Annotated in this window: 48 protein-coding genes (2 of these 48 cut by a window edge); 31 read left to right on the forward strand and 17 right to left on the reverse strand. The window is 36.1% G+C overall.

The window, feature by feature from the left end; genetic code table 11:
• Both ACEN25_RS00240 and ACEN25_RS00245 read left to right on the forward strand, forming a co-directional pair.
• On the forward strand, positions 1–709 hold the end of the coding sequence (locus ACEN25_RS00240) for a SusC/RagA family TonB-linked outer membrane protein (RefSeq protein WP_441801112.1). Its footprint begins 2,384 nt before the window's first position; the window shows 709 of its 3,093 coding nt (coding positions 2,385–3,093); the start codon falls outside the window, past its left edge; its stop codon occupies positions 707–709.
• A 12-nt stretch (positions 710–721) separates the two neighbouring features.
• Positions 722–2,290, forward strand: coding sequence for a SusD/RagB family nutrient-binding outer membrane lipoprotein (locus ACEN25_RS00245; RefSeq protein ID WP_441801113.1), 1,569 nt, complete (start codon positions 722–724; stop codon positions 2,288–2,290).
• Between the two features lie 89 nt (positions 2,291–2,379).
• On the opposite strand, the gene ACEN25_RS00250 is transcribed toward ACEN25_RS00245, so the two are convergent.
• Positions 2,380–3,522, reverse strand: a complete 1,143-nt coding sequence (locus ACEN25_RS00250; RefSeq protein WP_441801114.1) for a redoxin domain-containing protein — start codon at positions 3,520–3,522, stop codon at positions 2,380–2,382.
• A 195-nt stretch (positions 3,523–3,717) separates the two neighbouring features.
• Between ACEN25_RS00250 and ACEN25_RS00255 the strand changes: the two genes are divergently transcribed.
• A complete protein-coding gene (locus ACEN25_RS00255; protein ID WP_441801115.1) occupies positions 3,718–6,090 on the forward strand; it encodes a GAF domain-containing protein in 2,373 nt (790 codons plus the stop codon).
• Here the strand turns inward: ACEN25_RS00255 and ACEN25_RS00260 are convergent.
• Complete coding sequence (locus tag ACEN25_RS00260; RefSeq protein ID WP_441801116.1) at positions 6,082–7,287, reverse strand: Pycsar system effector family protein; 1,206 nt, start codon at positions 7,285–7,287, stop codon at positions 6,082–6,084. The two genes, ACEN25_RS00255 and ACEN25_RS00260, sit on opposite strands and share 9 nt — an antisense overlap.
• A gap of 59 nt (positions 7,288–7,346) precedes the next feature.
• On the opposite strand from ACEN25_RS00260, the gene ACEN25_RS00265 reads away from it, so the two are divergent.
• Both ACEN25_RS00265 and ACEN25_RS00270 read left to right on the forward strand, forming a co-directional pair.
• Positions 7,347–11,057, forward strand: a complete 3,711-nt coding sequence (locus ACEN25_RS00265) for a metallophosphoesterase (RefSeq protein WP_441801117.1) — start codon at positions 7,347–7,349, stop codon at positions 11,055–11,057.
• 33 nt (positions 11,058–11,090) lie between these two features.
• Entirely contained in the window at positions 11,091–12,653 is a 1,563-nt protein-coding gene (locus tag ACEN25_RS00270) for a bifunctional GNAT family N-acetyltransferase/carbon-nitrogen hydrolase family protein (protein WP_035899422.1), read from the forward strand.
• Positions 12,654–12,705: 52 nt separating this feature from the next.
• Here ACEN25_RS00270 and ACEN25_RS00275 read toward each other — a convergent pair whose 3' ends face one another.
• From ACEN25_RS00275 to ACEN25_RS00290, 4 genes are all read right to left on the reverse strand, one after another.
• Complete coding sequence (locus ACEN25_RS00275; RefSeq protein WP_441801118.1) at positions 12,706–13,848, reverse strand: pentapeptide repeat-containing protein; 1,143 nt, start codon at positions 13,846–13,848, stop codon at positions 12,706–12,708.
• A gap of 92 nt (positions 13,849–13,940) precedes the next feature.
• Complete coding sequence (locus tag ACEN25_RS00280) at positions 13,941–14,810, reverse strand: hypothetical protein (protein ID WP_441801119.1); 870 nt, start codon at positions 14,808–14,810, stop codon at positions 13,941–13,943.
• Complete coding sequence (locus tag ACEN25_RS00285) at positions 14,810–15,757, reverse strand: mechanosensitive ion channel family protein (RefSeq protein ID WP_441801120.1); 948 nt, start codon at positions 15,755–15,757, stop codon at positions 14,810–14,812. Before ACEN25_RS00285 ends, ACEN25_RS00280 begins: the two co-directional genes overlap by 1 nt.
• A gap of 27 nt (positions 15,758–15,784) precedes the next feature.
• A complete protein-coding gene (locus ACEN25_RS00290) occupies positions 15,785–16,276 on the reverse strand; it encodes a Dps family protein (protein WP_441801121.1) in 492 nt (163 codons plus the stop codon).
• Between the two features lie 212 nt (positions 16,277–16,488).
• Here ACEN25_RS00290 and ACEN25_RS00295 point away from each other — a divergent pair, with 212 nt between their 5' ends.
• The 21 genes from ACEN25_RS00295 (at position 16,489) to ACEN25_RS00395 (ending at position 35,028) form a co-directional block, all read left to right on the forward strand.
• Positions 16,489–17,490, forward strand: a complete 1,002-nt coding sequence (locus tag ACEN25_RS00295; protein ID WP_441801122.1) for an SDR family oxidoreductase — start codon at positions 16,489–16,491, stop codon at positions 17,488–17,490.
• A 6-nt stretch (positions 17,491–17,496) separates the two neighbouring features.
• Complete coding sequence (locus ACEN25_RS00300; RefSeq protein WP_441801123.1) at positions 17,497–18,768, forward strand: nucleotide sugar dehydrogenase; 1,272 nt, start codon at positions 17,497–17,499, stop codon at positions 18,766–18,768.
• Positions 18,755–19,882, forward strand: a complete 1,128-nt coding sequence (wecB, locus tag ACEN25_RS00305; protein ID WP_441801124.1) for a non-hydrolyzing UDP-N-acetylglucosamine 2-epimerase — start codon at positions 18,755–18,757, stop codon at positions 19,880–19,882. The genes ACEN25_RS00300 and wecB overlap by 14 nt, the downstream gene beginning before the upstream one ends.
• Positions 19,879–20,928, forward strand: coding sequence for a dTDP-glucose 4,6-dehydratase (gene rfbB, locus ACEN25_RS00310; RefSeq protein WP_441801125.1), 1,050 nt, complete (start codon positions 19,879–19,881; stop codon positions 20,926–20,928). Before wecB ends, rfbB begins: the two co-directional genes overlap by 4 nt.
• Before the next feature lie 9 nt (positions 20,929–20,937).
• Positions 20,938–21,795 carry a glucose-1-phosphate thymidylyltransferase RfbA gene (rfbA, locus tag ACEN25_RS00315; RefSeq protein ID WP_441801126.1) on the forward strand — a complete coding sequence of 286 codons (858 nt, stop codon included), beginning with the start codon at positions 20,938–20,940 and terminating at the stop codon, positions 21,793–21,795.
• Positions 21,795–22,349, forward strand: a complete 555-nt coding sequence (gene rfbC / locus ACEN25_RS00320) for a dTDP-4-dehydrorhamnose 3,5-epimerase (RefSeq protein ID WP_441801127.1) — start codon at positions 21,795–21,797, stop codon at positions 22,347–22,349. The genes rfbA and rfbC overlap by 1 nt, the downstream gene beginning before the upstream one ends.
• Positions 22,342–23,190 carry a dTDP-4-dehydrorhamnose reductase gene (gene rfbD, locus ACEN25_RS00325; RefSeq protein ID WP_441801128.1) on the forward strand — a complete coding sequence of 283 codons (849 nt, stop codon included), beginning with the start codon at positions 22,342–22,344 and terminating at the stop codon, positions 23,188–23,190. Before rfbC ends, rfbD begins: the two co-directional genes overlap by 8 nt.
• A gap of 53 nt (positions 23,191–23,243) precedes the next feature.
• Positions 23,244–23,861, forward strand: a complete 618-nt coding sequence (gene recR / locus ACEN25_RS00330; protein WP_441801129.1) for a recombination mediator RecR — start codon at positions 23,244–23,246, stop codon at positions 23,859–23,861.
• Between the two features lie 3 nt (positions 23,862–23,864).
• Entirely contained in the window at positions 23,865–24,983 is a 1,119-nt protein-coding gene (locus ACEN25_RS00335; RefSeq protein WP_441801130.1) for a glycosyltransferase family 2 protein, read from the forward strand.
• Between the two features lie 84 nt (positions 24,984–25,067).
• Positions 25,068–26,432 carry a dihydrolipoamide acetyltransferase family protein gene (locus ACEN25_RS00340; RefSeq protein WP_441801131.1) on the forward strand — a complete coding sequence of 455 codons (1,365 nt, stop codon included), beginning with the start codon at positions 25,068–25,070 and terminating at the stop codon, positions 26,430–26,432.
• Positions 26,433–26,619: 187 nt separating this feature from the next.
• The gene (locus tag ACEN25_RS00345) at positions 26,620–27,396 is read left to right on the forward strand and encodes an exonuclease domain-containing protein (RefSeq protein WP_441801132.1); all 777 of its coding nucleotides are present in this window, start codon (positions 26,620–26,622) and stop codon (positions 27,394–27,396) included.
• Between the two features lie 4 nt (positions 27,397–27,400).
• Entirely contained in the window at positions 27,401–28,351 is a 951-nt protein-coding gene (locus ACEN25_RS00350; RefSeq protein WP_441801133.1) for a carboxypeptidase-like regulatory domain-containing protein, read from the forward strand.
• Between the two features lie 3 nt (positions 28,352–28,354).
• Positions 28,355–28,966, forward strand: coding sequence for a fumarylacetoacetate hydrolase family protein (locus ACEN25_RS00355; protein WP_441801134.1), 612 nt, complete (start codon positions 28,355–28,357; stop codon positions 28,964–28,966).
• A 2-nt stretch (positions 28,967–28,968) separates the two neighbouring features.
• Positions 28,969–29,310: an Hpt domain-containing protein gene (locus ACEN25_RS00360; RefSeq protein ID WP_028375874.1), complete on the forward strand. Its 342-nt coding sequence runs from the start codon at positions 28,969–28,971 to the stop codon at positions 29,308–29,310.
• Entirely contained in the window at positions 29,310–30,557 is a 1,248-nt protein-coding gene (locus ACEN25_RS00365; RefSeq protein ID WP_441801135.1) for a competence/damage-inducible protein A, read from the forward strand. Before ACEN25_RS00360 ends, ACEN25_RS00365 begins: the two co-directional genes overlap by 1 nt.
• 80 nt (positions 30,558–30,637) lie before the next feature.
• Positions 30,638–30,877: a 50S ribosomal protein L28 gene (gene rpmB / locus ACEN25_RS00370; protein WP_028375872.1), complete on the forward strand. Its 240-nt coding sequence runs from the start codon at positions 30,638–30,640 to the stop codon at positions 30,875–30,877.
• A 23-nt stretch (positions 30,878–30,900) separates the two neighbouring features.
• Positions 30,901–31,083: a 50S ribosomal protein L33 gene (gene rpmG / locus ACEN25_RS00375; protein WP_028375871.1), complete on the forward strand. Its 183-nt coding sequence runs from the start codon at positions 30,901–30,903 to the stop codon at positions 31,081–31,083.
• Positions 31,084–31,086: 3 nt separating this feature from the next.
• Positions 31,087–31,239, forward strand: a complete 153-nt coding sequence (locus tag ACEN25_RS00380; RefSeq protein WP_081817337.1) for a DUF4295 domain-containing protein — start codon at positions 31,087–31,089, stop codon at positions 31,237–31,239.
• Positions 31,240–31,367: 128 nt separating this feature from the next.
• Positions 31,368–32,321, forward strand: a complete 954-nt coding sequence (gene ftsY / locus ACEN25_RS00385; protein WP_441801136.1) for a signal recognition particle-docking protein FtsY — start codon at positions 31,368–31,370, stop codon at positions 32,319–32,321.
• An 84-nt stretch (positions 32,322–32,405) separates the two neighbouring features.
• Positions 32,406–34,052: an amidase family protein gene (locus tag ACEN25_RS00390; RefSeq protein ID WP_441801137.1), complete on the forward strand. Its 1,647-nt coding sequence runs from the start codon at positions 32,406–32,408 to the stop codon at positions 34,050–34,052.
• 13 nt (positions 34,053–34,065) lie between these two features.
• Entirely contained in the window at positions 34,066–35,028 is a 963-nt protein-coding gene (locus ACEN25_RS00395; protein ID WP_441801138.1) for a hypothetical protein, read from the forward strand.
• 11 nt (positions 35,029–35,039) lie between these two features.
• Here ACEN25_RS00395 and ACEN25_RS00400 read toward each other — a convergent pair whose 3' ends face one another.
• Positions 35,040–36,113, reverse strand: a complete 1,074-nt coding sequence (locus ACEN25_RS00400) for a serine hydrolase domain-containing protein (RefSeq protein WP_441801139.1) — start codon at positions 36,111–36,113, stop codon at positions 35,040–35,042.
• Between the two features lie 85 nt (positions 36,114–36,198).
• On the opposite strand from ACEN25_RS00400, the gene rimO reads away from it, so the two are divergent.
• Positions 36,199–37,506, forward strand: coding sequence for a 30S ribosomal protein S12 methylthiotransferase RimO (gene rimO, locus ACEN25_RS00405; protein ID WP_028375867.1), 1,308 nt, complete (start codon positions 36,199–36,201; stop codon positions 37,504–37,506).
• Between the two features lie 23 nt (positions 37,507–37,529).
• Here the strand turns inward: rimO and ACEN25_RS00410 are convergent, their stop codons facing one another.
• The 4 genes from ACEN25_RS00410 to ACEN25_RS00425 all read right to left on the reverse strand — a co-directional run bounded on the left by ACEN25_RS00410 (position 37,530) and on the right by ACEN25_RS00425 (position 44,519).
• The gene (locus ACEN25_RS00410) at positions 37,530–38,531 is read right to left on the reverse strand and encodes a carboxypeptidase-like regulatory domain-containing protein (protein ID WP_441801140.1); all 1,002 of its coding nucleotides are present in this window, start codon (positions 38,529–38,531) and stop codon (positions 37,530–37,532) included.
• Between the two features lie 65 nt (positions 38,532–38,596).
• Complete coding sequence (locus ACEN25_RS00415; RefSeq protein WP_441801141.1) at positions 38,597–41,452, reverse strand: M16 family metallopeptidase; 2,856 nt, start codon at positions 41,450–41,452, stop codon at positions 38,597–38,599.
• Positions 41,453–41,455: 3 nt separating this feature from the next.
• Complete coding sequence (locus ACEN25_RS00420; RefSeq protein ID WP_159106010.1) at positions 41,456–41,944, reverse strand: mechanosensitive ion channel domain-containing protein; 489 nt, start codon at positions 41,942–41,944, stop codon at positions 41,456–41,458.
• A 94-nt stretch (positions 41,945–42,038) separates the two neighbouring features.
• A complete protein-coding gene (locus ACEN25_RS00425; RefSeq protein WP_441801142.1) occupies positions 42,039–44,519 on the reverse strand; it encodes a M14 family metallopeptidase in 2,481 nt (826 codons plus the stop codon).
• Positions 44,520–44,644: 125 nt separating this feature from the next.
• Here ACEN25_RS00425 and bshC point away from each other — a divergent pair, with 125 nt between their 5' ends.
• Positions 44,645–46,249 carry a bacillithiol biosynthesis cysteine-adding enzyme BshC gene (gene bshC, locus ACEN25_RS00430; RefSeq protein WP_441801143.1) on the forward strand — a complete coding sequence of 535 codons (1,605 nt, stop codon included), beginning with the start codon at positions 44,645–44,647 and terminating at the stop codon, positions 46,247–46,249.
• On the opposite strand, the gene ACEN25_RS00435 is transcribed toward bshC, so the two are convergent.
• The 6 genes from ACEN25_RS00435 to ACEN25_RS00460 all read right to left on the reverse strand — a co-directional run bounded on the left by ACEN25_RS00435 (position 46,239) and on the right by ACEN25_RS00460 (position 51,516).
• Positions 46,239–46,952: a YqjF family protein gene (locus tag ACEN25_RS00435; RefSeq protein WP_441801144.1), complete on the reverse strand. Its 714-nt coding sequence runs from the start codon at positions 46,950–46,952 to the stop codon at positions 46,239–46,241. The genes bshC and ACEN25_RS00435 overlap by 11 nt on opposite strands.
• Positions 46,953–47,402 carry a sterol desaturase family protein gene (locus ACEN25_RS00440; RefSeq protein ID WP_028375861.1) on the reverse strand — a complete coding sequence of 150 codons (450 nt, stop codon included), beginning with the start codon at positions 47,400–47,402 and terminating at the stop codon, positions 46,953–46,955.
• Between the two features lies 1 nt (position 47,403).
• Complete coding sequence (locus ACEN25_RS00445) at positions 47,404–48,243, reverse strand: phytoene/squalene synthase family protein (RefSeq protein ID WP_441801145.1); 840 nt, start codon at positions 48,241–48,243, stop codon at positions 47,404–47,406.
• 7 nt (positions 48,244–48,250) lie between these two features.
• Positions 48,251–49,711, reverse strand: a complete 1,461-nt coding sequence (locus ACEN25_RS00450) for a phytoene desaturase family protein (protein WP_441801146.1) — start codon at positions 49,709–49,711, stop codon at positions 48,251–48,253.
• A gap of 9 nt (positions 49,712–49,720) precedes the next feature.
• Entirely contained in the window at positions 49,721–50,623 is a 903-nt protein-coding gene (locus ACEN25_RS00455; protein ID WP_441801147.1) for a MerR family transcriptional regulator, read from the reverse strand.
• A 203-nt stretch (positions 50,624–50,826) separates the two neighbouring features.
• On the reverse strand, positions 50,827–51,516 hold the full coding sequence (locus tag ACEN25_RS00460) for an NUDIX hydrolase (protein ID WP_441801148.1): 690 nt from the start codon (positions 51,514–51,516) through the stop codon (positions 50,827–50,829).
• A gap of 263 nt (positions 51,517–51,779) precedes the next feature.
• Between ACEN25_RS00460 and ACEN25_RS00465 the strand changes: the two genes are divergently transcribed.
• The 3 genes from ACEN25_RS00465 to ACEN25_RS00475 form a co-directional block, all read left to right on the forward strand.
• On the forward strand, positions 51,780–53,285 hold the full coding sequence (locus ACEN25_RS00465; RefSeq protein ID WP_441801701.1) for an alpha-N-arabinofuranosidase: 1,506 nt from the start codon (positions 51,780–51,782) through the stop codon (positions 53,283–53,285).
• A gap of 184 nt (positions 53,286–53,469) precedes the next feature.
• The gene (locus ACEN25_RS00470) at positions 53,470–55,845 is read left to right on the forward strand and encodes a beta-L-arabinofuranosidase domain-containing protein (protein WP_441801149.1); all 2,376 of its coding nucleotides are present in this window, start codon (positions 53,470–53,472) and stop codon (positions 55,843–55,845) included.
• A 145-nt stretch (positions 55,846–55,990) separates the two neighbouring features.
• Positions 55,991–57,671 carry the 5' portion of a ribulokinase gene (locus ACEN25_RS00475; protein ID WP_441801150.1) on the forward strand. Its footprint extends 17 nt past the window's final position, so the window shows 1,681 of its 1,698 coding nt (coding positions 1–1,681); it begins with the start codon at positions 55,991–55,993; the stop codon falls past the right edge of the window.

Genomic DNA, 57,671 nt, shown 5'->3' on the forward strand with positions numbered 1-57,671 from the left:
AGAGCTTGTTTTAGGAGAAGGTAGATTGGTAAGAAGTAAAGTTGTTAAAGGCGGTCAATATGGAGATTTATACATTAAAGGTTTCCAAAGAAATGATGCTGGAGAGATCATAGTAAATTCTGCAGGTATTCCTTTAGCTACAAACAGTTTTGATGTACTGGCTGGCAACTTTAATCCAGACTGGACGGGTGGTTTAAAGAACAGTTTTAGATACAAAGATTTCTCGTTGAGCTTTCTTATTGATTTAAGAATAGGTGGTGAGGTGATTTCTTATACTCAAGCAAGACAAGCAGGTCTGGGAGTAAATAGCATTACGCTAGCAGGTCGGGAGAATGGTCTAGTAGTAGATGGTGTAGTAGCAAATGAAGATGGTTCTTTTTCAGAAAACACAACAAATATTAGCGCAGAGCAATACTGGACGGCTATAGGTCAGAGAACTCCTATTGCAGAGCCGTTTGTATATGATGCTACAAACATCCGTTTGAGAGAGTTGGTTCTTGGTTATGCAATGCCACAACGTATGTTAGAAAATTCTCCATTTAAGAGCGTAAACTTTTCTTTAGTAGGTAGAAATTTATTCTTCTTACTTAATGAGGCAGAATTTTTTGACCCAGAGCAAGGAGCAGGTACTGGTAATTTACAAGGTATAGAGTCCTTTAATATCCCATCTACAAGGGATTATGGAGTAAGTGTGAAATTTGGATTTTAATAAAAATATACGATGAGAAAATATATAAAATTTAAAGCAATTGCTGTCGCCATTTTAGCCACTGTGGCATATGGTTGTACAGAAGATTTTGATGAAATTAATACTAACGACAATGCGCTAACTGAAGATCAGTTAGACGCAAGTCTTGCCGGTGCAGCCTTTGCTGCTGCTCAATATAGTGGGATTCATAATGGATCATATTCTTCACCGGGAGTAGATGATCAAGGTACCTGGGGTATAGCTACGGGTATCATATCCTCAACTTTTGTTCAGTACCTTAATGCAGGTTTTAGTACAGATCGTAATGCATTTGGAGGTTTTGAATCTCGTGGATGGTTAAGATTTTACACAGTTGCAGTTCCTGCACTCAATAATGCGTTTAAAGCTGCAGCAGGTGATGAAGAGGCTTTGGCGATTTTAAAAATATGGAAAGTGTTTATGTTTAATCAAATGACAGACCATTATGGTCCTATTCCATACACAGAAGCAGGATCGGGTAAAGAGTTTGTTCCTTACGATTCTCAAGAATCTATGTATGAAGATTTCTTTATCCTTCTTGATGAGGCAAATGCAACATTAAGTGCTTCTACCAATTCAACAGCTGCTTTATTTCAGGTTTCAGATAGAATATATGATGGTAATATTGAGAAGTGGAATGTCTTTGGGAATAGTTTACGACTACGTCTAGCATTGAGAATATCTGATGTACAGCCAGATAAAGCAAAAACTCAGGCAGAATTGGCAGTTGCAAATGGTGTAATGTTAAACAATTCTGAGAGTGCTTATTTTGAAGTGAGTAATATAACTCCAAATAACTTAAACATGATTGTTAATAGCTGGGGTTATGTTATGACAGCATCTATGGAGAGTTTATTAAAGGGATACAATGATCCAAGACTATCAGTATGGTTTGTACCTGCTACAGATGGTGAATATAGAGGTCAGCCAGCAGGTGGATTAAACGATCAGTTTGGTACGACGCCATTTTCAAAATTTAATGATGCTGTATTGGGGAATGATTACCAGGAAACTAAAGATATTGAAATTATTATGGCCTCAGAATCTTACTTTAATAGAGCAGAAGGCGCGCTTAATGGTTGGAATATGAATGGTAATGCGCAAGATCTTTATGAAGAAGGTATTCGCTTATCTATGAACCAGTGGAATATTGACGATGCTCAAGCTATTCAGAATTATATAAGTGGTACTTCAACTCCAGTAGTTCCTGTTATTAAAGATACGTATCCTGATCTAGACTTAGGTACCCCTCCTGTCTCTCAACCTGTAGCCTGGTCTGATAATGAAGCTAATCAACGCACACAAATAGCAGTTCAAAAATACCTGGCATTATTTCCAGAATCCTGGGAATCCTGGGCAGATTTAAGAAGAACAGACGAGACTGTAATTTACCCATTATTAAATACAGACAATCAAGATGCTGGTGTAGGGACAGACTTAATGAAACGAGTGATTTATGTAACTAACGAGATTTCTTCAAATCGAGAGGCTGTCAATGAAGCTGTCAATTTGCTAAAAGGTCCTGATACCGGAGGAACAAAACTTTGGTGGGATGTCAATTAAAAATTGAGATTTTTATTAGCCAATTATAGTTAAAACTAAAACGCCTTAATCATAGATTAAGGCGTTTTTATTTATCACAAATTAAGCTATTAACTTTCGCCCAAAAGTTCTTGCATTTTGGTTTGAAGTGCTTCTCCTCTAAGATTTTTTTCGATGATAATACCGTTCTCATCAATTAAATAAGTTGCTGGTATTGCACTTACTCCATATTTGCGAGCTACAGGATCTTGCCACTCCATTAAATTAGAAACATGATACCAATCCATTTGATCATTTTCAATAGCGGTTAACCATTTTTCTTTAGCTTCTGCGCGATCTAGAGAAACGCTAATGATATTTAATCCTTTCTCGTGGTATTTGTTATATACTGCAACAACATTAGGATTTTCTTCGCGACACGGTTTACACCAGCTAGCCCAGAAATCTATAATTGTATATTTTTTACCCATAGCTTCAGTTAATGATAATTGAGAACCTTCTGGGGTGGGTGCAGTAAAATCTGGCGCTTTGTTGCCTACTTCTGCCTGAGCAGCTGCGGTTTCTGCTGCCTTCAGCTGCGCAATCATTTCGCTTAATTTTACACCTTTGTCTGCTTCTTGAAGTCCTTTATCAAGACTATTAAAAAGGCGCTCAGCTTCAGTAGCCTCAATGATACGTGTGCCTACCAGGTCAGATAAGATAATTACACTTACAAACTCACCAGGATGCTCTTCTACTAATTTTAAACGTCTGCGTTTATCTGCATTGTTTATAGCTTCAAATTCGTTACGTATAACTGCAACTTTTGAGGTGTCCCCACTTTGCATAGCCATAGATCCTTCTTGTTGTAGTTTTTGCTTTTCCTTATTTGAGCTAACTACATCATCATAGTAAACCTTAAAAAAATCATTCTCTGCACCACCTTTAATTTTAGACGTATATAAACTGTCTTTATACGCATCAACAGTAATTTCTAAATTTTCAGCAATAAGAATAATATTACCCTGTAAGTTTTCAAAACTTAGAATTAGCATTTCTGGGCTAGTTACCTGATCGGGATCAAAACTGAATTTACCTTCCTTAACTACAGTGGTATCAACATTTGCAAGTCTGTTATTTTCATCTATTTTTTGAAGAAATACATTGGTGCCGTTTTTAATATCTGGAGTTGTGCCAACAATCTTAAAATCAGCTTCTTTAGAACAAGATATAAGTAAAAGCGCAGTTGCTAGTACTAAACAAAATTTATTCATTTGTTATTTTTTTAATTTAGGCTGCAATATACGGGATTTTGTAATTTTATAGAGGTCTTGTCGGCGTTTTCATATACGTACAGCTTTTGAATATTAATAAGATAGTATTTGTAAGTTTAATTGTTTGTTAAAGACTAACTAATGAGTCTTTATCATTAGATTTTTGACTACTTTATATACTAAATTGTGCTGAACATGAATGATTTAAAGAATTTTCCATTTATTGTTGAATTGAGTTTTTCTAAGGTTTTAGAGATGCTAGAGAAACGTATGGAACAATCTAAGAGCACAATTACAAAAAATTACCTGCAGTCAATTATCGATTACGCTGCTTCCTACCCTGAACTTATTGAAGGTATTGATGATTTTGATAATCTTGATCAATATCAGGAAGCCACGACTATATTGCTCGATAATTTATTTCCTGCTGTATTAACGCGCAATGAAATTAAGTCTGCCTCTATTCCTTTTCATAATGTTTTGTTCAATCCTACAAAGCGATTTTCTTCTATATTAAAAAATGCAGGTCCAGATTTTAATTTTGAGTTGCGTAATCTAGATCAAGAGTCGTTATATCTAATGGGTTGTGTAATCATTTTGAATACATACTATAATTATGATATAGATTTTATCAAGCCAATGTATTATGATATTCCTGATAAAAATGGAATATGGAGAAGCTACCGGGCGACGTTAAATGCAGATTTTATTTATCTGGAACCTACCGAAAATGCAGTTGAAATTACTCAGGAAATAGCAGAGGAATTAATTGCCAATGTAGATGATTTTGAGATGTGGGAGAAGTATTTTCCACCGCAAAGCTGGAAGATGAAAGGAATTGCAATTTTGAGTCTTACAGATGTAACTATAGATGATTCTATATCTGATTTAAAAAGCACCTTGCTTTCTGATAAATCTTTTAAAGAAGGTAGTGTAAAGCATTTTACTGAAATCTTTCAGTCTATTTTTAATATTCCCAATCTACGGGTAGGTTTTACTGAATTCAATTCTGAAAATGACAGTTTTGTCAAAATGGAGGGCAATCTTGCCGAAAGTTTTATTTTGAATGATGAGCTTAATAGCAAGTGCAATAATTGTATGTGTGAAGGGTCATATAATGCCTTAGTACGTGATAAAAAATACTTTGTAATACCAGATACAGAAAAGTATGCAGATAAAACAGGACATAGTTTACTTGCTGAAAATTTGCTAAGTCAAAATATACAAAGCTGTATTTTAGCTCCTATAGCAAAAGGAAACAAACTACTGGGTATTCTAGAATTAGCTTCAGACGAGCGTAATAAATTACACAGTTTAAATGCAACAAAGCTTGATGAGGTAATGCCTTTTATAGTATCAACTCTTGAGCGTAAGCGTTTTGATTTAGAAAATAGAATAAAAGCTGTAATTCAAAGCGAATGCACCAGTATTCACCCCAGTGTTCTATGGGTTTTTGAAGAAGAGGCTAGGCGTTTTATTGCCAACCAAGATGATGGTAAATTTGCTTCATTTAAAGATATTTCTTTTGAAGATGTATATCCTTTATATGGGCAAATAGATATTGTAGGATCTTCAGATGAGCGTAATAAATCAATTCAGAAAGATATTCTGATTCAGCTTAATATGGTAGATTCTATATTAAACCTAGCTTTAGAAGTAGCGCCTATGCCTATTTATGAGCAGGTAAAATTTAGAATAGAAGAGTTCACTTTAAATATAGAGCAGTCTCTAAACGCAAGTGCAGAGAATGAGGTTTTTACTTTACTTCAATCTGAAGTTAATCCACTCTTAAATCATTTAAATACGAATATTCCAGAATTAAACGAGGCGATAACCACCTACAAAGAAGCTTTAAATACAGAAACCGGTTTGGTTTATAGAAACCGAAAAAACTACGATGATACGGTACAGTTGATTAACCAGAATATGGCAACTTTCTTAGATCGCAGGCAACAGGAAGCACAGCTTATTTTTCCACATTACTTTGAGCGTTATAAGACAGACGGTGTAGATCATAACATTTACATAGGTGCATCAATGACACCTAATAATAAGTTTAATAAGGTTTATCTGTATAATTTGAGATTATGGCAATTGTGCACGATGTGCGAGATGGAAAATAATTTCTATCACAAACAGGAAGGAGCAGAGTTGCAACTTGATGCAGCATCTTTAATTCTGGTTTTTAGTACTACCCTGTCTATAAGATATAGAATGGATGAAAAGAAATTTGATGTCGACGGGACGTACAATGCACGTTACGAAATTATCAAAAAACGTATTGATAAAGCTTTAGTAAAAGGTACAAATCAACGTGTTACTCAGAAGGGACAGATTGCGATTATTTATTCTCAGGATTCTGATGCTGAAGAATACACGCGTTATATTAAGTACCTGCAACGTAAAGAATATTTGGGACCAAAAATAGAATATGTAGAGCTAGAGGATGTTCAGGGAGTTGTAGGATTAAAAGCGATACGTGTTGAGGTTTTATATACGTCAAAGCTCCCTCGAAAGGGAGCTGAAGAGACAATAACATATGAAGATTTAATGGAAATTCTAGATTAACCAGAATGCCATTATAAAACTGATTACAGATACAATAATACCTACCATAAACACGGTGTAGGTTTTTCTCAGAAGCATATATTTTTTATTAAGCACGACGCCTAATAGATATAAATCTTTAGTAAGGGCCTCATAGATGTAGTCTTTATCATAGATGATTTCATTAATCGCCCATTGGTATTGATCGTATTTCATTTTATGAAAATTTCCAAAGAATAGAATATTCACCTGTTTTTTCTTTACCTGCTCACGTGTAAATTCACCGCTAGTCACATTAGGGCGTGTAGAAAGGATAGACATTATTATAGATGCTACACTAAAAACAACAAGAATTAAAGTTGGTATTAGTAAATGACGGTTACTTGGTGCGTCCAATTTAGGAATCATATTAGACAGTGCGAGCGAAATAATAATCGCATTTACAGAAAGTAGTATGTTTGCCTTCGTATCTGCAATGTCACTTAATTTTATATGGTTCCGTAAGGTTGTTCTATAAAGCGTTTGTACACCTCTATCTGGACTTTCATCTTTATATTTAGCTTTTAGCTTTGCCTTAATTTCTTCTTTTTTATATTTTTTTCGTTTCTTTTTAACCTTTTTAAGAAGATCAATTAGGTTTTCATCTTTTTGGCTTTTCCAGTTGCGTGCTGCATAATCTGTATAAAAACGATGTTTGTTTGTAAACATCTGTATATTTTCTTCGCGCCATTCATCTGGAGAGAATTTTTGAGTATTAGTAAGTATTAATTCTTGTCTCAAAAATTCGCTGGTTTGTGCATAATAATCTTTAGCAAAATGCGAAGCATCTGCATCCTTTAAAATACGCTCCAGATCATTTTTAGGTTCAACACCCATTTTTGTAGAAGCAATTAATTCTACAACCATTGTTTGTACCTCAGAGTCGATATCTTCTGAAGCCATGAACCTTTTTGCAATCTCAATACTGGCATCTTCATGATTTTCTCTGTTCTCAACATAACCAGTATCATGCATCCATGCGGCTAGTAATAATGCCTCTTTCTGTTTAACATTAATTTGAGAATTTTCGACGATTTCTTTAGTACTTTTAACAACTCTTGCGGTATGATTATAATTGTGATACAAGTAGCTATTAGGAAGCTTTTCCTTAAAAAGTTCTAAAACAAATTGATCTGCTTTTGAGATAGATTTCGAAATATTTTCTTCAGATTCAGGCATATATTTATACATATTAAAGTGAAGGAAAAGTACAAAAAAGAATTTCCAATAATATTTTCATGACAAAAAATAACATAGTTCTAACACTTCTTGCATCCCTTGTTTTATCAGCGTGTGCGACTTATACGACAAGATATAAAGCAGATGTTGAGCAGGGTGTTTTTCCTTCTTCTAAAGAAATAGAAAATACCTTCTATCTAATTGGCGATGCAGGTGATGCAGAATTAGGAGAAAGTACAGTAGGTCTGGAGTTATTTAGAAATTATTTGAAGACTGAAAAAACTAAAGGAACTTTTGCCATCTTTTTAGGTGATAATATTTATCCTGTAGGAATGCCCCCTAAGTCTGATGCCGGTAGAGCTCTTGCACAACACAGACTAGATGCTCAGGTAGAATCATTAACAGAGTATGAGGGTAAGGCAATTTTTATTCCCGGAAATCACGACTGGTATAATGATGGTTTAAATGGCTTGAATAGAGAAGAAGATTATCTAAAGGAAATTACAAATAACGAAGATATTTTTTTACCTAAAAATGGATGCCCTTTAATGAGCTACGATCTCAATGATAAGGTGCATATGATCATTTTAGATACGCAGTGGTATCTTGAGGATTGGGATAAAAACCCCAAAATAAATACCAAGTGTGATAACATAAAAGATCGTGAGAAGTTTTTTGTGGAGTTAGAAAGTGAAATAAAAAAGAACCAACAGAAAACGACACTTATAGTAATGCATCACCCTATGTATACTAACGGGGTGCACGGAGGTAAGTTTGCTTTAGACAAGCATTTATACCCCTCACAACAAAAAATACCACTTCCTATATTAGCATCATTGGTAACACAAATACGCACACAGGGCGGGGTTTCTAAGCAAGATCGTTTTAATGAGAAGTATAATGAATTGATGAAAAGGATTCGGGTATTGAGTCAAAGCAGTCCTAAACTGTTATTTGCTTCAGGTCATGAGCACGGACTTCAATATATAGAACACGAGGAGGTGCGTCAAATAGTTTCAGGATCTGGTTCTAAATCGTCTTACGCATATTTAGGTAATGATGGTTTGTTTAGTTCAGACTATGAAGGTTTTTCCGTATTTACGGTATTTAAGGATGGCTCATCCTGGGTTCGGTTTTTTGGTCCAAATGCAGATTCAGGGAAGCTGGAGCTAATTTTTCAGAAAGAAGTTTTTCCACCTACAGAAATAAATGATTATTCGGGTTTAACAACTCAATTTCCTAAAACTGTGCAGGCATCGGTTTATAATGTAGAGGATACAGATAAGTCTGATGTTTTTGATAAAATCTGGGGAGAGCATTATCGAGATGTGTATGGTAAAAAAGTTACTGCACCTGTAGCGCTTTTAGATACATTATATGGCGGTCTTGAAGTCGTACGACAAGGTGGTGGTCACCAGACAATTTCGTTAAGACTTCAGGATAAAACTGGTAAAGAATACAATATGCGCGCTTTGCGGAAAAGTGCCGTTCAATTTTTACAAAAGGTTGTTTTAAAACAAAACGCAGATGTAGAAGAAGATTTAGCAAATACATTACCAGAATCTTTAGTACAGGATTTTTATACAGCGGCACATCCTTATGGAGCTTTTGCAATACCACGTTTAAGTAGTGCAGTTAATGTTTTAAATACAAACCCCAGGCTGTTTTACGTGCCTAAGCAACCTGCTTTAAAGGAATATAATGAAAATTACGGCGATCAACTTTATATGATCGTTGAGCGACCTACAAAAGAATTTGATGGGGCTGTTTTTAATTACCCTGATGATATAGAGAGTACAGATGATATTCTTAATAAACTACGCAGTGATGAAGATAATATTATCGACGAGCCGGCTTATGTACGTGCGCGTATGTTTGATATGCTTATAGGTGACTGGGATCGTCATAATGATCAATGGCGCTGGGCAGAATTTAAAGACAAAAATGGTAAAGACGTTTATGTGCCTATTCCTCGTGATCGGGACCAGGTTTTTACAAATTTTGATGGAGCTATTTTAGATATTGCAGGTACTCTTTTTGGTGCAGCACGCCAGTTTCAGGTTTATGATGAGAATCTTAATGATATTAAATGGTTTAATAATGCAGGGGTTAAACTAGATAGGGCTCTAGCACAACAGACAGACCGCGCAGAATGGGTTGCAGAGGCAGCCTATATTAAAGAACATATTACAGATGCAGTGATAGAAGATGCTTTTAATGATCTTCCTGCAGAAGTGCGTTCTGGAAAATCTATAGATCAAATAAAAACCAGTCTCAAAGGACGCCGCGATAATCTGGTAGATATAGCAAATACATTTTATGATTTTCTGGCAGAATTGCAAATGGTTACCGGTACAGATAAAGATGACTATTTTGAAATCACACGAGAGAATGACCAGACAACCGTAAAGGTGTGGAGAATTATAGATGGGAAAAAAGAAGAATTGATTAAGAATCGTACGTATTTAACTAGTGAAACTAAACAATTATGGATTTACGGTCTTGACGATGATGATGTTTTTGAAGTCGTAGGGACAGGCAGAGATCCTATTTTTATGAGAATTATAGGCGGTCAAAATAATGATGTGTATAACATTAAAAATGGTAAGCATTTAAAGGTTTATGACCACGAGAGTCTACCCAATACCATCGAAGAAAAAGGTGGTGCTAATTTTAGACTCACAGACGTTTACGATTACAATACCTACAATTATAAAAAGCAAATTTTACGCACAAACATCATCACACCGGCTTTTGGATATAATCCTGATAACGGGATAAGCCTTGGTTTATCTGATGTGTATACGGTTCAGGGATTTAATCAAAATCCGTTTTCACAACAACACCGTTTTAAAGCTGGGTATTTTTTTGCAACCAGCGGGTTTGATTTGAGCTATGAAGGAGAGTTTGCAGGTATACTAAACAACTGGAACTTAATTTTAGGAGGGCGTTATACCACTCCTAACTTTGCTTTGAATTTCTTCGGTTATGGCAATCAGACTGAAAATTTTGATGACGAACTAGGTCTTGATTATAATCGGGTGCGTTTAAGTCAGGTGGGAGCTTCGGTAGGATTACTTAAAAATTCAGACTATGGTAGTACTTTTTCAGTACGTGCATTATTTCAAGGTGTTGAAATTGCAGATAATGAGCTAAGATTTGTAGATACGGTAGATGAGGTCATAAAAGATGAACGTAAAATTTTTGCGACTTTAGACGCAAGTTATGAGTACCATAGCAAAGATAATGCACTTGCACCTTCCCGTGGTATGGATTTTATTTTGAATGGTGGTTTGACAAACAGTCTAACCGAAACAGGTAGACGTTTTGCATATTTAAATCCAAGTCTAGGTTTTTATAACGCGATAAGCGCAAATAGGAAATTAGTTTTAAAATCTACGGCGCGGGGTCAATTTAGATTTGGTGATAATACAGAGTTTTATCAGGCAGCGGTTTTAGGCCAAAATACAGGATTGCGTGGGTATCGTTTTCAGCGATTTAATGGCGAGCGTTCTTTTTCTGCTTCGGGTGATTTAAGATATGCTTTTGATACGTTTAAAACCGGTTTCTTACCGCTACAGGTAGGTGTTTTTGCAGGATATGATGTAGGTAGAGTGTGGTCAGAATATGATATGAATTCTAAGATATGGCACGATTCGTATGGTGTAGGATTTTGGGTAAACAGCGCAGATGCGTTAAGTGGTACATTTAATCTTTTTAGATCTGAAGAAGGCTTCCGGGTTTCTTTTGGATTTGGATTTAATTTTTAATTGAAAATTTCGCCGAAAGGCATATAACTAATTATGGAAAATATAGATATAGATAACGTGGATAAGCCAGATCGCGTAGATACAATTAACCTTGAGTATTTAAAGCTGAAAGATTTTGAAGAACTGAAGGAAATAATGATTGCCGTATATCCTAATATACCAGACCCTTACTGGAAGAAGAAAGAATTGCAAAAACTAATATCCATTTTTCCGGAAGGTCAGGTTGTAGTTAAAGTTAATGGCGAGATTGCCGGGTGTGCATTGTCAATTATTGTTGATTATGAGAAGTTTAAAGACTCGCATACCTACGCCCAGATTACAGGCAACGAGTCCTTTAGTACACACACACCCAAAGGAAATGTACTTTATGGTATAGACATATTTATTGCACACCAGTACAGAGGGATGCGTATAGGTCGCAGACTTTATGATTACCGTAAAGAATTGTGCGAAAACCTGAATCTGGAACGTATCGTTTTTGGAGGTAGATTGCCTAATTATCATCAGTATGCAAAAGATCTTACCCCTAAGCAATACATAGAAAAAGTACGCACACGGGAAATTAATGATCCCGTGCTTGATTTTCAATTGAGTAATGATTTTCACGTAAAACGAATAATTACCAATTATCTAGAAGGGGACAGGCAGTCTAAAGATTATGCAGCTTTGCTTGAATGGGATAATATTTACTATCAAAAGCCCATAAAAAAACCGAATGCTATTAAAACAGTAGTGCGGTTGGGGCTGGTGCAATGGCAAATGCGTACCTATAAAAACTTTGAAGAGCTTATTGAGCAGGCAGAATATTTTATAGATACTATCTCGGGTTATCGCTCAGATTTTGCATTGTTTCCAGAGTTTTTTAATGCACCGCTTATGGCTGCATACAACCATCTTTCTGAACCCGATGCGATACGTGAGTTGGCAAAGTATACAGAGCGCATACGCGATCGTTTTTCTGAACTTTCTGTGAGTTATAACATCAATATTATTACTGGTAGTATGCCGTATATAGAAAATGGTACGCTATACAATGTAGGCTTCTTATGCAAGCGCGATGGTACTGTTGAGAAATTTTACAAACTCCACGTTACACCAGATGAGGCTAAAGTTTGGGGTATGACTGGTGGTGATGCTTTAAAAACATTTAATACAGACTGTGGTAAAATAGGAATTCTAATTTGTTATGATGTTGAATTCCCTGAATTAAGTAGAATTCTTGCAGATGAGGGGATGGATATTCTTTTTGTTCCTTTTCTTACAGATACCCAAAATGGATACAGCCGGGTACGTCATTGCGCACAGGCACGAGCGATTGAGAACGAATGCTATGTTGCGATTGCAGGTAGCGTAGGTAATATACCTAAAGTACATAATATGGATATGCAATTTGCACAAAGTATGGTACTTACTCCTTGTGATTTTCAGTTTCCTACTAACGGGGTAAAAGCAGAAGCTACACCTAATGCAGAAATGATTCTTGTGGCAGATGTAGATCTCGATTTATTAAAAGAATTAAATCAATTTGGAAGCGTGCACAATCTTAATGACCGTCGTAAAGATTTATTTCAGCTGAAACTTTTAAAGAAAAAATAATACGAATAGTCAAGACTTAAAAAAGAGTGTATTCCCTAGAATACGCTCTTTTTTAGTTTTTTATAGGAAGTAATTGATAATGGTCATCATCTACTTCTTCAACTTTAAAGTTGCTAAACAGCCAGGAACTTTGGTCTTCATTCAATTGCATTTTTGCATCTCTTTCAAACGTTTTGTGCACACGTGCATTAGTAAAATCGGCGTCTTTCAAAGTGGTTTTAGAAAGACTTACGTTACGTAAATCTGTTGTGGCCAGATTTGCTTTTTGAAGATTGGCGTGGTCCAATATAGCATTTTGTAAATCTGAATTACTCAAATCTGCATTTTTAAAACTTACATAACTTAAGTCTGTATCAGACATTGCAGCCTTGTGCAGCGTTGCTTTTTCAAAATCTGTACCGTTAAAACTTGAGTTTCTCAAATCTGCGAAAGAGAGGTCTATTTCAATTAGATCTGCCTTCTTCAGTGCGATATTACGTAATTCGGAATAGGTAAAATCGAGTCGCTCGAGTAGAATTCCATTAGCTCGTGATCTGGCACTATTTCTTAAATTTATTCCTGTTTCGAGAAGTGAGATTAACAGATAGCCGCGTTCTGGGCTTACAATGTTTTTAGTTAAACTGTCGTTTTCGAGATAGCGATAAGGTTTCAAAATTTTACTCAAAGCAATTAATCTCCCGGCCGTGGCATCATTCAACTTATTCTGTGGGTCACGAGCAACTTCATCATTAATTTCTTTCAGCATATTATCCATTAACAAAAGCGTTTGTCCACGACGGTCTGCTTCCTGTAAATAAGTTTGTTGATCAAGACGGTTATTTTGCTGTCTAAACATTTCGCTTTGTCCTGTAATAAGCGTGTTTTGTTTGGCAAGGTAATAAGTTTGAAAAATAAGAAGAATAGAAGGGAGAATTGCTGTTATTACCAGCAAAAAACCTACACGAGTAAGCCGTATTATGATACTCGTAAGTAAGTCTGAAAGTGTTTCTCTTGAGACGCGTTGCTGTTCTGCCATCTCCTCGAGAAAACGTTCTATACTTTGTTTAAGCTGGGAACCCAGTACGTAACCGGAGGATCTTTTCAGAAAATTCCAGCCCAGACTTCGGCGTTTTTTCTTTCGTTCCTCTTGCTCACCAAGTATGGATTTTAGTTTTTCATTTTCAGCCTTTAAAGATTCGATTTGCTCAGGAGTCATAGTATAGCATGCTTTTGTGCTAAAATACTATAAAACGAAATTGAAAGAAGATTGTTGTAGGTGCAAATTCAGCTTAAACTGAAATTTGAAATCTAATATAAATTAAATTCATAAAGATTTCCACCCGTTTGAGCTCTTATCTCATCAACCACATATAGCGTAGAATCATTTTTAAACGTTACACCTTCTTTTCTTGAAGTATTTCCGAAGGGAATAGATTCTACATAGCCGGAGAAAAAATCATCATTTTTAAATCCTGAAAATTTAATCACTTTACTTGACGTTAAAAGAATAAGAGTTTTTCCGTTAGGAGACAATGATGCTCCCGTTATTGCGCAGGTTTCTAAATCATCACAAACGGTGTATTTAGCTATAAGTTGAGCTTCATAAGCGCCTTCTCGTGCCGGTAACTTATATAATTTAGTAACTCCATCAAAATTCCGACTTCGATTACGGGTGAACATATAGAGATAAGCATCTTTATAAATAAGCGCTTCAATATCAAAATTAAGATCTCTTAAATTAGGTGGGTATTCTTTCTGATCAGAAAGTGTGAAAACAATTTTAGAAGCACTAAGTGTATCAGAATTTTTTATTGAATTTTTAAAGTTGTTTAGAATGTAAATGAATTGATCTTTACGGTCATTTTCATTATTGCCTGTATCTGAGATATAGAGGTTACCGGCATAATCTGTAGCTAAATCTTCCCAATCTTCATTAGGTGCATTTTTAATTACGATTTCACGTCTAATTTCACCGGTTTTAGTAATGCCATAAATACTATTAGGATTTCCGTGATCTGCGATAGCATAAATAAGTGAATCATTGCTAAATGTAGCAATACCCGAAACCTCAGCAAGATCTCGGGTAAGACTACCTATTTTAGCTAACTCGCCATAATTTTGGCAACTAGTAAAGCTTACCAATAATAAAGTTACGAGTATATACTTGATATAGATCATTAGCTTTCCTGGCTAAAATCTGAACCATTAGCGTTTGAAATGTTTATTGTCTCAGACCTAAATTTATTTTTACCAAAATCTAATGTACGTATTGGGAATGGTATATTTATATCATTAGCATCAAACGCTTTTTTAATGGCAATAATAGCTCTATCCTGTGCAATTAGCATATCTCTACGCTTAGTAACCGGAAACCAAAAACGCGCAACAAAGTTTATAGAACTGTCTCCAAACTCTTCATAGAAAAATTCTATTTCCTCGCCGGGAGATTGCTCAAATTCTGCTGCTAATGTCTCTAAAGTTAATTTTTTTACCTGCTCTAGATCAGACTCATAACCCACACCACAATTTATAAAAACACGTGATCGTGCAGTCTGACTCCAGTTTTTAAAAGGAGAATCAACGATGTTAGAGTTAGGTATAATAACATAATTATTGTCAGACTGCTTAAGTGTTACATTACGTAAGGTAATCTCATCTACAAATCCTGAATAATCGTTAGATTCTACCCAATCACCCAGTTGTAGTCTGGGCATAAAGCTAAGTATAACACCACTAAATGTATTGTTAAGCGTTCCCTGTAAGGCTAGACCTATGGCAAGACCTACAACACCGGCACCGGCCAGTACAGAAGTAAGAACTTTATCCAGATCCATTATACCTAATGCAACAAAGAAGCCTACAAGAACAGTAACCGCAAAAGAAGTCTTACCGGCCATTACGCGTATAGAATCTTGCTTAACTGTGCGCATTAAGATTCTGCGTACAAATTTTGAAACATATTTAGCAAAAATCCAAAAGGCGATAAAAACCAAAACGGCTATTACAAAATTGGGAAGTCTTAAAATAAAGCTCTCACCCCATCCCTGTAATTTATCTACTAATTTATGAAAATCAAATCCGGCAAATACCCAATCTTTGTCAGCTGCTTCTTGTAAAATATACATATAGTGTTTTTAGTGTTGTTTAATAATTTACGATTTTTTATGGTTTGAAGTTTTGTTCATTTTCCAGGTATCTAACATCCAGCTTGTTTTTTCCAATTCTCTAATGTAGGCGCCTAACAAGTCTATAGTTCCTTCATCACCTCCGGCATCTGCAGTTTCGACAGTTTTGCGCATTTGAACAAGTAAAGTGCCGTGATCTTCGAGTAAAATTTCAATCATTTCACTATCCTTAATTTCACTCGGCGATTCTTTAATTTCAGACATCTTAATATAATCGCTCAAATTGCTTACCGGTTGAAATCTTAGAGTAAGAATGCGCTCAGCAACTTCATCAATTTTTATTAATGTATCGTTATACATTTCTTCAAATTTAATATGCAGATCAAAGAAATTTTCACCAATAATATTCCAATGAAAATTTCTTAATTTCTGATAATATAAGTGATAATCAGCGAGTAATATGTTTAACTCATTAACGGTTTTTTTCGTTTTAGCTGTATCTAGATTGAGATAATTCATAGTATTGTGTATTTTTTGTTTCAGTCAAATTTACCATTGTTAACCCCTATAAAATAGCAGTATTTACCGTTTAATATAAATTTAACGACGTCAGGATAAATATGTTAAATCTTCCCAAGTAATTGGTAACTACAACCTTATGTTAATAAATGTTAAGTTTGAATATAGGCTGGACAAAGTCTATATTCGTAGATGACAAAATCATCCCCCTTATGATCTATTCAGACGTTTTTAATTTTGACGATAAGTTGGTCCTGGTAACCGGCGGTGCAGGATTTATTGGTTCTCATTTAGTAGAAACCCTTCTCAATTTGGGTGCTCGCGTGCGGTGTCTCGATAACTTTTCAACAGGAAAGTTAGAAAACATTTTAGAATTTAAACAAAACCCATTGTTTGAATTGATTGAAGGAGATATTAGAGATTACGAAGCGTGTCTTGCTGCAACTGCAGATTGTGATTTTGTAAGTCATCAGGCTGCGTTGGGATCAGTTCCCCGTAGTATCGAAAACCCTTTACTTACCCACGCAGTAAATAGTACAGGTTTTTTAAATGTTATTGATGCCGCACGAAAAGCTAAAGTAAAAAACTTTGTTTATGCAGCTAGCTCTTCAACCTACGGAAGTTCAAATGCATTACCTAAAATAGAAAATGAAATTGGTGAGCCGCTTTCTCCTTACGCGTTGACAAAGCTGGGTAATGAAAAATATGCGGCAGTGTATAAGAGAACCTATGATTTTAATAGTATTGGCTTAAGATACTTCAATGTTTTTGGTCCGAAGCAGGACATAAACGGTTCATATGCTGCAGTAATTCCAAAATTTCTTCAGGCTTTAATTAATCATCAAGCTCCCGTAATTAATGGTGACGGATCATTTTCTCGTGATTATACCTTTATAGAGAATGTCGTTCAGGCAAATTTGCTAGCTTTGGCAGCAACCAGCGACTGTGTTTTAAATGAGATTTATAATGTCGCTTGTGCGGCACAGACTTCTCTTATAGAACTGGTAAATTTATTAAAACACAGATTGCTCAATTACGATACTACAATACAGGATTTACAGCCTGTTTTTGGACCAGAACGTGCAGGAGATGTACCTCACTCACTTGCTTCTATTACAAAAGCGCGCAACTTATTAGGTTATAATCCCGAGTACAGTCTGGCACAAGGCTTAGACATAACGGTTGAATGGTATATAAAAAATTTGAAATCATAAAGAATAATGAGACTTGGTATTATTGGGTTGGGGTATGTAGGGCTTCCATTAGCTCGTTTGTTTGCGACCCGTTATTCTGTAGTGGGTTTTGATATAAACACATCACGTATCGAAGCTTTAAAAACCGGCTATGATCATACCGGTGAACTTGATGCTTACGTGCTTACTTCAGTTTTAAAACAAACATATTCTGAAGAAGCTGGTCTTTACTGTACCGCATCACCAGATGATCTCGCCAATGTCTCTGTATTTATAGTTACCGTACCTACACCAATTGATCAAAATAACACTCCAGATTTAACTCCGTTAATCAAAGCAAGCGAACTTGTCGCAACCTTTTTAAAGGAAGATGATATTGTCATTTATGAATCTACAGTTTATCCTGGTGTAACTGAAGAGATTTGTATTCCTATACTCGAGAAAATATCGGGATTAAGATATAATGAACATTTTTATGCAGGTTATTCTCCAGAGCGTATAAATCCCGGTGATAAAACTCATACCGTTGATAAAATAAGAAAGGTAACTTCAGGCTCTACTGAAGAAATCGCCAGTAAAATTGATGCGCTATATGCCTCGGTCATTACTGCAGGTACCTTTAAAGCAGCCTCTATAAAAGTTGCAGAAGCTGCTAAGGTTATTGAAAACTCACAGCGGGATATTAATATCGCATTTGTAAATGAACTTGCTAAAATTTTCAATCTTCTCAATATAGATACGCAAGAGGTTTTAGAAGCTGCCGGTACAAAATGGAATTTTCTTCCGTTTAAGCCTGGTCTTGTAGGTGGTCATTGTATAGGGGTTGATCCCTATTATTTGGCTCAAAAAGCAATGCAGGTAGGGTATCACCCAGAAATTATACTCGCGGGGCGTAAGCTTAATGATAGTATGGGGCCTTATGTAGCTTCGCAGGTTGTCAAATTGATGGCTCAGAAGGATATCAAATTAAAAAACAGTGAGATTCTTATTTTAGGAATTACATTTAAAGAAAATTGCCCAGATGTACGCAATACGCGCGTAATAGATATTATAAAGGATTTAAAGGAATATGGTGCAAATGTTTCGGTGTTTGACCCACAGGCAGATGCGCATTTAGTTAAAAAAGAATACGGTTTTGAACTTTTAAAGGAGTTACCAAATAAACGTTTTCAAGCTATTGTTCTTGCGGTAGGACATACCGAATTTGAAAGTCTGGATATCGAAGTCCTAAAAGCAGATAACGCCGTGGTGTATGATGTTAAAGGCTTTTTAAAAGAGGGAGTAGATGGAAGACTCTAAGGATAAAAAACGCGTTCTTTTTGTTTTTGGTACCAGACCCGAAGCTATAAAAATGGCTCCGGTAATTGCAGCTTTTAAGAATGCAGCGTTTTTTGAAACTAGAGTGTGTATTACCGCTCAGCATCGGGAAATGTTGGATCAGGTTCTTGATTTTTTTGAAATTGTACCCGATTATGATTTGGATTTAATGCGAAAAAATCAGGATTTATACAGTTTAACTTCCAGAGTTTTAGAATCGCTTAAAAACCCTTTAGAAGATTTTAAACCTAATCTTGTTTTTGTACACGGTGACACTACGACAACAATGGCGGCAAGTCTGGCTGCTTTCTATGCGGGGGCAAAAGTGGGACACATTGAGGCGGGATTACGTACGTTTAATAAACATTCTCCGTTTCCGGAAGAAATGAACCGCCAAATTACCGGCAGACTTACCGACTTTCATTTTGCACCCACGCAACTTTCAAAATCTAATTTACTAGCCGAAAATATTAAAGAAGAAAACATCTTTGTAACCGGTAATACCGTTATTGATGCTCTGCATACTACCGTGTGTAAAGTAGAACAAGAGACGCCATCATTTGCAAAAGATATTCCGTTTTCAGACAAGCAACTAATTGTAATTACAGGACATCGTCGCGAGAATTTGGGATCGGGAATGCGCAGTATTTGTGAAGTATTTAAAGAAATAGCATTAAGCAGAACAGATATTCATCTGGTTTACCCGGTACATTTAAATCCTAATGTACAAAGTGTGGTTTCTGAAGTCCTAAGTGGTATTGCTAATATTTCATTAATAAACCCCTTAGCTTATCCTGACTTTGTTTGGCTTATGAATAAGGCTCATTTTATTGTTACAGATAGTGGCGGCGTACAGGAAGAAGCGCCGGGATTGGGTAAGCCGGTTTTAGTAACTCGTGATACGACAGAGCGTCCCGAAGCCGTAACAGCCGGCACCGTATTGTTAGTAGGTACAGATCCTGAAAAATTAAAAGAAGGAATTCTAACTTTGCTAAACGACGAGACCGTCTATAATCAAATGAGCCAGGCACATAATCCTTACGGAGATGGCAAGGTGGCACAACGAATTTTTCAATTAGTAAAAGAGCGATTATGAATATTTTAGTCACTGGAGGCGCAGGTTTTATTGGCTCGCACGTAGTTAGACTTTTTGTAAATAACAGACCTCAGGATCATATTTATAATCTTGATGCACTTACCTATGCGGGCAATCTTGAGAATTTGAGGGATATAGAAAATGCTCCTAATTACACCTTTATTAAGGCAGATATTAATGATTTAGAAAATCTGGATGCTTTATTTGCAACCTATAAATTTGACAGGGTAATTCATCTGGCAGCAGAGTCTCACGTAGATCGCTCTATTAAAGATCCTTTAATATTTGTAAAGACTAATATAATAGGCACCGTAAATTTGCTTAATATTTGTCTCAAGTTTTGGCAGGCTCCGTTTACTGAAAATCTATTTTATCATATTAGTACAGATGAGGTTTATGGTTCTTTAGGCACAGAAGGCTTATTTACAGAGACTACAGCCTATGATCCTAATTCACCCTATAGTGCTTCAAAAGCAAGTTCAGACCATTTTGTACGGGCCTATGGCGAAACTTATGACCTACCATATGTAATAACGAATTGTAGTAATAATTATGGTCAAAATCAGTTTCCAGAAAAATTGATTCCGTTGTTTATTAATAACTGTATACATAAAAAAGCTTTACCCGTTTATGGTGATGGCAATTACACACGAGATTGGCTTTATGTGGTAGATCACGCATTAGCTATAGAACAGGTTTTTACTAACGGGACATTAAAAGAAACCTATAACATAGGCGGTTTTAATGAGTGGAAAAATATAGATCTTGTAAAACTGCTCTGTAAAATAATGGATGAGAAATTAAATAATCCCGCCGGTACTAGTGAACAGCTCATTACCTACGTTAAAGATAGACCGGGACATGATAAACGCTATGCCATTGATGCAACTAAAATTAATGAGGCTTTAGGTTGGGAGCCTTCAGTAACTTTTGAAGAAGGTTTGCGTTTAACTGTAGATTGGTATCTTGCCAATTCCAGCTGGTTAGAAAATGTGACTAGTGGTAATTATCAGCAGTATTACGATGCCCATTATTTAAACGCCTAATAAGGTTTTATGAAAGGAATTATATTAGCCGGAGGCTCCGGTACCCGTTTATATCCTCTTACCGTGGCTGTAAGTAAGCAATTACTTCCGGTTTATGATAAGCCTATGATCTATTATCCGCTTTCCACTTTAATGCTAGCTGGAATTCAGGAAATATTAATTATTACTACACCGCAAGATCAGGCTGCATTTAAAAATTTGTTAGGAGATGGTTCATCTTTAGGATGTCAATTTGAGTATGCCATACAAGAACAACCTAATGGTTTAGCAGAAGCTTTTATTATAGGAGCAGATTTTATTGGTGATGATTCTGTAGCTCTTATTTTAGGAGATAATATTTTCTACGGAAGCGGACTCAGTAAACTGTTACAAGACCAAACTCAGATTAAAGGCGGTGCTATTTTTGCATATCCGGTAAAAGATCCTAACAGATACGGAATTGTAGAATTTGATGAGCAAGGTAAAGTACTTTCGATTGAAGAAAAGCCCGAACTGCCTAAGTCTAAATATGCTATTCCGGGTTTGTATTTCTTTGATAACAGAGCAGTCGCATTTGCTAAAGATGTAAAACCATCAAAACGGGGAGAGGTAGAAATAACAAGTATTCATAATCGATATCTTGAATTAGAAGAGCTTCAGGTGGCGATAATGAATCGGGGTATGACCTGGTTTGATACCGGTACCATTGACTCTTTAAATGAGGCAACAGACTTTGTAAAGGCAATAGAACATCGCCAGCAATATAAAATAGGTTGTATAGAAGAGGTAGCTTTGTTGATGAATTTTATAACTAAAGAACAAATGGCTGCAATAGCTTCTAATTACGGCAAATCTGCTTACGGTGCTTATTTAAAAACATTAGTTTAATGCAATTTATAGAGACAGGGTTCAAAGACCTTTGGTTAATGGAGCCAAAAGTTTTTGGGGATTCCAGAGGCTATTTTTTTGAGGCCTTTAATGCGAATACCTTTTTAGAACATACAGGCTTAAAACCCAATTTTGTACAGCAAAATCAATCAAAATCTCAGAAAAATGTTTTGAGAGGTTTGCATTTGCAAACTGGAGATTACAGTCAGGCAAAGTTAATACGCGTCATTCAGGGAAGTGTTCTTGATGTGGTTGTAGATTTGAGAAAAGAGGAGCCTACATTTGGCAAAAGTTATGCGATAGAACTCAATGAAAGCAATCAAAGACAATTATTTGTCCCGCGCAATTTTGCACACGGCTTTTTAGTTTTAGAAGAAGATACGTTATTTACCTACAGTTGTGATAATTATTACAATCCGCAGTTTGAACTTACTTTAAAATTTGACGATCCTAACTTTATTAATAATTGGCCAGAAAATATAGCATTTAACCTTTCCGATAAAGATACTAAAGGTCTTGATTTTCAATCTGTAATTGATAGGATGTATGTCTAATAAATCACTAAGGGTTCTAGTTACAGGTGCTTCTGGTCAGTTGGGAAAGTGTATACAACAAGCTTCAGTAGATTTTGATTACGAGATGGAGTATGCTGACCGTCAAGCACTAGATATTACAGATGCTGAAAGCTTACAAAGGTATCTTCAGCATTTTAACCCAGGTGTGATCATCAATACAGCAGCGTATACACACGTAGATTTAGCTGAAAGTGAGCAGGAAAATGCTTATTTGATGAACAGAGATGGAGTTCAGAACCTGACTTCCTATTGCGAAAAATATGATGTAAAACTTATCCATATATCAACAGATTACGTATTTAACGGTCAGGATTCAAAACCTTATAAAACTGATGCTCATACCGCACCAACTACGGTTTATGGGGCGTCAAAATTAGCCGGTGAGCAAATGATTCTTCAGTCTAATATTGGTGCATATTGGATTATTAGAACTTCCTGGCTGTATAGTGAATTTGGAAAAAATTTTTATAAAACTATTCAGAATCTGGCGGACAAGTTAGAGACTTTACGCGTAGTAAATGACCAGGTGGGTTCTCCTACGCGGGCAGAAGAACTGGCATTTTTTTTACTTAAATGTCTTCCGCAGTTAACTTCATCTTCAAAAGGAATTTATCATTTTAGTAATACAGGTAGTTGCACATGGTTTGATTTTGCAAAGGCCATAGTAGAGAAACACAACCTGCAAACTAAAGTTATACCCGTGACATCTGCAGAATTTCCTACTACAGCTGTGAGACCTGCCTATAGCGTATTAGATTCTTCAAAAATTGCAGATACATTTGGTTTTCAGATTAGGAATTGGCTTGATGCTTTAGGTTAAGGAAAACCTATTAGCGATTTGATTACTCTAAATGTTTGCTAACTTTACCGCTTATGGAATTTTCATCTAAATTATTAGAGCAGGCTGTTTATGAGATGTCGCAATTACCGGGAATAGGTAAGCGTACAGCACTTCGTTTAGTACTTCATTTACTACGCCAGTCTGAAAATCAGACACAACTATTAGCACAGGCTCTTGTAAAACTACGTACCGAGATAAAATTTTGTAAAAACTGCCACAATATCTCTGATGTAGAGATTTGTGAGATTTGTGCAAATCCTAATCGAGATGCATCTATTGTCTGTGTTGTTGAAGATGTAAGAGATGTTATGGCGATAGAAAACACGAGCCAATATCGAGGACAATATCACGTTTTAGGGGGTAAAATATCACCTCTAGATGGTGTAGGTCCGCAGGATTTGACAATATATTCGCTTATTGAAAAAGTAAAATCGGGTTCTGTTGATGAGGTGATTTTTGCATTAAGCTCAACGATGGAGGGAGATACGACAAACTTCTACATTTACAGACAGCTTGAAGAATATACTATAAAAACATCAACGATTGCACGTGGTATCGCTGTAGGAGATGAGTTGGAGTTTGCAGATGAGGTCACGCTAGGACGCAGTATTTTACATAGAATTCCTTTTGAAAATTCATTAAAGAACTAGCCGGTGAAGCTTTCGGTAATCATTCTCAATTACAAGGTTCCTTATTTCTTGCAACTTTGTTTGCAGAGTGTAACGCGCGCGCTTTTAGATATTAATTCTGAAATTATTGTGGTTGACAATGCTTCAGAAGATTCTAGTGTTAAGATGGTGCAGCAGTATTTTCCTGAGGTTAAAATCATTGCAAATACCACAAACAGCGGTTTTTCCAAGGCTAATAACCAGGGTGTTGCTCAAGCTAAAGGGGAGTATATCTGTATTTTAAATCCGGATACCGTAATTTCTGAAAATTGCTTCTCAACCTTACTCAAATTTTCTCAAAACCAATCAAATATGGGAGCTGTAGGCATTCGACTTATAGATGGCACGGGTAATTACCTACCCGAAAGTAAACGCAATCTGCCAACGATAAAAGTTTCAGCCCTTAAAATAATAGGAAATACTTCGGCCTACTATGCAAATCAATTAGCACAGGATGAAGTAGGTAAGGTACCGGTTTTAGTAGGAGCTTTTATGTTTATCAAAAGGCAGGTTTTTCTAGATGCAGGAGGTTTTGATGAAGATTATTTTATGTATGGTGAAGATATAGATCTCAGTTATACGCTGCATAAAAAGGGATATACTAACTTCTATTATGGTAAACTAACAGCAATACATTTTAAGGGAGAAAGCAGTTCTAAGGATAAAATATATGCACAACGCTTTTTTGGCGCTATGCATATATTTCATAAAAAACATTTTTCAAAAGGATTAATTAGCAGTTGGTTTCTGGCTTTTTTTTTAAAAATTCTTTCATTTTCGTACAGCTTACCTAGGTCTAAAAAAAAAATTATACCTCCAATTTCAAACTTTTATTTAGTTTGTGAGGATGTAAAGTCAGTAGATACAATGCGCTTAAATTTAGAAAAAGAGTTGAAGGTCATAAGTTTAGCGCAGGTTAAGCTGGCTTTAGTCTCAAACGCGCTTATCGTATTTAATTTAAAAAGTCTGTCAACAACAGCTATTATTAGTGCAATGACTTTGTTAAAAAACAATCAAAATAGGTTTCGCATACGACCTTCAAATTGTAATTTTATCGCAGGCAGCGATTCTTCAACAGATCGCGGCGAAATTCAAATCTGGTAGGCGAATAATTATTTTCTAATTTTAGAATATAATTTTTTATTAAATTCGCAAAAAATAAAGCACACTAATCTATTTATTACGAATATGGCAAAATTTGAACTTAAGTTACCGAAAATGGGAGAGAGCGTTGCAGAAGCTACGGTAACAAACTGGCTCAAAGAAGTAGGCGATAGCATTGAGCTTGATGAACCGGTGGTTGAAATTGCGACTGATAAAGTAGATAGTGAGGTGCCTAGTGAAGTAGAAGGTATTCTTGTAGAAAAACTCTTTGGTCCAGATGATGTTGTTCAGGTAGGACAAACTATTGCAATTATAGAAACTTCTTCAGAAAGTGCAGAGACCTCAGATTCTGCTGATTCTAATAGTAGCGATACAGATTCTTTAGAAAATACAAACGAAGATGCTGCCGCTAACGATGCAGCAGCACGTGTAGAAGAGGCAAAATCAACTACGTCACCAGCAGTTGCTATTTCTAATGATGGAGATCGTTTTTATTCTCCTTTAGTTAAAAGTATAGCGCAACAGGAGGGTATTGCTCAGGAAGAATTAGATCAAATAAAAGGGACAGGTCTTGAAGGCCGTGTTACTAAAGATGATATTTTAAACTACGTAGAGGCTGCTAAAAATGGCAAAAGGCAATCAGTGTCTCCTTCAAAAGAAAAAGCGGAACCTCAAAAGCAAGATAAAGTTTCACCTTCAGCATCTTCATCAAAAGTTGCTACACCGGTTTCTGTTAATGGCGGTGATGAGATTATTCAGATGACCCGAATGGGTAAAATGATTTCAAAGCATATGGTTGCCTCTGTGCAAACCTCTGCTCACGTGCAATCATTTATCGAAGTTGATGTAACCAATATCTGGAATTGGAGAGCGCGTGTTAAAGATAGTTTTCAAAAGCGAGAAGGAGAGAAGTTAACCTTTACTCCAATTTTTATGGAGGCGGTAGCTAAAGCTATACGTGATTTCCCGATGATTAATATTTCGGTTGATGGCGATACGATCATAAAACGTAAAAATATAAATCTGGGTATGGCAGCAGCTTTACCTGATGGCAATCTTATCGTACCGGTAATACAAAATGCAGACCAGTTAAATCTTGTAGGTATGGCTAAGGCGGTAAATGACCTTGCTAATAGAGCGCGTATAGGTAAGCTAAAACCAGACGATACGCAAGGCGGAACCTATACAGTTACTAATGTAGGTACCTTCGGAAGCATTATGGGTACACCTATCATTAACCAGCCGCAAGTTGCGATTTTGGCCTTAGGAGCAATACGTAAAGTCCCAGCGGTTATTGAAACACCAGAAGGTGATTTTATAGGGATTAGACATAAAATGTTTTTATCACATTCATATGACCATCGGGTTGTAAACGGTGCTTTAGGTGGTCAATTTGTTCAGCGTGTAGCTCAATATTTAGAAGCCTGGGATAGTTCTAGAGAAGTCTAAAAATATCTTTTACATAAAACATAGAAACTAAAATGCCAGAGTAAACACTCTGGCATTTTAGTGTTTAAGAGTTTTTAAAGTAGCTGTTTAATGAGCTATTTGATCTATCGTTTTAATTTTTAAATACTTTAAATTTTAGCTACACTAAAAATACTAAGTCTTACTTTTGCGTTTAAATTAATAAAAAATGAATCTTAATTTAACAAGGCCTATTTGTTTTTTTGATCTGGAAACTACTGGTATAAACGTAGCTCAGGATCGAATTGTTGAAATATCTGTTTTAAAGGTATTTCCTAATGGGAAAGAAGAGAAACATACGTGGCTGGTTAATCCTACGATACCCATACCTGCAGAAACTACAGCGGTTCATGGTATAAAAGATGAGGACGTAGCAGATAAACCCACCTTTAAAGAGTTGGCAAACGAAATTAACAATCTAATTAAAGATTCAGATCTTGCCGGGTATAATTCAAACCGGTTTGATATACCGCTCTTAGCCGAAGAAATGCTGCGCGCAGATGTTGATTTTGATATGAAAAACAGGCACGCGGTAGATGTGCAAACCATCTTTCATAAAATGGAGCAACGCACCCTCTCAGCCGCGCTAAAGTTTTACTGCAATCAGAATCTAGATGACGCACACAGTGCAGAAGCAGACACTATCGCTACCTATGAGGTTTTAAAAGCACAATTAGATCGCTATGACGATCTTGAAAATAATATGAAGAGTCTTGCCGAATTTAGTGCGCGTAAGCGCTTTGCAGATTTTGCTGGTTTTATAGCCTATAACAAAGAAGGTGAGGAAATTTTTTCCTTCGGAAAGCATAAAGGTAAGAAGGTAGAAGACGTTTTAGATAATGAGCCGGGTTATTTTGGATGGATACAAAATGCAGATTTTCCGCTTTATACTAAAAAAGTACTTACAGCGATTAAATTGCGTAAACTCAATACAAAACTTTTTTAGAGTCATGATTAGAGTCGCTATACTTTTTCTGGTACTATTTACCGGAACATTAGCAGCTCAAAGTGTTACTTTAGAGGGAAGTGTAATAGATGCCAAAACACAAAAAAAAATACCTTTTGCTAATTTAATTTTCTCAAATTTTAAAATAGGTACTTCTGCAAATGCTAAAGGAGATTTTAAATTTACGATTAATGAGAAGTTAAAAAATGAAACCGTTCTTGTAAGTTGTGTAGGGTATAATGAAGAAGTGGTAAAAGCTCTGGAATTAAATGAGAAACCTATTTCATTAACTCAAAAAACAAACGAACTTTCTGAGGTTACCCTCTATAAAATGAGATTAGAAAAGCAGAAGCGTATCAACTCATTTAGAGGGAAGCAAATTGTAGGATTGGGTAATTTTAGTGGTGGTGCATATCCTTCAGCATTAGCGCGGTATTATGAACGTCCCCGTGGCTTTGAAGATGCTTGCTTTATTAAAGAAATTGAGATTCAGTTTTATAGAATTTTAGGAAAGTCTAGTCAGCAGGCCACTTTTAGATTACGCATCTTAGATGTTTCTCAAGATGGAAAACCTGGAAGAGATTTATTAGACAGCGATATTATTATTACAAAGCCGGAAGGAAATCAAAAGTTGACTTTCGATTTAAGTGCCTATAAAGTTAATGTACCTCAGGCTGGTTTTTTTGTTTCCGTAGAACATATTTTTATTGAAGAAAATAAATTTTCAGAATCGTACACATTAAAAGTTAATGACACCAGCGGTTACCGCGAATATAAGGTTGATAGGTACGCACCAATTTTTAAGGGTATCGAAACGAGCACTAACAATACCATTACCCGATGTTTTTATAGAAGTATAAATGGGTGGAAATCTATAGATCTTTTAAATACAGAAGGCAGTGCTTTAAATGGGAAATTTCCGGCACCTGCTTTTAAATTAATATTTACAGATTAGTTTATGAAAATTATATGTATAGGGCAGAATTATAGCGAACATATTAAAGAGTTAAACAGCGAAACCCCTAAAGAGCCTTTGTTTTTTTTGAAACCTGATTCTGCTGTCCTACTTAATAAACATCCCTTTGTGATTCCTGAATTTACAAATGAGGTACATTATGAAGTTGAAATATTAGTGCGTATAAACAGGCTTGGAAAATATATAGCGCCTAAATTTGCTCATAAGTATTATAATGAAATTGGTTTAGGAATAGATTTTACAGCAAGAGATTTACAACGAGAGTGCAAAGCTAAAGGACATCCCTGGGAAAAAGCTAAGGCTTTTGATGGTTCTGCTGTAATAGGCGAGTGGATTAATAAAGAAAATTTTAAAGATTTACGCGATATAGATTTTCATTTGAAAAAAAATGATAAAATTGTACAGTCAGGAAACACTGCAGATATGGTCTATGATATTGACACGTTAATCGCATATGTTTCTCAATATATGACTTTAAAAATAGGAGATATCCTATTTACCGGAACCCCTGCAGGAGTTGGGCCTGTTGCTATAGATGATAAATTAACCGGATACCTAAACTCCAAAGAATCATTCACCCTAAATATTAAATAACCATGCCTACACATTATGACTTATACCAGCTAGAAGATATGTCTGGTGGTGACAAAGAATTTATGAAAACGGTTGTAGAGGCTTTTCTTTCTGAAATCCCGCCAGATTTAGAAAGTATGAAAATGGCCATTGATAATGATAATCATAAAATGGCCTATCAATTTGCGCATAAGATGAAACCTAATCTCGAAATGTTTGGGATAGATCTTATACGTGAAATTTCAGCGATGGAGCGCTGGGCAGATAGCGGAAAACCCACTTCGGTAATACGGCCTCAATTAGATACTATTATAGAATTAACAAATAATGCGATTGTAGAAATGCGCAAAGACTGGAAGATGTAATGCGTGCACATATCATTACCATAGGAGATGAAATTCTTATAGGGCAAATTGTAGATACAAATTCCGCATTTATAGCAAAAGAGCTTGATAAAATAGGTATAGAAGTTTATCAAATGTCATCAATATCTGATGATAGGCAGCATATTCTTGATAGTCTTGCAGCTGCCGAAAAAACTGTAGATCTCGTTATTCTAACCGGGGGGCTTGGGCCAACTAAAGATGATATTACAAAACATACGCTGTGTGAGTATTTTGAGGATACACTGGTTGAAAATGCTGAGGTTTTAGAGCATGTCGAACACCTATTTAAGCACCACGTTAATAGGCCTATATTACCGGCAAATCGCAGTCAGGCTATGATTCCCAGTAAGGCCTCGATTTTAAAAAATACTTACGGTACTGCTCCGGGGATGTGGTTGCAGTCTGGTAACACTGTATTTATTTCTATGCCCGGTGTACCTTTTGAGATGAAGTCAATTTTGACTGAAGAGATAATCCCGAGATTACAAAAAGAATTTAACAGACCCTATATTGTGCATCGTACTCTGCAGACGTATGGTGTAGGTGAAAGCGAGATTGCAAATACGATTGAAGAATGGGAGAACAACCTGCCTTCAGATATCAAATTAGCCTATTTGCCGGCTTTGGGTAAGGTGCGGTTACGATTGTCAACTAAGGGAGCAGATAAAGCAGTCTTGATTGAGAATCTAGATCAACAGATTGCTTTACTCAATGAACTTATAGGTGATATCATCATTGGCTATGATGATGCAGAATCTATTGAAGCAGTAGTTGCAGATTTATTTAGATTAAAAAATAAAACATTAGCTGTTGCAGAAAGTTGTACCGGTGGTCAAATTGCAGCTGCAATTACCGCAATTCCCGGGGCGTCGGCATATTTTAAAGGAGGTATGGTAACCTATGCAACGCATTCAAAAGTTGAGCTTTTAAAAATAGATCAGGAGCTTATAGATAAACACTCTGTAGTAAGTGCAGAAGTTGCAGAAGCCATGGCGGTAGCAGTGCGTAACTGGTATAAATCTGACTATGCAATTTCAACAACCGGTAATGCAGGACCTTTAAAGGGAGATTCAGACGCAGAAGTAGGTACCGTTTTCATAGGAATAGCTACTCCCGAAAAAGTTTTTTCAGTCGAATTTAAAATGGGAAATCATCGCGAGCGTGTGATTTCAAAGAGTGTGAACAAAGCTTTTGAGCTTATTCAAAAAGAAATTTTAAAAAACTAGTGTTTAAAGTTGTTCAACTTGTTTAAGTTGTGTAAATTTGCACCCTGTTTTTCAGTAACACAATATAAAGTTTTAGAATCATGTCAAGAGTTTGTGAGCTTACGGGCAAAAAAGCAATGGTAGGGAATAATGTTTCTCACGCGATGAATAAGACAAAGCGTAAATTTGATGCCAATTTAATCAAAAAACGTTTTTACATTCCGGAGGAGGATAAGTGGGTAACATTAAAAATTTCTACTGCCGCTCTTAAAAATATAAATAAGAAGGGGATTACTGCAGTGCTTAAAGAAGCACGCGCTAAAGGCTTTCTTAAAAAGTAATAACAGTATAACGACCAGCAATTATGGCAAAGAAAGGCAATAGAGTACAGGTAATTTTAGAGTGCACAGAGCATAAGGCTTCTGGTAAACCAGGAACTTCTCGTTATATTACCACTAAGAACAAAAAGAATACCCCAGATAGAATGGAATTGAAAAAATTCAATCCTATCTTGAATAAAATGACTGTTCACAAAGAAATAAAATAAGACATGGCAAAGAAATCAGTAGCAACATTACAGACAGGATCTAAACGTTTGACTAAAGCCATTAAAATGGTGAAATCTCCTAAAACAGGTGCTTACACATTCGTTGAAGCTGTTATGGCTCCAGAAGCTGTAGGTGAGTTTTTAGATAAAAAATAATATCTTTTATAGATATTTTCAAAGCCGTTACGCTATGCGTGACGGCTTTTTTATTTTTTATTTTTGAGGTTTCTAAATAGTCTTAAAGAGAATACCTTTGCAGTGCTAACAAATGCATCCTGAATACGATGAGTTTTTTAAAGAAAATATTTTCCAAAGAAAAAAAAGAAACGCTAGACAAAGGTCTGGAAAAAACAAATACTAACTTTTTAAGTAAGTTAGGTAAAGCTGTAGCCGGTAAAAATAAGGTTGATGATGATGTTTTAGATAATCTAGAAGATGTTTTGGTTTCTAGCGATGTGGGTGTCGCTACTACGATTAAGATCATAAATCGTATTGAAGCCCGTGTTTCAAGAGATAAATACTTAGGTACCGATGAGTTAAACGCTATTCTTAGAGAAGAGATTGCCGGGTTAATGAGTGAGACTAACAGCGGTGATGCTACAGACTTTTCAGTTCCTGCAAAAAAACCGTATGTTATTATGGTTGTTGGCGTTAATGGTGTAGGTAAAACTACGACAATAGGAAAGCTCGCCTACCAGTTTAAGAAAAAAGGACTTAAAGTGGTTTTAGGTGCCGGCGATACCTTTAGAGCAGCTGCAATTGATCAACTTCAAATTTGGGCAGATCGTGTAGATGTACCTATTGTAAAGCAACAAATGGGTAGTGATCCTGCTTCAGTAGCTTTTGATACTGTGCAGAGTGCTGTAAAAATGGACGCAGATGTCGTTATTATTGATACAGCAGGTCGTTTACATAATAAGGTCAACTTAATGAATGAGTTGACTAAAGTTAAACGGGTGATGCAAAAAGTGATTGATGATGCTCCAGATGAAGTATTATTGGTTTTAGATGGTTCTACCGGTCAGAATGCTTTTGAACAGGCTAAGCAGTTTACAGCAGCTACAGAGGTTACTGCACTTGCAGTTACTAAATTAGACGGAACAGCAAAAGGGGGTGTTGTTATCGGGATAAGTGATCAATTTCAGATTCCCGTAAAATATATTGGTGTGGGAGAAGGTATTGAAGATTTACAGGTTTTTAATAAGATTGAATTTGTAGATTCGTTTTTTAGAGTTTAAAATTTGAAGTACACTTATAAAATTTAAAAGGCATCCACATTTGTGAGATGCCTTTTTGTATTTTAGTTGAAAATTGAAATTTTTATGAAAAGAATACTACTTCTACTAGCACTTTGCGCAATAATCTCCTGTAAAGAAAATACAAATGCCCACGTTACTGCTACAACTGTAGAGACTGTTACTGACACAACCTTTAAAGAACGCGAATTTGCAGTTTTAGACTCAAAAGTTTTGAATTTAGATAAACTTTGGGAGCCTTTCAACGAAGACTTAGCTCAATTTACTGATGCGGATTATGCCAGAGTAAAAATGTTAGCTTTTGAAAAAACAATACCTGAAATTCAGCGAGCTATAGTAGATGGCAAATTGAGTTATGAAGATTTGGTTTTATTTTATTTAAGCCGAATCAAAAAATACGATCGTAATAATGACCTATCTTTAAATGCGGTTATCGCATTAAATCCTAATGTGGTTGCAGAGGCTAGAACGCTTGATTTACAGGAAAAGCTTTTGGTAGATATGTATTCTATTTACGGAATGCCAATTTTGTTGAAAGATAATATCAATGCATCGGGAATGCCCACTACAGCCGGAGCAGTTGTTTTTGAAGATAACAACGCCGAAGATGCCTTTATAACCAAACAACTTAAAGCAAACGCAGCGCTAATTTTAGGAAAGGCAAACTTAAGTGAGTGGGCGTATTTCTTTTGTAACGATTGCCCAAGTGGGTATTCGGCTATTGGTGGCCAAACCTTAAACCCTTACGGCCGGAAAATTCATGATACCGGTGGTTCAAGCTCTGGGAGTGGAGTTTCTATGGCAGCAAATTTTGCGGCAGCTGCAGTAGGTTCAGAAACCAGTGGCTCTATACTTTCACCTTCCAGTTCAAATTCGGTTGTAGGTTTAAAACCTACGATTGGCTTGCTTTCTCGTGGTGGAATCGTTCCTATATCCAGTACGCTAGACACTCCCGGGCCAATGACACGCTCGGTTATTGATAATGCAATTTTGCTTCAGGCGATGACAGGTTTCGATGATGAAGATGCTAAAGCAGTTTCTTTAAAGGCTCCAAAAACAGATTATGTTTCGGCATTAAAAAACCTTAATGCTTCTGAATATTTAAAAGGGAAGCGACTGGGTTATTATAAGAGTTATGAAGATACGTTGTATGTTCAGGCAGTAAATGCTTTAAAAGATGCCGGTGCCACTTTAATTGAACTTGAACGCCCAGAAATTGATTTACCTCAGTTTTTACGGGTATTGAATCTCGATATGCAAAAAGACTTACCGATTTATATTTCTAAATACGGAGCGAAAACCCTGGCTGTAAAAGATTTGAACGATATTACCGCGTATAACAAAGAAGATTCTCTAGTTCGTATGCCGTACGGTCAAGGACTACTTTACGGAGTACTTGCCGATTCTGCCTCTACTGAAGAATTCACGGCGATTAAAGATACTTTAGAACGCAACGGAAGACAGTTTTTTGACGAATCTATCAACGCAAATAATCTCGATGCGGTACTATCTATAAATAACTATATGGCTGGTTTTGCTGCCGTGGCGAAGTATCCTGCAATTACAGTTCCTATGGGGTATAAAGAGACCCATCAGCCAATGGGACTTACCTTTATTGCACCAACGCTGTCTGAAGCAAAACTTCTGGAACTGGCGTATGCTTATGGGACCATTTCTAAAATGAGAAAGACTCCTATTGATTATGAGGAATAAGAAAAATATGTATTTGAAAAATTTAAAATTTTGTTTAGTAGTATTTATAATTTTTTTAAGTGTTGTAAGCTGCTCCAGAAGTGATGATGGTAAAACAGATTTGGATATATATTACAAGGTAATGATTCAGCGAGATGGGAGCGGATATTTTATTGGAGATAATAAATCGAAAGTTTTTAAGGAATTTAGGATTAAAAATAATTTCAGTACTTCATATAAATTTCCAGAAAGTGATAAAGTTTTATTTTATAGAACTGATAAAGAAGGCGGAAAATTATATTCTTTTATGGTTGATTTGAATCAGATTTACAATAGCGAAGATTTAGAATTTGACTTTGAAGAGAATTTAGTTACAACAGATTTACCAAGTTCCAGCTTCTACTTAGAAATTTTAGATGCTACAAATTTCTTTTTCATTGTGAATAATGAATATGACGTTAAGTTCTTGAAATATTCTAACAATAAACTTATAGAAACCAAAAATCTAAGTAAGTCATTTGCTTTATATGATCTAAAGGATTATTCGAGCTATATTTTTTTAAATGAAACATCTGAATTAGTCTTCATTGAAGAAAAGCTAAGTTATAATCAAATTCTCAAAAAAATAAATATTAATACATGGGAGGATAATTCAAAAGAGGTGACATATCCAGGTAAAATATTTAAATTTTTAGTAGTACCCAATGGTTATTATATATTAAGTTTAATTGAAAGAGGACATATTCCTTATGTTTATTTACTCAATTCAGAAGGAGATATACTAAATACTTATGATAAAGATTTTAATTATTTTCTAAGGATAATTAGTCGTCCTATTTTTTATGATCCAGTAGATAATCGTCTAGAGTTTATTGCTTTAGGAGACGGAATTAAGGCGCAAGGATTTTTTGATATGAATAATTTTGAGATTTTTCAAAACAGCATAAGTGGTAATATGCGTTTAGATACCGGAGTGATTTACTATTTTCATCCATAAATTTTAATTCGCTAAAATATTACCTTCAACTTTCCCCACAACTCATTATCGTAAGAAGTTGGTCCCAGATCTTCTTCATTTGCTGCTGGTCCCAATCGCACAATCACCATATTTTTGCTGGGGATTACATAGAGCTTTTTATCATTGGCGCCCAGCCCTGCAATAAGATCATCGGGAGCATTAGAAATTAATTTACCGGTGAAGGTCTGGGTAGAACCGGGAAGTTTATAACCTGACTTCCCGTTGAGCCACCAGAGATAGCCGTAACTGGGATTGAGTTCTTGAGAGGTTGAAGTCATCTTTCCCCAATATTCAATATTTAAAATTTCAGTAGAATCCCAGTTTCCTTTATTTAAATTAAGCAGACCAAAACGCGCCATTCCGCGTGCCGTACTAAAATAGACATTGTTATAGCCTAAAGTTACCCAGCGACCGTCTAATCCTATTTTATCTTTTAATTCAGTTTTAAAGAAGCTGTCAAACCCTGCGGGAGTTGCTGCATCTAAAACCGGTTGTAATAGGGTGTAATAGGCGTTGTAATAATACCATTCGGTACCTGGTGCAGAACGATAGTTGAGACAATTTGCATCATAACAACCGGTGTTGCCTGTAGTAAAATCACCACCAGATGTCATTGTAAGTTGGTTGCTTAAGGTAATTGCGTCTTCTTGTTCAGCAGTCATTGACGTCCATCCACGACCTAGATAATCAGTTGTTTTATCTTGGAGATCGAGATGACCTTGTTGCTGGGCTATACCTACTGTAAATGCAGTCAGTGTTTTTCCGGCAGAATTCCAGGGGAATAAATCTGTTGCAGCACTTCCATTATAATAGGATTCAAAAGCAATTTTTCCATTTACGAGAATTATAAAAGCTTCTGTATTTGTTTGAGTAAGAAAAGTTTCTAATTCGGTGATTCCGGCGGCATTCCAACCTAAATTAACAGGATTTGAAGTTTCCCAGGATGAGCCGGTTATGGGCGGAAAGTACAGATTTTCTTCAATTTCTGGCCTATAAATGTTATCTGTTTCTGAGGAACACGACCAAAGTAACGACAGTCCTAATAAAGCGACTATAAATTTCATAAATCAACAGAATTTAAGATTAGAGCAATTTAAGACTTAAAAGGTTTAAAATATCTTATCTTTGCGCCCCGAAATAAATAACCTTATGCGTACTAAAACCCTAAAGAAGAACAAAATAAACGTAGTAACCCTGGGCTGCTCTAAGAACGTTTATGACAGTGAAGTATTGATGGGACAACTGCGTGCCAACAATAAGGAAGTAGTACACGAGGAGGAAGGTAATGTTGTGGTTATTAACACCTGCGGGTTTATTGCAAACGCAAAAGAAGAGTCTGTAAATACCATTTTAGAGTATGTACAGAAAAAGGAAGACGGTATTGTTGATAAGGTTTTTGTGACGGGATGTTTATCTGAGCGTTACAAACCAGATTTGCAAAAGGAAATCCCCAATGTTGATCAATATTTTGGAACCACTGAACTTCCCGGACTTTTAAAAGCGTTAGGTGCAGATTATAAGCACGAATTGATAGGAGAACGTTTAACTACCACTCCAAAAAACTACGCTTATTTAAAAATCGCTGAAGGGTGTGACAGACCGTGTTCATTTTGTGCAATCCCACTAATGCGTGGTGGTCATAAAAGTACGCCTATAGAGAATCTGGTTATAGAAGCAGAAAAGCTTGCAGCAAAAGGAATTAAAGAGTTAATCTTAATCGCACAGGATTTAACCTATTACGGCCTTGATTTGTACAAGGAACGCGCTTTAGCAAAATTGCTTCGTGAGTTAGTAAAGGTTGAAGGTATTGAGTGGATACGTCTGCATTATGCGTTTCCCACCGGTTTCCCGGAAGATGTGCTTGACGTTATGCTTGAAGAACCTAAGGTCTGCAATTATATAGATATCCCATTACAGCACATTTCGACTAAATTGTTAAAGTCTATGCGTCGTGGCACAACGTATGAAAAGACCAATGCGCTTCTCAAGACCTTTAGAGAGAAAGTACCGCAAATGACCATTAGAACTACGTTAATTGTAGGTTATCCGGGTGAAACGCAAGAAGATTTTGAATTATTACGCGACTGGGTTAAAGAAATGCGCTTTGAGCGTTTAGGTTGTTTTACCTATTCTCACGAAGAAAATACACACGCTTATAATCTGGTAGATGACGTGCCTGAGGAGGTGAAGATGGAGCGCGCTAACGAGATTATGGCATTGCAGTCACAAATAAGCTGGGAATTAAATCAAGCTAAAATAGGGAAGGAGTACCGTATTGTAATTGACCGAAAAGAAGGTAATTACTTTGTAGGCCGTACTGAGTTTGATTCGCCAGATGTAGATAATGAGGTTTTGATTGATGCGACGGCACATTATTTAAAAACCGGAGAATATACCTGGGTTAAGATTACCGAAGCAGAAGATTTTGATTTATATGCTGAGCCGGTAACCAGGTAAATTGGTTACAAAATTAATGGCTTTTATAATTTATAATCTAGCGGAAGCATAAAAGCAAATCTTTGTTGTGACATAGCTCCACCCATAGTTATAGCTGTTGCCGGAGAATGATTACCAAAAGCATCAATTATAAACGGCGTTTTTGCTTGAATAAAAGACTGCTCTTCCTTATCAAATAAAATACTCAGTTTTTCTACGGAAAGTGCTACCTGCATATACTCACCTTCTTTTTTAAGATTAATACGCGAGTAGGGAGGAATCTCAAAGCTTTTATAGAAGATTTTAAACTTATTTTCTACAAGCTGCTCCTGAGCTAAAGAACGCATAAAATGTAGGGTAGATCCGGAATATGAATTTTCTCTATTTTTTAAATACCTGCGCTTGGGTCGGTTTTTTAATTCTCTAAAAAAAGTGAACCCTTCAGCATATACGAGAGTTACATATTGAATCCCGGAAGTAAGGCTTTTCTCAAAATCTACAGAGAAATCAGTTAATGTATATTGAACCGTATATCCTAAAAATTTATTCTGAATAGTTAAGGGTTCATTAGACCAGGCAGTTAATTGCATGTTCGATTTGCTGTAATGTAATCGTATCGCATCTTCATTAAGTATTTTACATTGAAGCGCTTCCGGAGAGTTGCCTAAAAATTCTTTTCTAAATACATTGAGCTTGCGTTTACGAGACCAGTTATCATTCTCTAAATAAACAGCATCAAGCTGTTCTGTATTCTCAATTAAATAAATAGCAGGAATGCTTCCATTTGTATTTAAATAATCAGATACATAAACAGGCATATAACCTATCATACTAATCACTAACGGACTTTTTATGCCTGCTTCAATAGTAAGAGTGAAATGACCTTCTTTGTTTGTAATAGTGCCTATTGTAGTACCGTCAAAGTAGATTGAAACCGCTTCCAGAGCAGTGGAGTCGTTAGCGCTATAGACAGAGCCACTTAATCTCGATTGACTAAAACCAGTAATTGAAACAAGTAGGACTAAAAACCAAAAAACCTTTATCAAATAAAAACTATTATTATAGTTATAAAACTACAATTATAGTTTTCAAAAGTATATGTTTCTTAAAACTATTTTTTTAAAGGCATTTGTAGTTCCAGATTTTCATCTACAAGCTGTACCTCAAGTCCCATATCCTGTACTTTTTTAAGCTGTGTTTTTGCATCACCTACAATCACATAAATCAGTTTTGAAGGATCTACATATTCTTTGGCCAATGCTTTAATTTCGGATAGTGTTATGTTTTTTATTGTTTCCTGCTGTTTTAAAATATAATCAGGTTTAAAATTTAGCGTAGCGATTTCATCTAAATAACCCAATTTAGCAGAAGGGGTTTCAAAGTTTCGCGCACCGCTTTTAAGAAAATAGCCTTTAGTAATCTCAAGGTCCTTCTCATTAAAATCTTCGGCATAAGCATTCATAATATTACGAACGAGTTGTGTACTTTCTGCAGTTACATTACTTCGTACACCGCTAGAAATCATAAATGGACCCGGTAAGGCAGATCCGTCAAAACGAGAGCGAACCCCATAGGTATATCCTTTAGTTTCGCGTAACATTTGGGTGAGTTCACTAGCAAAGCCACCACCACCCAGACGATAATTCATCATTTGAGCCGGTAAATAATCGGGATCACTAGCCGCTAATGCTAAATACCCAAAACGCAACTGCGATTGTTTTGCATTAGGTACATCAAGAAAATAGATAATGGGTTTCTCTATATGCTGATTTATTTGCGGTTTTGAGATGGTAATTTCTTTAGATTTCCAGTTTTGCAAAACCTTATATAAAGTAGCTACGATTTTAGCCTTACCCAGATTTCCTACAACTTCAACGCGTGTTAGATTAGGAACAAGAGTTGCGTAATAATCTTTTAAATCTTTAAGTTGAAGCGCTTTTACAGATTCTGTAGTTCCTAAATTATTCTTAGCAAGCACGTGATCTTTACCATAAACTGCTTTAGCAAATACCAGATCTGCAATACTCCCGGGATCTCCTTTTTGTTGTTCAAGGCGGGTGAGAATTTTCTTTTTTTCCAGTTCAAATTCAGTAGAATCCCAACGGGGTTGTACAAGAATTTCAGAAACTAGTGACATCGTTTTATCAAAATTACGTGCCAGGGTAATACCGGTTAGCGTTGTCGCTTCCTGTCCCGTTCTTACAAAAATAGATGCGCCTAATAAATCGAGGGCTTCTTCTAATTCTGCTGTGGTTTTAGACTGTGTTCCTTTTGTAAGTAATCCCGCCGTTAGATTAGCAACACCGCCTTTAGTTGAAGCCTCAGTCAACAAACCGCCTTCAATAGTAAATGAAAAATTTACAAGTGGTACTTCTGTATTTTCTATACCATAAATTTTAAGACCATTTTCTAAGTCCCCCATCCAAACATCAGGAACTTTAAGTTGTGGCGTTTTGCCATATTCCGGCTCTATGCTGCGATCAAAAGAAGATGGTGTACGATCATACTCAGCAACTAATGAAGGGTCAAACGTTTCTTCTGCCCCATTTACGATTTGTTCTTCTTCAACTTCAGCAGGATATGCATTTGCAAGCGCCAAAACAGCTTCACCTTTAGGTACAAAGCTGGTTGTTATATAGTTTTTGTTTTTAATATAAGTTTCATAAACGGCTTTTACATCTTCTACAGTTACAGATTGAATTTGTTTAAGATCATCGTTTATATAGCCGGGGTTACCAGCAAAAATTTGATATTGAGCAAGTTGAAATCCTTTTCCTAAAACACTACTTAAGCTGTTATAAAAACGGGTTTCCTGGGTTGCTTTAATGCGTTCTAAATCGAGGTCTGCTATTCCATTTTTTTCAAATTCTGAGAATGCTTTTTCTATTCCTATTTGTACAGAATCAAGATCAACACCAGCATTTGCTCGTACACTTAATGTGATTTCTCCCGAAAGCTCAGAACCCGAGTAGCGTAAAGAAGGATTAGAAGCGATCTGCAGGTCATCTACTAAAATCGTGTTTAGGGGTGCCTTTTTTCCGTTAGATAAATAATTGGCTAATACCTCTAACGCATAAGAATCTTTAGTGTATTCTGCTGCGGCAGGCCACGTCATCGTAAGTTGTGGAAGTCTTGCAAAGTTATCTTCGTAATAGAGATTCTTAGTTTCGGTTAATACAGGGATACGTTTTTCAATAGGGGTTACCTCTTCACCTTTAGGAATTTCTCCAAAATATTTTTCAATCCATTTTTTTGCTTCAGCGGTATCAAAGTCTCCGGCTATGGTTAAGGTTACATTGTTAGGTACATACCAGCGATTATAAAACTCTTTTACATCTGCTAAAGTTGCATTTTGCAAATCTTCAAGAGAACCTATCACCTGCCAGTTGTACGGATGATCTTTTGGATATAAATTTTTATGAATCACATAACTCTGATGTCCGTACGGACGGTTATCATAACTCTGGCGTTTTTCATTCTTAACGACTTGCTTTTCTTTGGCCAATACCGGCTCAGTTACCGTATTGATAAAATAGCCCAACTTGTCTGCTTCTGCCCAAATCATTTTCTCCAGTGCATCATTAGGAACTGTCTGAAAATAGTTTGTACGGTCTCTATTGGTAGATCCGTTTGCACCACTACCACCTACGCGCGCACTCATTTTATCAAGGCCGCCTTTTCCCAGGTTCTCAGATTCAAGAAACAGTAAGTGCTCAAATAAATGTGCAAAACCGGTACGCCCTTCTTTCTCTCGAGCAGAACCCACGTGAGCTGTTAAAGCTACAGCCACTACAGGATCTGATGAGTCTTTATGTAAAATTACAGTAAGACCATTTTCTAAGGTATAAGACTCATAATCAACTTGAAATTGTGTTGATTCCTGAGTGTTTGTAGCTTCGGTTTTTTTAGTCTCACACGAAGCTAAAGCTAGTGTTATCAGGCTTAAACAAATAAGGTATTTTTTCATAAATTAGTCTATAGCAGATTCTTCTCCGGGTCTGTTTTTGTTTTCCTTTTCCTCTTCAAGTTGTTCCATTTCCTCAAAGTATTCTTCGGGTTTCATAATACGCATTGTTTTTTGAGCTACAATTGTATTTGCTAGGGTGTATACATGATTGTCTTTATTCCGCAGGTGTAAAAAGAATAGGGTTATATTTTCTACACGCCCTGCCATTGGGAAATCTTTGTCTACTATCTCAACATAATCACCAATTTTTAGCGGGTGGTTAAAAAATAGAATCAATCCTGATGTGATATTGCTTAACAATGACCACTGTGCAAAAAAGGCAACTCCTAAAATTGTAACTACAGAACCAATGCCTGCAATAACATCTGCTCCTGAAAGCCCCCAGATTACAGCAAGACAAAAACCAAGAACTACAAAAAACAGGGTGTTTAACAGTTTAATGGTTATTTGCTTACGGGTAATATCAAAATTAGCACGGAGATATCGCCTCACTACAAGTTTAGAAACGGTGTATCTTATTAGTAGAAGCACGGCCAGGAGAATTAAACTCTCCAGTATTTTAAGCTCTAAGGTTGAAAGTATCAATTTAGTTACGGTAGTTATTAGGATTATTAATAAATAGTGCATTTACAAAAAACAACTTTCCATTTTCCCAGAAAGCTCTAAATAGCGGGTCATCTAGCATATAAGTTATTGTACCACGACCTATAGGCTGAACTCCAAAAATCAGGCTGTTTTTTAATTTTGCCAGCGCATCTTTTCCCGCAAAACCAGATGTACTTACAGGATTGTCTCCTAGATAAGCTACATTATATCCGTTGTCAAGAAGTGCGTAAGCATCGTCACCTATTTTAAGACTGTAATAGGTGTCAGCATAGCCAAATGCCAAGGGATGGGTCTGATCTACATTAGTTTTAAATATACTACCACTAATTAGATTTTTTGAGCTTTCCATTTCACGGTTTGCATAAGGTATTAGTTTTGCAGCTAATGAGTCGGTTTCTTTTTTAGTGTCTGCTTCAAATTCTTTAAGTCCAAAACCTTCTTCTCCTGCAAACACTTTCAAAGCGCCATCTATAGCAATTAAATTTCCTCCTTTACGAACCCATTCTTTTAAATTTAAAAGAGAAGATTCAGAAATTCTATAGCGCCCGTTAGGCATCACCAAAACATCATATTCTGACCAATTTATGCGATCTATATCTGACACATCTATTGAGGTTACAGGATACTGCAATTGTTGTTCAAAAAACTGCCAGGTAGCACCATAACTTAAAGAAGATGTTTGATCTCCGGTTAAAACAGCCACTTTTACATTGTTTATTAGTTTAACATCTGGCGAGCCAAAATCGGGCCCGGCAGAGGCAAAGCTTGTAGTTGAAGGTTTTAAAATGCGACTGTATTTATTTGCAATTTCGATAAGTGTGTTGTCAAAATCTGTTAGACCTCTGTTATCACTTCTGGTGATAATAAGTGTGCCTGCGGGATAATCTACAGATTCAATAGTAAAGGCTTTTTCAGAATAGCGCACTTTAACAGATGCCTGTATTAAAGCACTTAAAAATTTTGCATCAGCCATACTATTCCATTTTGTAAGGTATCCGGCAGCATTTTTCACTGCTACATTTTGCACAGCTGGAATTGAATTTGCAGTACTGCTAGCTAATACTTTTGTACTGCCTACAGCACTTAAGCCGTATGCATAGGGTAAACTCCACGCGGTAATGTCATAGGTTAATGGAGTTGATAATGCAGCTTCGGGTTCAAAAAGTACGTGAACCAGTTTACCTTTAGGTTGATCTGTAGTTATTTGTATTGCACGTTTATAATTTAGGGTTTCTTGTTTTCCGGAGGTATAGTTATAACCTGTAGACTTGCCTTCACCTATATACCTGTATTTTATCGTATGAACCTCTAGTAAATCTGCCAGCGCTTTTAGATGATCTTCTTCACCGGTGACAGTAAAACTTTTGTAAGCCACGTTAGAATTTCTAAAGTATTTTGCAAACTCCGTATTTAATTTTTCAATATTAGCGGAAGCCATTTCTACTGTAGAAATTCCTGTTGTAAAATGGTGAGCTACACGATCTACTAAAGTAAGAATAGAACCATCAGCCTTTAGTATACCTAGTCCTGCAGCTCCACCTCCAGCTTGCTCATAGGTCATACCTATAGAACCGGTATATGTAGGGTAGGTGTCTCCATAACTTGGGTACAGTAAGTCAAAACGTTCACGGGTAAAAAACAACCACCCATTTTGATCAAAATATTTGGCGTGATTGGCACCTATCTGAGTTTGAAAGTCCCTTTGAAATGGGGTGATAATATCGTGAAAAGGTTCTGCTGCAGGTGCAAAATAATAAGGCTCATTAATTCCCTGTTCATGAAAATCTACATGTATATGGGGCATCCAGCTGTTATACACTTTTAATCGCTGGCGGGTTTCAACTTGAGTAGCCCAGGCCCAATCACGATTTAAATCAAAGAGATAATGATTTGCTCTTCCACCCGGCCATGGTTCGTTATGCTCTGTAGCATCGGGATTCGTGTCATAAGGAGTAGCTTTTACTTTATTATACCAATTAGCATAACGGTCTCGACCATCTGGATTAATACATGGGTCTATTATAACCACCGTATTGGTAAGCCACTCTTTCTTTGCTGTGATTAATTCATATAGCGTAAGCATAGCAGCTTCTGTGCTGCTTGCTTCATTACCGTGTACATTATAGCTTAACCACACTATAGCTTTATCAGCTTTTGCAGTGCCTTCTTGAATACCTGCATTTTTAAGTTGATTTGTACGTATAGTTTCAATATTAGTTTGATTTTCTGGTGTTGTAACTACAGCATAGGTAAGTGGTCTACGCTCATTTGTTTTACCATATTCTTTAAAGGTTACCCAGTCTGAATTTGAAGCAACATAATTAAAATAAGCTACGACATCTGCGTGTCTTGAAAACTGAGTACCTATTTTATAACCAAGAAATTCTTCAGGAGATTTAATAGTTTGAGAAAAGCAGATAGAGGTAATTAAAAAGGAAAGAATAAGTGATTTAATTCTCATAAGATTGTAGCATTATTGATTCGTAAATCTACTAAAATAGATATAAAGTCATATCTTCTAATTAACGTAACTTTAGCGGGCTTAACACATCTATACCTTTAAATTTGCTTCGTAAATAAAACTCAATGTCTACTCATTTCCTTCCCTATAAAGAAACCGGTTATTTTTCAAAACTTATTTGCGATTATCTCGATGAGAACGAGGCTGTAAATGACTTCTATTCAAATTTTCCTACGATAGAAAATTTTGAGAAGCAACTTAAAAACAAGCAATTTTCTGCAGCTAACAGGGCCGTTCTTGTTTCCTCTTTAAGGCAACAATATGCACATTTAGAACTTACAGAATCTGTTGATCGCGCATTAGATTTACTCGGTCAAGAGCAAACTTACACAGTAACTACGGGGCACCAACTTAATCTGTTTACCGGGCCACTTTATTTTTTATATAAAATTATAAGTACAATTTCGCTTTCGCGGAAGTTAAAAGAGCAGTATCCTACATCAGATTTTGTTCCGGTTTATTGGATGGCGACTGAAGATCACGATTTTGATGAGATCAATTATTTTAGATTACACGGGAAAAAAATTCAATGGAATCGCGAGGATACTCCGGATAATGATAAAGGAGCGGTAGGAGTTTTTAATACGGAAGGCCTTGATACTATTTTAGGACTTATTTGCGCAGAATTGGGTACCACTAAACTGGCAAAGGAGCTTTGTGATTTGTTTGAACTGGCATATATAAAGCACGATAATCTTGCTGATGCTACCCGTTATCTGGCACACAGTCTTTTTGGAGACTACGGTCTGGTTATCGTAGATGGAAACGATAGTGCTTTAAAGCGTGTTTTTGCACCTTTTATGAAACAGGAGCTACTAGAGCAGCATTCTTTTAAATACGTCACCAAACAAGCTGAAGCGCTGGAAAGTAAAGGATACCCTGTACAGGTAAATGCACGGGAAATTAATCTGTTCTACATGTCTAAAGATTCCAGAGAGCGTATTTTAGAAAAGAATGGGAGTTTTTATGTGAATAATACCGCACTTACTTTCTCTAAGGAAGAGCTATTACAGAAACTGGAAGAATCACCAGAGCAATTTAGCCCTAATGTGATTATGCGGCCATTGTATCAGGAAGTGATTTTGCCTAACTTAGCCTATATAGGTGGTGGCGGAGAGCTTGCGTATTGGCTGGAGTTAAAATCATTTTTTGATAAAGTAGGTGTTGAATTCCCGATATTAATGCTGCGCAACTCTGCATTATTAATCACCGAAAAGCAATCCCAAAAGTTATCGAATCTTGATTTAAGTATAGATGATATTTTCTTAAAGCAGAATGATCTTGTAAATAGAAAAATTAGAAAAATATCAAACATAGATGTAGATTTTTCTAAACAAAAAGAACATTTAGTTAAGCAGTTTGAAGAGTTATATAGTATTGCAGAGCAAACTGATGCTTCTTTTTTAGGTGCTGTAAAAGCCCAGGAAGTTAAACAGCTAAAAGGCTTAGAAAATTTAGAAAAGCGCTTATTAACTGCTCAAAAGAAAAAATTAGGAGATCATATACAGCGATTTACAGCTATTCAAAATGAGTTATTCCCGGCTGAGAATTTACAGGAGCGCGTGATGAATTTTTCTGAGTTTTATTTAGAATATGGTGAAGCCTTAATTCCACGGTTGTTTGAGGCTTTAGATCCTTTAGACTTCAGATTTACAGTAATTACTTTTTAAGAAGTTTTTTGCCTTCAATGGTTATCGCAGAGCCATCCATGCATTGTATAGAGTCGGGATCACGATGCGATAAGTCATCAAATTGATTTCCGTAGATTGCGCCAAAATCAAAAATTACTTCATAATCTAATACATCATAAGCTTTCCAAAGCGGATGTGTAACTTCATACTCCCAGGTTTGTCTTTCATCTTTTTTGCTGTAACCCCAAAAATGTTCTGTGATAAAACCTGTTATACCTCCTGAGGTATAGTTTTTTGGTTGAGGTGAAGTGGCTACCTGAAGAAGTTGCCAATTATTTTCATAATAAACCCCGTAGCTAAAGAAATTTTCATCACTAGTTAAATCGTGTTTATAATGCATTTTATATACACTGTACTTTTCATTATACAGCGTATTTGCAATCCAGGCTATTGCCGGTTTGTTTACTATTTCCGAAATAAAAACAGTACCTCTTTTCCAAATTTTTCCGTCGAAATACTTTACGTAAAATCGCAAATTTACTTCTTCAAAACGTTTGTGAAAGGGTACGGTGATGCCTTTTAGTTTAACATCATCAAAAAGAAAACCTACCAGACTAACGTAACACTTACCCTGATAAAAATCCAGCTCTGTATGAGCAGGTAAATAGGGTTTTAAAATTGAGGGATCTACCGCATAATTGGCAAAGCACAGTTTTTTCCAAGAGGCGGTTAAGAAACTCATTTATTTTTTGAAGTATTTTAATGGCGGTACGAGCATACCAAAACATTCTCCATCACCTTTACCTAAATGTTTGTGATGTATTTTATGTGCTCTGCGTATACCTTTTGCATACCAGTTATTAGCATTGCGGAAGAGTTTAAATCGCTGATGAATAAAAATATCGTGAATCATGAAGTAAGCAATACCATAAGCGAAAATCCCCAATCCTATGGGAAGTCCTATCCATACATTTTCATACTGCCATAGTAAAAAGCAACCGATACTTACGAGAGCATAAAATATAAAAAAGAAATCATTGCGTTCCCACCACGAGCCGTGATCTTTATGATGGTGGTCTCTGTGTAGTGACCATAAAAAACCGTGCATCACATATTTATGTGTTGCCCAGGCCATAAATTCCATTATTCCGAAGGTTAGCATAAAAACTAATATCCAAAGAAGTGCTTGCATTTTAAATAAGGTTTAATCTATATTTTACATAACTACGCGCTAATAAAGAGGCTTTTACGTAGTTAGGCACACGTATACGTGCATTTTTAATTTCTAATGAGGGTGTTTCTTTTAGTTTACTCAATAATTTTCTGTAGTAGCGATACGCCGTGTAAACACCAAATTTTGCTTCTACAGGAAGCTTACAAATTCCCGATAATCCCTTTGCGAAATCGGCTTCAATATCTGCTATTATTTGCTCTTTTGAAATTTCATCAAGTTCATTAAGATTTGTGTTTGGGAAATAGGTTCTACTCAATTCCTCGTGATCTGCTTTTAAATCTCTAAGAAAATTTACTTTTTGAAATGCAGAACCAAGGCTCATAGCACATTCTTTTAACTCATCATATTTTTTGCGATCTCCCTGTACAAAAACAGTTAAACACATAAGACCTACCACATCTGCAGAACCGTATATATAGTTTTTGTACTCTTCTTCAGTAAGATACTTGCTTTTGCTTAAGTCAAGTCGCATACTACTCATAAAAGAGTCAACAAGATGTTTTTCAATCTTATATTGATGAAATGTTTTTTGAAAAGAATTAAGAATGGGATTTAGACTTATTTTATCGGTAAGAGCAAATTCAAGATCATTTTCAAACCTTGTAAATAAGGTTTGTTTGTCATAATCGTGAAACGAATCTACAATCTCGTCTGCAAACCGAACAAAGCCGTAAATATTATGAATATCTTTTCTAATACTGGGCGCAAGCATTCTGGTAGCTGTCGAAAACGACGTGCTGTACATTTTTGTAACTGTTTGCGAACAGGCTAATGAAACGTGGTCAAAAATCTCTTTCATTCTTTTCTTATTCTTTTTTTGTAATCAATCCTGCAACTAACTTACCTGAAATTAATGAAGGTGGTACACCCGGTCCCGGTACGGTAAGTTGCCCAGTAAAGTAAAGATTAGCAACTTTTTTACTTTTGAGTTTTGGTCTTAAAAATGCTGTTTGTAATAAGGTGTTTGCCATACCGTATGCATTCCCTTTGTAGGAGTGATATTCTTCTACAAAGTCATTTACACAGAAGGATTCTTTAAATATAATATTTTTTTTAACCTCTTGATTAGTCAAATCTTCCAGGCGGTCTATAATTTTATCAAAATACAGGTTTCGTAACTCTGGCGTATCGTGTAATCCCGGAGCAAGAGGAATTAAAAAGAAACCTGCCTCTTTACCTTTAGGCGCCATGCTGCTATCTGTTATAGAAGGAAAATTAGCGTAAAACAGCGGGTCGTCTGGCCATTCTGGAACATCGTAAATATCTTTAGCATGTTTTTCAAAATCTACATCAAAAAACAGCGTATGGTGATTTACGTTTTCAATCTTTTTATCAAATCCCACATAAAAAAGAAGAGACGAAGGAGCGAAAACCTTATTCTCCCAGTAGTCTTCAGTATACTGTCTTAGATTTTTAGGGAGTAACGTTTCTGTATGATGGTAGTCTGCACCGCTTAAAACCACGTCAGCTTCTATATTTTTACCATTTACAACTATACCAGTAGCTTGATTACCTTCCGTTCTAATGCGGCTCACTTCACAATCTGTATTGAAGTTTACACCAAGCTCCTTAGCTAAATCAATCATAGCCGTAACCACAGCAAACATTCCATTTTTAGGATGAAATGTGCCAATACCGAAATCAGCATAATTCATAAAACTGTAAAATGCAGGAGTATTAGTGGCTTTTGCTCCTAAAAACAATACAGGAAATTCTAAAATTTCTATAAGACGTTTGTTTTTGAATGACTTGCGAACTTCTTTACTAATGGTACTAAAGAATGAACCTATTTTTTTTATGGTTGCGGGTGTTACCAGTTCAAATGGAGAAATACCGGGTCTGTAAACGACATCTTTAATAGCGATGTCATAGTTTTTACCGGCATCGTCTATAAACTCCTGAAGTTTTATAGCGCTACCGGGCTCTAACGCTTCAAAAGTTTTCTTTATTTTTTCTAGGGTATCTTCAATAGTGATAAAGTCACCTTTACCAAAATACACACTATAAGCAGGTCCTAATTTTTCTAATGAATAGTAATCAGATGTTTTCTTTCCGAAGTCTGCAAAAAACCGATCAAACACGTCTGGCATCCAGTACCAGGATGGTCCCATGTCAAAGGTGAAACCTTCTCTTTTAAGTTGACGCGCACGGCCACCCAATGTACTGTTCTTTTCGTATACGCTAACTTCATGACCTTCTTTTGCCAAATAACAGGCAGCTGCAAGTGAAGAAAATCCCGAACCTAATATGACAATATTTTTGGGCATAGTTATAATTTAAAGAAGCGCTCTAAAGGCTTCTACTGTTTTAATTAGTTGTACGTTAGGTGGTAAATTAGTAGTTTCTTCATTTTGAACCAATCTACCCAAAAGAAATAACGAAACATCGTTATTTTCAATATCCTTATAAAAATCGTGAGCAAATTGTGTTACACTAATAGCGCTAGGTTTTACAGTTAGATACGAAACAAAATTTGCGTTGGTTTGATTATTTGCCAGATATTTTAAACTTTCATTAGGTATGCTTTGTCCTAAATAAATGCTTTTATAGCCGTGAGATACAATTTCATAATTGAGATACATCAATCCTAAATCATGTATTTCATTTTCAGGAAGGAATAAAATAAATGTTTTATCCGCGGTGGTAGCTTCATTAATATCTTGATGTTCTATTAGAAGCAAAATTTTCTGTTTAATTAAACTACTAATAAAATGCTCGTGTGCAGGATTTACAACTCCTGCCTGCCATAAAAGTCCTATTTCCTCTAGAAAAGGTATAAATATTTGAAAGAAAATTTCTCTGAAACTGTGCTGCTCTAATAGGTCGGTATATGTTTTTGTGAATAATTTTTGATCAAAATTCATCATAGCAATTTTAAACGAATTGCGGGCGTTACTATTAGATCCTAACTTGCTGTTTTCTACAATAGAGGCAACTATAGATGCAATTTCAGCGCTTGAGTTTTTTGCAATTTTAGAAATCTTATAGTCGTGATCTAGTAAATAAACAACATTGAGTAATTTTTGTAGATCTGGTAACGTATAGTTGCGAATATTAGTCTCAGATCGATCTGGTTCAAGGAGGTTATATCTACGCTCCCATATACGTATGGTATGAGCTTTTATACCACTCAGATTTTCTAAGTCTTTTATGCTAAACGATGTTTTGACTGCATTCATAGATATAAAAGCCTAATGGGCTAAGCAAATTTACAGTTTTGTTTAAAAGAAATACATTTTTATTAAACAAAGAAATGACTTTAGCATTCCGTTAAGAATTCGCATCAACAATACGGGTAGAAATTAGGTGTTTTAAACTGAATAAAAAAAATAGTAGACACCCTAGGTTATGAAATAGGGGAATACGGGAAAGATAAAATGATCTAAATTTTAAAAATAAATCCTTCTTCTACGTTTTGATCGTATTTTTCTTTATCAAATTGATACAGAAATGAACCTTTTCTGGACGAGGTCATGTCTTTCTCTTCTAGTTTTACTAAAATATCAAGTCCGTTGATTTTATTAATAAAATTACGCTTATCTAGCTTTTGGTTTAAAATTGCTTCGTACAAATGCTGTAACTGAAGCATTGTAAATTTTTCAGGTAAAAGTTCAAAACCTATAGGTTTACTTATAGCACGTCTGCGAAGTCGTTTGATGGCGCGATCTACCATTTGCTGGTGATCAAAGATTAAACGGGGTGCTTCATTAACATTAAACCATTTTGCTGTATATAGTGCGCCAGAATCTTCATCACTATCTTCAATATTAATCAGCGCGTAATATGCCGAAGACAACGTACGCTCTTGAGGATCGCGATCTATTTCGCTAAAGGTGTAGAGCTGCTCCATATAAATATTGCTAATGCCAGTTAAGGCGAATAAAATACGGTTAGCAGCATCGTCAAGCGTTTCCGATTTTTTTAGAAAACCACCTATCAGTGACCATTTTCCCATTTCTGGTTCAAAGTTACGTTTGATAAGAAGAATTTTTAATTGCTCTTGATCAAATCCAAATATGATACAATCTACCGCAAGAAGTATTTTGTCGTCAGTATTGTAACTATTTAGCATACTATTATTTTTTATGTGAAATGTTTAATTTTTATTTATAAGGCAAAAGTATAGTAATCGCAAGATATACAATAATAAAAATAGCTCTCTACAGACAATCACCTGGTGGTATTATAAAACAGAGTTCATTTTTTTAAAAATCTGTAATTCTAATTGATAACTTTAAGTATATTGTAAATGTATTAAAAACACTTAATATTTTTAACTTATCTGCTATGAATAAAATCTATTTTTTAGGAATTTTAATTGTTATATTATTTTGTATGCAGCCCATACAGGCACAAAATTCACAGGCGAACATTCAGGTAAAGCCTACAGATGATGCTCCAATAATTAGTAAACACATTTATGGTCATTTTGCAGAACACCTTGGGCGTTCAATATATGATGGTTTTTATGTGGGTAAAGCAAGTACTATACCCAATACAGATGGGGTTCGAAATGATTTGATTGAAGCGTTGAAAGCGATTAAAATACCCAATTTAAGATGGCCCGGAGGCTGCTTTGCGGATACCTATCACTGGATGGATGGGATAGGAGCACAAGAAGACAGACCCGCAATCGTAAATACCTGGTGGGGAGGTGTTACCGAAGATAACAGCTTTGGAACTCATAATTTTTTAAATCTCTGTGAGGCTTTAGGTACAGAACCTTATTTAGCAGGAAACGTAGGTAGTGGTACGGTTAAGGAATTGTCAGATTGGGTACAATATGTAAACCATAATGGTACAAGCCCCATGGCCGATTTAAGACGCGAAAATGGCCGAGAAAATCCCTGGGAAGTTACTTATTGGGGAGTGGGTAACGAAATGTGGGGATGTGGCGGCAACATGACGCCAGAGTATTATGCTAATTTATATAGACAGTACGCCACCTTTATGAGTGCCTGGGATAATAAGGCCGGTTTATATCGCATTGCTTCAGGGGCTAATGGGTCAGATTATAACTGGACCGAAGTATTGATGAAGAATATCCCTAAAAATTTACTTGAAGGAGTTGCCTTGCATCATTATTCTGTAATTGATTGGAATAACAAAGGTTCTGATGTTGCCTTTACCGAAGAACAATACTTTACTACAATGAAATCTGCTCTGTTTATGGATGAGTTGATTAATAAGCACGTAGCCATAATGGATAAATATGATCCCCAGAATGAGATCGACCTTATTGTTGATGAGTGGGGAGGTTGGTATGAGGTACAGGAAGGTACAAATCCCGGTTTTTTATATCAGCAAAATACGATGCGTGATGCGATGATTGCAGGGGCTAGCCTCAATATATTTAACAATCATAGCAACCGTGTAAAAATGGCAAATCTTGCGCAAACGGTTAATGTGCTTCAGGCGGTGGCACTTACCAAAGGAGATCAGATGATTTTAACGCCTACTTATTATGTATTGAAAATGTATACGGTACACCATGATGCCACGCTTTTACCTATAGAATTAAAGACACCAGACTACACATTAAATGGAGATAAACTGCCTGCTATATCTGCTTCAGCTTCTAAAGATGCTGCAGGTAAAACCCATATTTCTTTGGTAAATATTGATGCTAAAAAAGAAAACACGGTTACTGTAGATTTAAGCAAATTGAATATTAAAGACTTTACGGCTACCATTTTGAGTTCAGACAAACTACAGGATCATAATTCATTTGAAAACCCGAATAAAATTCAACCTAAAAGTTTTAAAGATTTTAAGTTTAAAAAGGGGGTATTAGAGATAAAAATACCAGCATTTTCAGTTGTTGTTCTTGAAGGTAACTAATTATGAGTAGATTAACTAGGGTTTATAAGGGTAGTCGTAATAGTATTAGATTCTTTTAAACCCTAGCTCTACGTTTCACCGTACGGTTTGTGAAGATCGCTTATACTATAATGAAGATGGAACAATAAAACCCATTGTGATGACTTCAGAAGGTATTCAACTCAAAGAGTAAATTGATAATCCTATGCATTTTATTAAAATGAAAATTATTCTCTTCGGTCTTCTGCTCGCTAGTTCGTCTACTTTGTTAGGGCAACAGCACATAGAATTATTTTCATTAAATCAGGTTTCGGTAACTACAGGCATTTTTAAAGAAGCAGCACTTACCGATTTTAAATATATACAGCAGCTCAATCCAGATCGACTAATGGCTCCGTTTCTACGAGAGGCAGGACTTGAACCTAAAGCTGAATCCTATACCAATTGGGAAAATACAGGTCTTGATGGGCATACCTTAGGGCATTATATTTCTGCATTAGCTATGTATTATGCATCAACCGGAGATATAAAAGCCAAAGAACTACTTGATTATACTTTGTCTGAATTAAATAAGGTTCAGAAAGCAAATGGAAATGGCTACATAGGCGGAATTCCCGGTGGTGCTACCCTTTGGGCTGAGATTAAAACCGGAAAAATTAACGCGGGAAGTTTCAGCCTAAATGAGAAATGGGTGCCGCTTTACAACATTCATAAGACGTTTAACGGTCTCAAAGATGCCTGGATTCATACAGAAATTCCGTTGGCAAAAATGATGTTACTCGAGTTAACAGATTGGTTTATTGAAATCACAAAAAACTTAAGTGAGGCTCAAATACAAGATATGTTGCGGTCTGAACACGGCGGCCTCAATGAGGTTTTTGCTGAGGTTTATGACATAACTCGGGATAAAAAGTATTTAAAATTAGCTCAGGATTTTTCGCAACACGCCTTATTAAATCCGCTGGCGGAAAACAACGATATTCTTACCGGAATGCATGCCAATACACAGATTCCAAAATTTATTGGTTTTGAACGAATCAGTCAGTTAGGAGGTGCTAAGCACTACCACAATGCAGCGGTTAATTTTTATGATAACGTAACGCAAAAACGCACTTTAACTATAGGAGGAAATAGTGTGCGTGAGTATTTTAACCCTATAACAGATTTTTCTGAAGTCTTAAGCAGCGAGCAAGGTCCTGAAACCTGCAATACTTACAATATGCTCAAGTTGAGTAAACTGCTTTTTGAAGATACTGCTGATGAGGCTTATATCGATTTTTACGAGCGCGGCTTGTATAATCACATTCTTTCTTCTCAAAATCCTGATGGTGGTTTTGTCTATTTTACCCCGATGCGTCCCGGGCATTACCGGGTGTATTCGCAACCCGAAACCAGCTTTTGGTGCTGTGTAGGATCGGGAATGGAAAATCATACCAAGTACAACGAACTTATTTATGCTAAAAAGAAAGATGCTCTGTATGTGAATTTATTCATTCCGTCAGAAGTGAAGTGGGAAGAGAAAAATGCAAAGCTTATACAGAAAACTAATTTTCCTGAAGAAGCAACAACAGAATTGATTTGGCAAAGCCTAAAGAAAACAAAAGCAACGGTGCACTTGAGATATCCAGAATGGGTAAATGCAGGAGCATTAAAGGTTTATATAAACGGAAAACTTCAGGATATTGTTGCAAGTCCGGGGTCTTACATTCCGCTTGAGCGTAACTGGAAAAATGGCGATAAAATTACTATGGAATTGCCTATGCATTTAAGTTTGGAACAAATTCCAGATCAATCAGGTTATGTTTCGGTAAAATATGGACCTATAGTACTTGCAGCGATTACCGGTGATTATAATCAGGAGGGTATGTTTGCAGATGACAGCAGAGGTGGTCATATAGCAGATGGACCTTTTTTACCACTAACCGAAGCTCCTATGTTTGTTTTACAATCTGGAAGTTCAATTCTAGATCAGTTAAAACCGATAGCAGGTAAACCTTTAGAATTTAGAACCGGGGGTTTATTTTATCCTGAAAAATTTAAAAATCTTACCCTTCAGCCATTTTATCAAATACACGAGAAACGGTATTCAATTTATTTTAAACAAGAAACCCCTCAAGGTTTAAAAGCTATACGGCAAGAATTAGAAGAGCAACAAAAAATAGAAGCTCATTTGCGAGCAATTACGGTAGATTATATAGTCCCGGGCGAGCAGCAATCTGAGTCAGATCATCATATTGAATTTGAGCGATCAAATACGGGAGTTCATAAAAATAAGCATTGGCGCGATGCTGAAGGCTGGTTTGCTTATGATTTAGAGAATAAGGATTTAGAGGCAAAATCCTTACGCATAACTTATTATGGTAATGATGACGATCGGGAATTTAATATTTTAGTTAATGGAGAATTGCTCACTACCACAGTTTTAAATGGTGAAGAAGGGGATATATTTATAAATGTAGATTACAAAATTCCAGATACAGTTTTAACAATGGGGAAGGTCATAAACGTTCGTTTTGAGGCAATATCTCCTCATAAAACAGCTGGTATTTATGGAGTGCGTTTAATTAAAAATACTCCTTAAAAAGTATAAATATCCTTACAGTTTGATGAATGAGTTTTTTTACAGGCCCTTATAAGTTCTTAAAAAAATCTAAAAAAGTTAAGTGTCATATATACATTTTTAAAATTCTTTATAGTAGATTTGTTAGATAGTTAGATTTAAATTTATGAAAGAATATGTTATCGGGCTAGATTATGGCTCAGATTCTGTAAGAGCGGTTTTAATAGATGCAGCAACAGGAGCTGAGATAGAGACCGAAGTCAGCTATTACAAACGATGGAAAGAAGGTCTTTTTTGTAAACCTTCAGAAAATCGATTTCGACAGCATCCTTTAGATCATTTAGAAGGTCTTGAAAATACTATTAAAGCGGTGGTTTCTAGAAGTGGAGTTCCTGCAAATGCTGTAAAAGGAATTTGTATAGATACTACCGGTTCTTCACCTATTCCGGTAAATAAAGAAGGTATTCCTTTATCACTTACAGCAGGTTTTGAAGAAAATCCTAATGCGATGATGGTGTTGTGGAAAGACCATACATCTATTGATGAAGCGAATGAAATTAACCATTTAGCACGCACCTGGGTAGGAGAAGATTTTACCAAATATGAAGGTGGAATTTATTCTTCGGAATGGTTTTGGGCAAAAATTTTACACGTTGCCCGTGAGGATTCCGCAGTGAAAGAAGCAGCGTATTCCTGGATGGAGCATTGCGACTGGATGACTTTTACGCTTTTAGAAAATACTTCTTTAGCAGATTTTAAGCGCAGCCGCTGTGCTGCAGGTCACAAAGCAATGTGGCACGAGAGCTGGGGCGGACTTCCACCGGAAGAATTTTTAAGACAATTAGATCCGTATTTGGCAAATTTAAGAGACCGACTTTATACAAAAACCTATACTTCAGATGAGGTTGCCGGTACACTTAGTGCAGCCTGGGCAGCAAAATTAGGTTTGACAACAGATACGGTGATTGCTGTAGGTACTTTTGATGCACACGCCGGAGCAGTGGGAGCAAAGGTAGAAGAGCATACGTTGGTACGTGTGATGGGAACTTCTACCTGTGACATCAGCGTTTCTTCTCCAGAAGTTACTGCAAATAAAACCGTAAGAGGTATTTGCGGGCAGGTTGATGGTTCTGTAATCCCAGGGTTTGTAGGTTTAGAAGCCGGTCAGTCTGCTTTTGGAGATTTACTGGCCTGGTTTAAAGACGTATTGAGTTGGCCAATCGAAAATTTAGTGATGCAATCCAGCATACTTTCCGCAGAACAAAAAGAAAAACTAAAAGCCGAAATAGAATCTGACTTCATCAGAAAATTATCTGACGATGCAGCAGCTATACCTCACAATGAGGCCATACCGGTTGCACTAGACTGGATTAATGGTCGCAGGACTCCTGATGCAAACCAGGAATTAGAAGCAGCAATGACTAATTTGAATATGGGAACCAGAGCTCCGCATATTTTTAAAGCTTTAGTAAACGCGATTTGTTTCGGTTCTAAAAAAATAATGGATCGCTTTGCCGATGAAGGTATAGAGATTAAAACGGTTGTTGGAATTGGTGGGGTTGCTCGTAAATCAACGTTTATTATGCAATCGCTTGCTAACAGCTTAAATGTGCCCATTAAAGTTGCAGCTTCAGATCAGGCGCCGGCTTTAGGAGCAGCAGTTTACGCAGCAGTTGCAGCAGGTATCTATGCTAATGTAATAGAAGCCAGTCAAAAACTAGGTAGTGATTACGAGGCAGAATACCATCCGCAACCCGAGCATTTAGAATCTTTTGCTAATTTGATGGAGCGTTATGAAACGCTGAGTGCCTTTGTAGAAAAAGAGATAACTAAACCTAAAAAGAAGA

Source organism: Leeuwenhoekiella sp. W20_SRS_FM14, assembly GCF_052119605.1.
Classification (GTDB): Bacteria; Bacteroidota; Bacteroidia; order Flavobacteriales; family Flavobacteriaceae; genus Leeuwenhoekiella.

Excerpts from the sequence above, each read along its gene's own strand:
- ACEN25_RS00245 (WP_441801113.1), top strand. The coding sequence starts at position 722 with ATGAGAAAATATATAAAATTTAAAGCAATTGCTGTCGCCATTTTAGCC.
- ACEN25_RS00250 (WP_441801114.1), bottom strand. The coding sequence starts at position 3,522 with ATGAATAAATTTTGTTTAGTACTAGCAACTGCGCTTTTACTTATATCT.
- ACEN25_RS00255 (WP_441801115.1), top strand. The coding sequence starts at position 3,718 with ATGAATGATTTAAAGAATTTTCCATTTATTGTTGAATTGAGTTTTTCT.
- ACEN25_RS00260 (WP_441801116.1), bottom strand. The coding sequence starts at position 7,287 with ATGCCTGAATCTGAAGAAAATATTTCGAAATCTATCTCAAAAGCAGAT.
- ACEN25_RS00265 (WP_441801117.1), top strand. The coding sequence starts at position 7,347 with ATGACAAAAAATAACATAGTTCTAACACTTCTTGCATCCCTTGTTTTA.
- ACEN25_RS00270 (WP_035899422.1), top strand. The coding sequence starts at position 11,091 with ATGGAAAATATAGATATAGATAACGTGGATAAGCCAGATCGCGTAGAT.
- ACEN25_RS00275 (WP_441801118.1), bottom strand. The coding sequence starts at position 13,848 with ATGACTCCTGAGCAAATCGAATCTTTAAAGGCTGAAAATGAAAAACTA.
- ACEN25_RS00280 (WP_441801119.1), bottom strand. The coding sequence starts at position 14,810 with ATGATCTATATCAAGTATATACTCGTAACTTTATTATTGGTAAGCTTT.
- ACEN25_RS00285 (WP_441801120.1), bottom strand. The coding sequence starts at position 15,757 with ATGTATATTTTACAAGAAGCAGCTGACAAAGATTGGGTATTTGCCGGA.
- ACEN25_RS00290 (WP_441801121.1), bottom strand. The coding sequence starts at position 16,276 with ATGAATTATCTCAATCTAGATACAGCTAAAACGAAAAAAACCGTTAAT.
- ACEN25_RS00295 (WP_441801122.1), top strand. The coding sequence starts at position 16,489 with ATGATCTATTCAGACGTTTTTAATTTTGACGATAAGTTGGTCCTGGTA.
- ACEN25_RS00300 (WP_441801123.1), top strand. The coding sequence starts at position 17,497 with ATGAGACTTGGTATTATTGGGTTGGGGTATGTAGGGCTTCCATTAGCT.
- wecB (WP_441801124.1), top strand. The coding sequence starts at position 18,755 with ATGGAAGACTCTAAGGATAAAAAACGCGTTCTTTTTGTTTTTGGTACC.
- rfbB (WP_441801125.1), top strand. The coding sequence starts at position 19,879 with ATGAATATTTTAGTCACTGGAGGCGCAGGTTTTATTGGCTCGCACGTA.
- rfbA (WP_441801126.1), top strand. The coding sequence starts at position 20,938 with ATGAAAGGAATTATATTAGCCGGAGGCTCCGGTACCCGTTTATATCCT.
- rfbC (WP_441801127.1), top strand. The coding sequence starts at position 21,795 with ATGCAATTTATAGAGACAGGGTTCAAAGACCTTTGGTTAATGGAGCCA.
- rfbD (WP_441801128.1), top strand. The coding sequence starts at position 22,342 with ATGTCTAATAAATCACTAAGGGTTCTAGTTACAGGTGCTTCTGGTCAG.
- recR (WP_441801129.1), top strand. The coding sequence starts at position 23,244 with ATGGAATTTTCATCTAAATTATTAGAGCAGGCTGTTTATGAGATGTCG.
- ACEN25_RS00340 (WP_441801131.1), top strand. The coding sequence starts at position 25,068 with ATGGCAAAATTTGAACTTAAGTTACCGAAAATGGGAGAGAGCGTTGCA.
- ACEN25_RS00345 (WP_441801132.1), top strand. The coding sequence starts at position 26,620 with ATGAATCTTAATTTAACAAGGCCTATTTGTTTTTTTGATCTGGAAACT.
- ACEN25_RS00350 (WP_441801133.1), top strand. The coding sequence starts at position 27,401 with ATGATTAGAGTCGCTATACTTTTTCTGGTACTATTTACCGGAACATTA.
- ACEN25_RS00355 (WP_441801134.1), top strand. The coding sequence starts at position 28,355 with ATGAAAATTATATGTATAGGGCAGAATTATAGCGAACATATTAAAGAG.
- ACEN25_RS00360 (WP_028375874.1), top strand. The coding sequence starts at position 28,969 with ATGCCTACACATTATGACTTATACCAGCTAGAAGATATGTCTGGTGGT.
- ACEN25_RS00365 (WP_441801135.1), top strand. The coding sequence starts at position 29,310 with ATGCGTGCACATATCATTACCATAGGAGATGAAATTCTTATAGGGCAA.
- rpmB (WP_028375872.1), top strand. The coding sequence starts at position 30,638 with ATGTCAAGAGTTTGTGAGCTTACGGGCAAAAAAGCAATGGTAGGGAAT.
- rpmG (WP_028375871.1), top strand. The coding sequence starts at position 30,901 with ATGGCAAAGAAAGGCAATAGAGTACAGGTAATTTTAGAGTGCACAGAG.
- ACEN25_RS00380 (WP_081817337.1), top strand. The coding sequence starts at position 31,087 with ATGGCAAAGAAATCAGTAGCAACATTACAGACAGGATCTAAACGTTTG.
- ftsY (WP_441801136.1), top strand. The coding sequence starts at position 31,368 with ATGAGTTTTTTAAAGAAAATATTTTCCAAAGAAAAAAAAGAAACGCTA.
- ACEN25_RS00390 (WP_441801137.1), top strand. The coding sequence starts at position 32,406 with ATGAAAAGAATACTACTTCTACTAGCACTTTGCGCAATAATCTCCTGT.
- ACEN25_RS00400 (WP_441801139.1), bottom strand. The coding sequence starts at position 36,113 with ATGAAATTTATAGTCGCTTTATTAGGACTGTCGTTACTTTGGTCGTGT.
- rimO (WP_028375867.1), top strand. The coding sequence starts at position 36,199 with ATGCGTACTAAAACCCTAAAGAAGAACAAAATAAACGTAGTAACCCTG.
- ACEN25_RS00415 (WP_441801141.1), bottom strand. The coding sequence starts at position 41,452 with ATGAAAAAATACCTTATTTGTTTAAGCCTGATAACACTAGCTTTAGCT.
- ACEN25_RS00425 (WP_441801142.1), bottom strand. The coding sequence starts at position 44,519 with ATGAGAATTAAATCACTTATTCTTTCCTTTTTAATTACCTCTATCTGC.
- bshC (WP_441801143.1), top strand. The coding sequence starts at position 44,645 with ATGTCTACTCATTTCCTTCCCTATAAAGAAACCGGTTATTTTTCAAAA.
- ACEN25_RS00435 (WP_441801144.1), bottom strand. The coding sequence starts at position 46,952 with ATGAGTTTCTTAACCGCCTCTTGGAAAAAACTGTGCTTTGCCAATTAT.
- ACEN25_RS00440 (WP_028375861.1), bottom strand. The coding sequence starts at position 47,402 with ATGCAAGCACTTCTTTGGATATTAGTTTTTATGCTAACCTTCGGAATA.
- ACEN25_RS00445 (WP_441801145.1), bottom strand. The coding sequence starts at position 48,243 with ATGAAAGAGATTTTTGACCACGTTTCATTAGCCTGTTCGCAAACAGTT.
- ACEN25_RS00450 (WP_441801146.1), bottom strand. The coding sequence starts at position 49,711 with ATGCCCAAAAATATTGTCATATTAGGTTCGGGATTTTCTTCACTTGCA.
- ACEN25_RS00455 (WP_441801147.1), bottom strand. The coding sequence starts at position 50,623 with ATGAATGCAGTCAAAACATCGTTTAGCATAAAAGACTTAGAAAATCTG.
- ACEN25_RS00460 (WP_441801148.1), bottom strand. The coding sequence starts at position 51,516 with ATGCTAAATAGTTACAATACTGACGACAAAATACTTCTTGCGGTAGAT.
- ACEN25_RS00465 (WP_441801701.1), top strand. The coding sequence starts at position 51,780 with ATGCAGCCCATACAGGCACAAAATTCACAGGCGAACATTCAGGTAAAG.
- ACEN25_RS00470 (WP_441801149.1), top strand. The coding sequence starts at position 53,470 with ATGCATTTTATTAAAATGAAAATTATTCTCTTCGGTCTTCTGCTCGCT.